The 54,995-nt window shown below is 66.4% G+C and carries 56 protein-coding genes and 1 pseudogene (2 of these 57 cut by a window edge); 23 read left to right on the top strand and 34 right to left on the bottom strand.

The genetic code is table 11. From position 1 onward, the window contains the following. A protein-coding gene (locus HZI36_RS08340; protein ID WP_179402169.1) for a glutamine synthetase family protein crosses the window boundary here: on the top strand, positions 1-1,197 show its 3' portion. It extends 150 nt beyond the left edge of the window; the window shows 1,197 of its 1,347 coding nt (coding positions 151-1,347); the start codon falls outside the window, past its left edge; its stop codon occupies positions 1,195-1,197. A 33-nt stretch (positions 1,198-1,230) separates the two neighbouring features. On the opposite strand, the gene HZI36_RS08335 is transcribed toward HZI36_RS08340, so the two are convergent. Beyond that, complete coding sequence (locus HZI36_RS08335) at positions 1,231-2,025, bottom strand: N-acetylmuramoyl-L-alanine amidase family protein (RefSeq protein ID WP_179402209.1); 795 nt, start codon at positions 2,023-2,025, stop codon at positions 1,231-1,233. A gap of 14 nt (positions 2,026-2,039) precedes the next feature. Continuing rightward, the gene (locus HZI36_RS08330) at positions 2,040-3,551 is read right to left on the bottom strand and encodes an aminotransferase-like domain-containing protein (RefSeq protein ID WP_179402168.1); all 1,512 of its coding nucleotides are present in this window, start codon (positions 3,549-3,551) and stop codon (positions 2,040-2,042) included. A gap of 125 nt (positions 3,552-3,676) precedes the next feature. Here HZI36_RS08330 and HZI36_RS08325 point away from each other — a divergent pair, with 125 nt between their 5' ends. Beyond that, a complete protein-coding gene (locus HZI36_RS08325; RefSeq protein WP_179402167.1) occupies positions 3,677-4,564 on the top strand; it encodes a DMT family transporter in 888 nt (295 codons plus the stop codon). Positions 4,565-4,606: 42 nt separating this feature from the next. On the opposite strand, the gene lysA is transcribed toward HZI36_RS08325, so the two are convergent. Continuing rightward, a complete protein-coding gene (gene lysA, locus HZI36_RS08320; RefSeq protein WP_281376258.1) occupies positions 4,607-5,929 on the bottom strand; it encodes a diaminopimelate decarboxylase in 1,323 nt (440 codons plus the stop codon). A gap of 50 nt (positions 5,930-5,979) precedes the next feature. On the opposite strand from lysA, the gene HZI36_RS08315 reads away from it, so the two are divergent. After that, positions 5,980-6,900, top strand: a complete 921-nt coding sequence (locus tag HZI36_RS08315; protein ID WP_179402165.1) for a LysR family transcriptional regulator — start codon at positions 5,980-5,982, stop codon at positions 6,898-6,900. 135 nt (positions 6,901-7,035) lie between these two features. On the opposite strand, the gene HZI36_RS08310 is transcribed toward HZI36_RS08315, so the two are convergent. Together HZI36_RS08310 and tcuC are read right to left on the bottom strand one after the other, a co-directional pair. Continuing rightward, positions 7,036-7,716, bottom strand: coding sequence for a DUF4142 domain-containing protein (locus tag HZI36_RS08310; protein WP_179402164.1), 681 nt, complete (start codon positions 7,714-7,716; stop codon positions 7,036-7,038). Between the two features lie 406 nt (positions 7,717-8,122). Beyond that, positions 8,123-9,412 (bottom strand): MFS transporter, encoded by a 1,290-nt coding sequence (gene tcuC, locus HZI36_RS08305; protein ID WP_179402163.1) that lies wholly within the window; start codon positions 9,410-9,412, stop codon positions 8,123-8,125. Between the two features lie 311 nt (positions 9,413-9,723). Between tcuC and HZI36_RS08300 the strand changes: the two genes are divergently transcribed. Continuing rightward, positions 9,724-9,942, top strand: a complete 219-nt coding sequence (locus HZI36_RS08300; RefSeq protein WP_179402162.1) for a DUF1653 domain-containing protein — start codon at positions 9,724-9,726, stop codon at positions 9,940-9,942. 26 nt (positions 9,943-9,968) lie between these two features. Beyond that, entirely contained in the window at positions 9,969-11,003 is a 1,035-nt protein-coding gene (locus HZI36_RS08295; protein ID WP_179402161.1) for an NAD(P)-dependent alcohol dehydrogenase, read from the top strand. 65 nt (positions 11,004-11,068) lie between these two features. On the opposite strand, the gene HZI36_RS08290 is transcribed toward HZI36_RS08295, so the two are convergent. Continuing rightward, positions 11,069-12,277 (bottom strand): winged helix-turn-helix domain-containing protein, encoded by a 1,209-nt coding sequence (locus HZI36_RS08290; protein ID WP_179402160.1) that lies wholly within the window; start codon positions 12,275-12,277, stop codon positions 11,069-11,071. A gap of 344 nt (positions 12,278-12,621) precedes the next feature. Next, positions 12,622-14,016, bottom strand: a pseudogene (locus HZI36_RS08285) (MFS transporter); the annotation flags it as partial. Here HZI36_RS08285 and HZI36_RS26930 point away from each other — a divergent pair. Both HZI36_RS26930 and treA read left to right on the top strand, forming a co-directional pair. Continuing rightward, positions 13,934-14,149 carry a hypothetical protein gene (locus HZI36_RS26930; protein WP_246327014.1) on the top strand — a complete coding sequence of 72 codons (216 nt, stop codon included), beginning with the start codon at positions 13,934-13,936 and terminating at the stop codon, positions 14,147-14,149. The pseudogene HZI36_RS08285 and the gene HZI36_RS26930 sit on opposite strands and share 83 nt — an antisense overlap. Positions 14,150-14,436: 287 nt before the next feature. Beyond that, a complete protein-coding gene (treA, locus tag HZI36_RS08280; protein ID WP_425485208.1) occupies positions 14,437-16,029 on the top strand; it encodes an alpha,alpha-trehalase TreA in 1,593 nt (530 codons plus the stop codon). 39 nt (positions 16,030-16,068) lie between these two features. Here the strand turns inward: treA and HZI36_RS08275 are convergent, their stop codons facing one another. Next, a complete protein-coding gene (locus HZI36_RS08275; protein ID WP_179402158.1) occupies positions 16,069-17,595 on the bottom strand; it encodes a carbohydrate porin in 1,527 nt (508 codons plus the stop codon). Positions 17,596-17,663: 68 nt separating this feature from the next. Then, the gene (locus HZI36_RS08270; RefSeq protein WP_179402157.1) at positions 17,664-17,933 is read right to left on the bottom strand and encodes a hypothetical protein; all 270 of its coding nucleotides are present in this window, start codon (positions 17,931-17,933) and stop codon (positions 17,664-17,666) included. Between the two features lie 1,076 nt (positions 17,934-19,009). Between HZI36_RS08270 and HZI36_RS08265 the strand changes: the two genes are divergently transcribed. Further along, entirely contained in the window at positions 19,010-19,147 is a 138-nt protein-coding gene (locus HZI36_RS08265; RefSeq protein ID WP_179402156.1) for a hypothetical protein, read from the top strand. Positions 19,148-19,261: 114 nt separating this feature from the next. Next, on the top strand, positions 19,262-20,905 hold the full coding sequence (locus tag HZI36_RS08260; RefSeq protein WP_179402155.1) for an NRAMP family divalent metal transporter: 1,644 nt from the start codon (positions 19,262-19,264) through the stop codon (positions 20,903-20,905). Between the two features lie 97 nt (positions 20,906-21,002). On the opposite strand, the gene HZI36_RS08255 is transcribed toward HZI36_RS08260, so the two are convergent. The 3 genes from HZI36_RS08255 to HZI36_RS08245 form a co-directional block, all read right to left on the bottom strand. Continuing rightward, on the bottom strand, positions 21,003-21,407 hold the full coding sequence (locus HZI36_RS08255) for a winged helix-turn-helix domain-containing protein (RefSeq protein ID WP_179402154.1): 405 nt from the start codon (positions 21,405-21,407) through the stop codon (positions 21,003-21,005). A 316-nt stretch (positions 21,408-21,723) separates the two neighbouring features. Beyond that, positions 21,724-23,931: a xanthine dehydrogenase family protein molybdopterin-binding subunit gene (locus tag HZI36_RS08250; RefSeq protein ID WP_179402153.1), complete on the bottom strand. Its 2,208-nt coding sequence runs from the start codon at positions 23,929-23,931 to the stop codon at positions 21,724-21,726. Between the two features lie 2 nt (positions 23,932-23,933). Then, positions 23,934-24,395: a (2Fe-2S)-binding protein gene (locus HZI36_RS08245; protein ID WP_179402152.1), complete on the bottom strand. Its 462-nt coding sequence runs from the start codon at positions 24,393-24,395 to the stop codon at positions 23,934-23,936. Positions 24,396-24,592: 197 nt separating this feature from the next. On the opposite strand from HZI36_RS08245, the gene HZI36_RS08240 reads away from it, so the two are divergent. After that, positions 24,593-25,546: an AraC family transcriptional regulator gene (locus HZI36_RS08240; RefSeq protein WP_179402151.1), complete on the top strand. Its 954-nt coding sequence runs from the start codon at positions 24,593-24,595 to the stop codon at positions 25,544-25,546. A 57-nt stretch (positions 25,547-25,603) separates the two neighbouring features. Here HZI36_RS08240 and HZI36_RS08235 read toward each other — a convergent pair whose 3' ends face one another. The 7 genes from HZI36_RS08235 to HZI36_RS08205 all read right to left on the bottom strand — a co-directional run bounded on the left by HZI36_RS08235 (position 25,604) and on the right by HZI36_RS08205 (position 31,199). Continuing rightward, the gene (locus HZI36_RS08235; protein WP_179402150.1) at positions 25,604-25,747 is read right to left on the bottom strand and encodes a hypothetical protein; all 144 of its coding nucleotides are present in this window, start codon (positions 25,745-25,747) and stop codon (positions 25,604-25,606) included. A gap of 153 nt (positions 25,748-25,900) precedes the next feature. Then, positions 25,901-26,503 carry a nucleotidyltransferase family protein gene (locus HZI36_RS08230; RefSeq protein WP_179402149.1) on the bottom strand — a complete coding sequence of 201 codons (603 nt, stop codon included), beginning with the start codon at positions 26,501-26,503 and terminating at the stop codon, positions 25,901-25,903. 117 nt (positions 26,504-26,620) lie between these two features. Then, complete coding sequence (locus tag HZI36_RS08225) at positions 26,621-26,857, bottom strand: hypothetical protein (RefSeq protein ID WP_179402148.1); 237 nt, start codon at positions 26,855-26,857, stop codon at positions 26,621-26,623. 1 nt (position 26,858) lies between these two features. Beyond that, entirely contained in the window at positions 26,859-27,440 is a 582-nt protein-coding gene (locus HZI36_RS08220) for a tlde1 domain-containing protein (RefSeq protein ID WP_246327001.1), read from the bottom strand. A 66-nt stretch (positions 27,441-27,506) separates the two neighbouring features. Next, complete coding sequence (locus HZI36_RS08215) at positions 27,507-28,190, bottom strand: Fe2+-dependent dioxygenase (RefSeq protein WP_179402147.1); 684 nt, start codon at positions 28,188-28,190, stop codon at positions 27,507-27,509. Further along, on the bottom strand, positions 28,187-28,942 hold the full coding sequence (locus HZI36_RS08210; RefSeq protein WP_179402146.1) for a tetratricopeptide repeat protein: 756 nt from the start codon (positions 28,940-28,942) through the stop codon (positions 28,187-28,189). Before HZI36_RS08210 ends, HZI36_RS08215 begins: the two co-directional genes overlap by 4 nt. A 13-nt stretch (positions 28,943-28,955) precedes the next feature. Further along, positions 28,956-31,199 carry a TonB-dependent receptor gene (locus HZI36_RS08205; protein ID WP_179402145.1) on the bottom strand — a complete coding sequence of 748 codons (2,244 nt, stop codon included), beginning with the start codon at positions 31,197-31,199 and terminating at the stop codon, positions 28,956-28,958. 328 nt (positions 31,200-31,527) lie between these two features. Here HZI36_RS08205 and HZI36_RS08200 point away from each other — a divergent pair, with 328 nt between their 5' ends. Beyond that, on the top strand, positions 31,528-31,815 hold the full coding sequence (locus HZI36_RS08200) for a helix-turn-helix domain-containing protein (protein WP_179402144.1): 288 nt from the start codon (positions 31,528-31,530) through the stop codon (positions 31,813-31,815). Then, positions 31,805-33,097 (top strand): HipA domain-containing protein, encoded by a 1,293-nt coding sequence (locus HZI36_RS08195; RefSeq protein WP_179402143.1) that lies wholly within the window; start codon positions 31,805-31,807, stop codon positions 33,095-33,097. Before HZI36_RS08200 ends, HZI36_RS08195 begins: the two co-directional genes overlap by 11 nt. Positions 33,098-33,124: 27 nt before the next feature. On the opposite strand, the gene HZI36_RS08190 is transcribed toward HZI36_RS08195, so the two are convergent. From HZI36_RS08190 to HZI36_RS08175, 4 genes are all read right to left on the bottom strand, one after another. Next, entirely contained in the window at positions 33,125-33,697 is a 573-nt protein-coding gene (locus HZI36_RS08190; RefSeq protein ID WP_179402142.1) for an energy transducer TonB, read from the bottom strand. A gap of 124 nt (positions 33,698-33,821) precedes the next feature. Continuing rightward, the gene (locus tag HZI36_RS08185; RefSeq protein WP_179402141.1) at positions 33,822-35,114 is read right to left on the bottom strand and encodes an aspartate carbamoyltransferase; all 1,293 of its coding nucleotides are present in this window, start codon (positions 35,112-35,114) and stop codon (positions 33,822-33,824) included. A 145-nt stretch (positions 35,115-35,259) separates the two neighbouring features. After that, complete coding sequence (locus HZI36_RS08180) at positions 35,260-36,321, bottom strand: alkene reductase (RefSeq protein WP_179402140.1); 1,062 nt, start codon at positions 36,319-36,321, stop codon at positions 35,260-35,262. Positions 36,322-36,381: 60 nt separating this feature from the next. Continuing rightward, positions 36,382-36,684, bottom strand: a complete 303-nt coding sequence (locus HZI36_RS08175) for an ArsR/SmtB family transcription factor (protein ID WP_179402139.1) — start codon at positions 36,682-36,684, stop codon at positions 36,382-36,384. 63 nt (positions 36,685-36,747) lie between these two features. On the opposite strand from HZI36_RS08175, the gene HZI36_RS27205 reads away from it, so the two are divergent. Then, positions 36,748-36,870 (top strand): hypothetical protein, encoded by a 123-nt coding sequence (locus tag HZI36_RS27205; RefSeq protein ID WP_281376257.1) that lies wholly within the window; start codon positions 36,748-36,750, stop codon positions 36,868-36,870. Between the two features lie 86 nt (positions 36,871-36,956). On the opposite strand, the gene HZI36_RS08170 is transcribed toward HZI36_RS27205, so the two are convergent. Continuing rightward, entirely contained in the window at positions 36,957-37,328 is a 372-nt protein-coding gene (locus HZI36_RS08170) for a YXWGXW repeat-containing protein (RefSeq protein WP_179402138.1), read from the bottom strand. Positions 37,329-37,788: 460 nt separating this feature from the next. Here HZI36_RS08170 and HZI36_RS08165 point away from each other — a divergent pair, with 460 nt between their 5' ends. Then, complete coding sequence (locus HZI36_RS08165; protein WP_179402137.1) at positions 37,789-38,880, top strand: porin; 1,092 nt, start codon at positions 37,789-37,791, stop codon at positions 38,878-38,880. A 156-nt stretch (positions 38,881-39,036) separates the two neighbouring features. Here HZI36_RS08165 and HZI36_RS08160 read toward each other — a convergent pair whose 3' ends face one another. After that, on the bottom strand, positions 39,037-39,435 hold the full coding sequence (locus tag HZI36_RS08160) for a GreA/GreB family elongation factor (RefSeq protein WP_179402136.1): 399 nt from the start codon (positions 39,433-39,435) through the stop codon (positions 39,037-39,039). A 516-nt stretch (positions 39,436-39,951) separates the two neighbouring features. Here HZI36_RS08160 and HZI36_RS08155 point away from each other — a divergent pair. Beyond that, positions 39,952-40,275: a DUF4148 domain-containing protein gene (locus tag HZI36_RS08155; protein ID WP_179402135.1), complete on the top strand. Its 324-nt coding sequence runs from the start codon at positions 39,952-39,954 to the stop codon at positions 40,273-40,275. 169 nt (positions 40,276-40,444) lie between these two features. Here HZI36_RS08155 and HZI36_RS08150 read toward each other — a convergent pair whose 3' ends face one another. Further along, complete coding sequence (locus HZI36_RS08150) at positions 40,445-40,906, bottom strand: CBS domain-containing protein (protein ID WP_179402134.1); 462 nt, start codon at positions 40,904-40,906, stop codon at positions 40,445-40,447. Between the two features lie 177 nt (positions 40,907-41,083). Here HZI36_RS08150 and ribA point away from each other — a divergent pair, with 177 nt between their 5' ends. After that, positions 41,084-41,734, top strand: a complete 651-nt coding sequence (gene ribA, locus HZI36_RS08145; protein ID WP_179402133.1) for a GTP cyclohydrolase II — start codon at positions 41,084-41,086, stop codon at positions 41,732-41,734. A gap of 184 nt (positions 41,735-41,918) precedes the next feature. Here the strand turns inward: ribA and HZI36_RS08140 are convergent, their stop codons facing one another. The 3 genes from HZI36_RS08140 to HZI36_RS08130 all read right to left on the bottom strand — a co-directional run bounded on the left by HZI36_RS08140 (position 41,919) and on the right by HZI36_RS08130 (position 43,001). Next, a complete protein-coding gene (locus tag HZI36_RS08140) occupies positions 41,919-42,221 on the bottom strand; it encodes a HigA family addiction module antitoxin (protein ID WP_179402132.1) in 303 nt (100 codons plus the stop codon). 7 nt (positions 42,222-42,228) lie between these two features. Continuing rightward, positions 42,229-42,498 carry a type II toxin-antitoxin system RelE/ParE family toxin gene (locus tag HZI36_RS08135; protein ID WP_179402131.1) on the bottom strand — a complete coding sequence of 90 codons (270 nt, stop codon included), beginning with the start codon at positions 42,496-42,498 and terminating at the stop codon, positions 42,229-42,231. Positions 42,499-42,737: 239 nt separating this feature from the next. Beyond that, complete coding sequence (locus HZI36_RS08130) at positions 42,738-43,001, bottom strand: HPr family phosphocarrier protein (RefSeq protein WP_179402130.1); 264 nt, start codon at positions 42,999-43,001, stop codon at positions 42,738-42,740. Positions 43,002-43,242: 241 nt separating this feature from the next. On the opposite strand from HZI36_RS08130, the gene HZI36_RS08125 reads away from it, so the two are divergent. Continuing rightward, complete coding sequence (locus tag HZI36_RS08125; protein ID WP_179402129.1) at positions 43,243-44,079, top strand: spermine/spermidine synthase domain-containing protein; 837 nt, start codon at positions 43,243-43,245, stop codon at positions 44,077-44,079. Between the two features lie 13 nt (positions 44,080-44,092). Here the strand turns inward: HZI36_RS08125 and HZI36_RS08120 are convergent, their stop codons facing one another. Together HZI36_RS08120 and HZI36_RS08115 are read right to left on the bottom strand one after the other, a co-directional pair. Beyond that, positions 44,093-44,290, bottom strand: a complete 198-nt coding sequence (locus tag HZI36_RS08120; protein ID WP_179402128.1) for a CopG family transcriptional regulator — start codon at positions 44,288-44,290, stop codon at positions 44,093-44,095. 92 nt (positions 44,291-44,382) lie between these two features. Next, positions 44,383-45,150, bottom strand: a complete 768-nt coding sequence (locus HZI36_RS08115; RefSeq protein ID WP_179402127.1) for a YoaK family protein — start codon at positions 45,148-45,150, stop codon at positions 44,383-44,385. Between the two features lie 146 nt (positions 45,151-45,296). Here HZI36_RS08115 and hyfB point away from each other — a divergent pair, with 146 nt between their 5' ends. The 6 genes from hyfB to HZI36_RS08085 are packed head-to-tail and all read left to right on the top strand — an operon-like array spanning position 45,297 to position 52,438. Further along, positions 45,297-47,303 carry a hydrogenase 4 subunit B gene (hyfB, locus tag HZI36_RS08110; protein WP_179402126.1) on the top strand — a complete coding sequence of 669 codons (2,007 nt, stop codon included), beginning with the start codon at positions 45,297-45,299 and terminating at the stop codon, positions 47,301-47,303. Beyond that, entirely contained in the window at positions 47,297-48,247 is a 951-nt protein-coding gene (locus HZI36_RS08105) for a respiratory chain complex I subunit 1 family protein (protein WP_179402125.1), read from the top strand. Before hyfB ends, HZI36_RS08105 begins: the two co-directional genes overlap by 7 nt. Continuing rightward, on the top strand, positions 48,248-48,907 hold the full coding sequence (locus HZI36_RS08100) for a formate hydrogenlyase (RefSeq protein ID WP_179402124.1): 660 nt from the start codon (positions 48,248-48,250) through the stop codon (positions 48,905-48,907). It abuts the gene before it with no gap. Then, a complete protein-coding gene (locus HZI36_RS08095) occupies positions 48,900-50,363 on the top strand; it encodes a hydrogenase 4 subunit F (RefSeq protein WP_179402123.1) in 1,464 nt (487 codons plus the stop codon). Before HZI36_RS08100 ends, HZI36_RS08095 begins: the two co-directional genes overlap by 8 nt. Positions 50,364-50,366: 3 nt before the next feature. After that, positions 50,367-51,929, top strand: a complete 1,563-nt coding sequence (locus HZI36_RS08090) for a hydrogenase large subunit (protein WP_179402122.1) — start codon at positions 50,367-50,369, stop codon at positions 51,927-51,929. Beyond that, the gene (locus HZI36_RS08085; RefSeq protein WP_179402121.1) at positions 51,929-52,438 is read left to right on the top strand and encodes an NADH-quinone oxidoreductase subunit B family protein; all 510 of its coding nucleotides are present in this window, start codon (positions 51,929-51,931) and stop codon (positions 52,436-52,438) included. The genes HZI36_RS08090 and HZI36_RS08085 overlap by 1 nt, the downstream gene beginning before the upstream one ends. Positions 52,439-52,528: 90 nt before the next feature. Here the strand turns inward: HZI36_RS08085 and HZI36_RS08080 are convergent, their stop codons facing one another. The 3 genes from HZI36_RS08080 to HZI36_RS08070 all read right to left on the bottom strand — a co-directional run. Then, positions 52,529-53,215 carry a DAPG hydrolase family protein gene (locus HZI36_RS08080; protein ID WP_179402120.1) on the bottom strand — a complete coding sequence of 229 codons (687 nt, stop codon included), beginning with the start codon at positions 53,213-53,215 and terminating at the stop codon, positions 52,529-52,531. A gap of 13 nt (positions 53,216-53,228) precedes the next feature. After that, on the bottom strand, positions 53,229-54,350 hold the full coding sequence (locus tag HZI36_RS08075; RefSeq protein WP_179402119.1) for a porin: 1,122 nt from the start codon (positions 54,348-54,350) through the stop codon (positions 53,229-53,231). A gap of 67 nt (positions 54,351-54,417) precedes the next feature. Further along, a protein-coding gene (locus tag HZI36_RS08070; RefSeq protein WP_179402118.1) for an ATP-binding cassette domain-containing protein crosses the window boundary here: on the bottom strand, positions 54,418-54,995 show its end. Its footprint extends 970 nt past the window's final position; 578 of the gene's 1,548 nt are visible here — the last part of the coding sequence; its start codon lies beyond the right edge, outside the window; its stop codon occupies positions 54,418-54,420.

Genomic DNA, 54,995 nt, shown 5'->3' with positions numbered 1-54,995 from the left:
GCCGGCTCGCTGCTGAAGCTGCCGCAGAACTGCATCCTGCTCGGCACGCAGGGCGGGCTCTACAAGATCGGCGACTACTGCTTCAACGACGGCGATCCTGACGCGGTGCGCCGGTTGATCCCGGGCACGCTGAAGCCGGTGACCTGGGAGAAGCAGCCGCTCGGCCAGATGCTGATCACGACCGACGGGACCGACGCGCCGGTCGAGTTCGAGCCGCGCGAGGTGCTCGCGCGCGTGCTGAAGCGGCTCGCGCGGCGTGGCATCCGGCCGGTCGTCGCGTTCGAGCTCGAGTTCTATCTGTTCGACGCGCAGCTCGAGGACGGGATGCCGAAGTATCCGCGCGATCGCCTGTCGGACGATCGCGACGATCAGCCGAACATGCACATCGAGCGGCTGTCGCGCTTCTCCGACGTGCTGCACGAGATGGTCGACGTCGCGTGCGAGCAGGGTGTCGACGCGACGGTGATCACCGCCGAGCTCGGGCCGGGCCAGTTCGAGATCAACTTCGGCCATTGCGACGACGGGCTGCGCGCGGGGGACTGGTCGGCGATGTTCTGCCGCAGCACGCGCGGCGTCGCGCTGAAGCACGGCTATCGCGCGAGCTTCATCGGCAAGCCGTACCTGCACGCGCCGGGCAGCGGGATGCACGTGCACGTGAGCCTCTACGACGAGAGCGGCCGCAATCTGCTCGCGCTCGACAACCAGCGTCCGCTGCGTCACGCGGTGGCCGGCTGTCTCGCGCTGCTGCCGCACTGCATGCCGGTGTTCGCGCCGAACCACAACGCGTACCGGCGCTACGGCTCGATGGTGAACGCGGCGAGCCGCGCGAGCTGGGGCTTCGAGGATCGCGACGCGTGCATCCGCATTCCGGAGTCCGATGCGAAAAACCTGCGGATCGAGCATCGGCTCGCGAGCGCGGACGCGAACCCGTATCTGGTGCTCGCGGCGATCCTGACCGGGATGGAGCACGGCCTCGACGCGGGCCTCGAGCCGATCGCGCCGCTGAACGAGGATCGCGGCAGCGGGATCGATTTCCCGAAGGAGATGCTGTCGGCGGTCGCGGCGATGCAGGGGCATCCGGCCGTGTGCGAAGGGATGGGCAGCGAGTTCGTGATGGTCTACTGCGAGAACAAGCGGCAGGAAGAGCTCGATTTCAGGAACGAGATCAGCGCGCGCGAGTATCGATGGTTTCTGTGATGCGGCGCCGCGCGGCGTGACGTCCGCCGCGCGTCATTGCGGCGCGGTGCACGTTTCGATGCCGCCCGCGATTGCTTCGGATAGCTTCGCGATCGTGTCGGGCCGCGCGAGCCGCTGTTCCTCGTCCGGATTGACGATCACGCCGGCCTCGACGAGCACCGCGGGAATCGGCGCGGTGCGCAGCACGACGAGGTCGTCGAAGCGATGGATGCCGAGATGCGCGTCGAGCAGCGGGCGGTTCTCGCCGCGGATCGGCTGCGCGTGATAGAGCGACGGCGTCTCGCCGGACGCGACGAGCCGCTCGGCGATCGCTTTCGCGCAGCGCAGGCTCTGCGTGTAGTGCGGATTGCGTTCCGACACGAACACCGCGAAACCGTGGAATTCGCGTTGCCGGCCCGCGTCGATGAACGGCTGCTGGACCGAATCGTGATGGATCGACACGAACAGGTCCGCGTCGGGCGCCTGCGTCGAGCGCTCGGTCAGCGCGATCTCGCGGCCGTCGGCCGACGTGCGCAGCACGCGGTCGCCGTGCGCGCGCAGCCGTTGTGCGACCGCGGCCGACAGATCGAGGTTGTACAGATATTCGACGCGGCCGCTCGCACCGGTCGCGCCCGGGTGCGCGGGCGTGTGGCCGGTATCGACGACGACGTACGGCGCATGCCGCGCGCCGGCGGGACGTGTGTCGGTGGTACGTGCGTCGGCGGCGTCCGCGTGGGCGGCGTCCGGCGCGGACTGCGCGCGCAGCGCCGGCGCCGCGAGCAGCAGCGCCGCCCAGACGAGCGAGCGGGCGGCCTTTTGTCTCGGCGAAAGAGGCGGTGCGATCGTCATTCCTGTCGTTTTCGTCATCGTCGTGGACTGGGACATGCTTCGGCCTCGTTCGGCCCCGGGACGCGATCGTGACACGACGCGCGCGTGCTGTCCATCGCGCGCGCGAGCGCGTCGAACGTGGCGGGCCCGTTGCAGCGCGACACGTTGAAGCGCATGAATGACGTCGCGCTGCGCGACGCGCTGAACACGTCGCCCGGCGCGAGCACGACGCGCGCATCGAGCGCATGGCGTGCCACGCGCGCCGCATCGAGCCCGTCCGGCAGCCTGGCCCACACGAACATTCCGGCGCGCGGACGCGTCCAGACCTCGAGCCCCGCGCGCGCGAGCCGCCGCAGCGTGTCGCCCATCGCGTCGGCGAGCCGCGCGCGCAGGCCGTCCAGGTGGCGCCGGTACGTGCCCTCGACGAGCATCCGGTGCACGACGTTCGCGGCGAGCTGCGCGTTGCCGAACGACGTCGCGAGCTTCAGGTCGACGAGCGGCTCGATCCACGCGGGTCGCGCAGCGATGTAGCCGCAGCGCAGCGCGGCCGACAGCGTCTTCGAGAAGCTGCCGATCGACACGACGCGCGCGAGCCCGTCGAACGCGGCGAGGCGCGGCGCGGGCTCGGTCTCGAAATCCGCGAAGATGTCGTCCTCGACGATCAGCAGGTCGTGCTCGTTCGCGAGCGTCAGCAGCCGGTGCGCGACGGTCGGCGCGAGCGTCGCGCCGGTCGGATTGTGGAGCGCGGCGTTCGTGATGTACAGCCGCGGCCGGTGCGCGATCAGCGCCTGTTCGAAGCGTGCGAGATCGGGCCCGTTCGGCGTGTAGGGCACGCTGACGATCCGCGCGCGGTGCGCGCGCAGCAGCGCCTGGAAGTTGAAGTAGCACGGATCGTCGAGCAGCACGGTGTCGCCCGGCTCGAGCAGCATCCGACACACGAGGTCGAGCGCGTGCGTGCCGCCGTCGGTCAGCACGATCTGCGCGGGATCGGCGTCGATCCCGTGCTGCGCGAGCCGCCACGCGAGTTGTTGGCGCAGCGCGGGCAGGCCGAGCGGCGTCGCGTATTCGACGAGCGGATCGGGCGCGTCGCGCGACGCGGCCCGCAACGCGCGCCGCAGACTCTCGTCGGGCAGCCACGACGCAGGCAGCCAGCCGCAGCCGGGCTTCGCGTCGGTCGCGCCGGTTTCGAGCGACTGGCGCGTGAGCCACAGTGGATCGAGCTCGCGGTCGAGGCGCGGGCCGAGATCGGCGAGCGCGAGCGGCGGCGCGTGCCCGGACACGTAGAAGCCCGATCCGCGTCGCGCGACGAGCACGCCTTCGCCGGCGAGCCGCTCGTACGCGTCGACGACCGTCGACTTCGACACCCGCAGCAGATCGGCCATCGCGCGGATTGACGGCACGCGCGCGCCGGGCATCAGCGCGCGGCTCGCGATCCGCTCGCGCAGCGCGTGCATCACCGCATCGACGCGGGTGCGTGCCGGTGCGGACGGCGAAGGTGGCGAATAGGGCAGTGAATCAGGCAGTGAATCAGGCAGTGAAGCGTCCATCATGTGTCCGTGAACTGTACGGAAAGATGATCAGTACAGTTTTGCAAAATTGTATTGCTCCGTAGCTTACGCTTTTTCCGGCCGTGCCGGATCATTGGATTTTCCCTCCCACGGATGGACTTCCGATGCAAAAGACGACCGACGGATGGCTCAGCGGGATGCTGGGCGTTCTGATCTTCAGCGGCTCGCTGCCGGCCACGCGCGTCGTGGTGCAGAGCCTCGACCCGATCTTCGCGACGTGCGCGCGGGCGACCATTGCCGGCGCGCTCGGCCTGATCCTGCTGGTTGCGCTGCGCCAGGCGCGGCCGACCCGCGACGCGCTGATGCCGCTGGTGCTCGTCGCGCTCGGCGTCGTGATCGGCTTTCCGTTGCTGACCGCGCTTGCGCTGCGGCACGTGACGTCCGCGCACGCGATCGTGTTCGTCGGGCTGCTGCCGCTCGCGACCGCGCTGTTCGGCGTGTGGCGCGGCGGCGAGCGGCCGCGGCTGCCGTTCTGGATCTTTTCGGTCGCGGGCAGCGTCGCGGTCGGCGCGTTCGCGCTGCGCGCCGGCGCCGGCGCATCGTCGTCCGGCGACGCGCTGATGCTCGCGGCGATCGTCGTCTGCGGGCTCGGCTATGCGGAAGGCGCGCGGTTGTCGAGGGCGCTCGGCGGCTGGCAGGTGATCTCGTGGGCGCTCGTGCTGTCGCTGCCGGTGATGCTGCCGCTCGCGTGGATCGCGCGGCCCGCGTCGCTCGCCGGTGTCGATCCGGCCGCGCTGTGGGGGCTCGCGTACGTGTCGCTGTTCAGCATGCTGATCGGCTTCGTGTTCTGGTATCGCGGGCTCGCGCTCGGCGGGATCGCGGGCGTCGGTCAGCTGCAGCTGCTGCAGCCGTTCTTCGGCCTCGTGCTGGCCGCCGTGCTGCTGCACGAGCGGGTGCCGGCGTCGATGGTCGCGGCGACGGCGGTCGTCGTCGGCTGCGTGGCCGGTGCGAAGTATTTCTCGCGCGCGATGCCGGTGCGCCGGCCGGGGTAGGCGGCGCGGGGGGGCGCCGGCGCCGGGTTGACCGCTGCCGCGTTACACGTCGAGCTCGAGCGCGAGCAGCTCCGCGATCGTCTGCCGGCGGCGGATCAGCCGCGGTGCGCCGCGATCGACGAGCACTTCGGCCGCGAGCGGCCGGCTATTGTAGTTCGACGACATCGACGACCCGTACGCGCCCGCGTTCTGGAAATAAAGCAGATCGCCGATTTGCGGCTGCGGCAACTGGCGGTGCGTGACCACGCCGCCGGCATCCTGCGTGAACACGTCGCCGGATTCGCACAGCGGGCCCGCGATCGCAACGTCCGCGAGCGGCCGGCCAACGGGTGCCGCGCCGTCCGGCGTGTGGACCGTCACGCCGTGATAGCTGCCGTACATCGCCGGGCGCATCAGGTCGTTGAAGCCGGCGTCGATCAGCGCGAAATCGTGTTTCGGCCGGCGGTTGATCGACTGCACCTGCGCGACGAGCGTGCCGGCTTCCGCGACGAGGAAGCGGCCCGGCTCGATCTCGATCCGCACCGCGTGGCCGAGATGCTGTTCGATCCGCTTGCGCGCGGCGTCCCACAGGCTGAAGTAATGCTCGACGTCGATGCGCGATTCGCCGTCGCGGTAAGGCACCGACAGCCCGCCGCCCGCCGAGATTGCGTCGATGTCGTGGTCGAGCGACGTGACGAGGTCGACCATCGCGTCGCAAACCTGCGACAGATGCCCGTAGTCGACGCCCGAGCCGATGTGCATGTGGATGCCGACGAGCTTCAGCCCGTACTGGCGCACGATCTCGATGGCACGCGGCACGTCGCCGATCCAGATCCCGTGCTTGCTCTGCGGGCCGCCGGTGTTGGTCTTGTTGCTGTGGCCGTGGCCGAAGCCCGGGTTGATCCGCAGCCACACGCGATGGCCGGGCGACTGCTCGCCCGCATGTTGACCCGCATGTTTGCCAATACGCTCGAGCATGTCGAGCGAACCCGCGTTCACGGTCACGCGGTGCTTCAGCACGGTCGCGAGCGTCGGCAGGTCGATCAGGTCGGCGGTGAACACGACGCCCTCCGGCTCGCCGTCCGGCGAGAAGCCGGCCGCGAAGCTGCGCTCGATCTCGCCGCCCGACACCGCGTCGACGAGCACGCCTTCTTCGCGCATCAGCTTCAGGATATGGACGTTCGAGCATGCCTTCTGTGCGTATCGGATCGCGTCGAAGCGGCGCAGTTGCGCGATGCGGTCGCGGATCACGTCGGCGTCGTACACCCAGAGCGGGGTGCCGTATTGCTGCGCGAGCGACGCGAACTGGCGGGAGTCGATGGACATGGCGAGATCCTGGCTGGAACGGAATGAACGATGCTCGTGATGATGCGCCGAAACGGTCATGCCGTAAAATGCGGATTTGTCGACAATCAATTCATATTGGATATAGATGAATGGCCGCGCTCACGCATCGCCAGATCGAGGTATTCCGTGCGCTGATGCTCGCGGGCAGCGCGACGCGCGCGGCCGAGCTGCTGTATACGTCGCAGCCGACCGTGAGCCGCGAGCTCGCGCGGCTCGAGCAGACGGTCGGTTTCGCGCTGTTCGAGCGCGTGCACGGGCGGCTGCGGCCGACGATGGCCGCGCTGACGCTGTATGACGACGTGCGGCTCGCGTATGTGGGGCTCGAGCGCGTCGCGGCGACGGCCGCGCGATTGCGCGAATTCCGCGACGGCCAGTTGTCGGTGATCGCGCTGCCCGCGTTTACGCACGCGATCCTGCCCGGCGCGTGCCGGCGGTTTCATGCGGCGCACGCAGGCGTCAGCGTGTCGGTGGCCGCGCAGGAATCGCCGGTGCTCGAGGAATGGCTGACCGCGCAGCGCTACGACGTCGGGCTGACCGAGCACGATGTCGCGCCGGCCGGCACCGTGCTCGCGCCGCTGCTCGAAGTGGACGAGGTGTGCGTGCTGCCGGACGGACATCCGCTGCTCGCGAAGGCCGCGCTCGATCTCGACGATCTCGTCGCGCATCCGTTCGTGAGCCTGTCGCTGAACGATCCGTACCGGATCCTGATCGACGACGCGTTCGCGCAACTCGGCGCGGCGCCGCGCTCGGTGATCGAGACGCCGTCGGCGGTGTCGGTGTGCGCGTTCGTGCGACAGGGGCTCGGGCTCGCGATCGTGAATCCGCTGACCGCGCTCGATTTCGCGGGGCGCGATCTGCATATCCGGCCGCTGACGCGCTCGTTTCCGTTCCGTGTCAGCGTGATCGTGCCCGAGCATCGACCGAAGAATCTGCTCGTCGATGCGTTCACGGCCGCGCTGCACGACGAGGCGGACGCGATCCGGCAACGGCTCGCCGCGTATCTCGGCTGACGTCGTCGGGCGCGGCGCGCGGCTCTGCTAAGGTCGGGCGAAAGCGATCGCGATCGCTTTCGCCCCGGATCGAGGGCGAGCCGATCGACTCGTCCTCGATCCCGAGGGAAGGCGAGCGCACGATGCGCTCGCGCGTTACTGCGCGCTCAGGTGCTTGCGTGCCGCGAGCTTCTGCGCTTCCGCGTAATGCGCCTGCAGAATCGGCAGCGCCTGACGCGCGACGCTGGTCAGCTTCTGGTCGCGGCCCGACGCGATCTCGGCCTGGAACACCGACAGCGTCTTCTGCTCGCCGCTCAGCGCGACCTGCTCGATGTACGCCTTGTCGAACGCGTCGCCGCGCAGGTCCTTGATGCTGTCGAGCGCGGTCGGGTTCGGATCGTTGTTGGGCACGTCGACGCCGCGCGGGCTCGCCGCGCGCATCGCGCTGGAAATCTTTGCGTTGTCGGTGACGACGCGTTCCGCGAATGCCTTGACCTGGCTGTCCGACGAGCGCGAATCGGCGATGCGCGCCGCGTCGCGTTGCGTCGACACGGCCTTCGTGCCGTCGGTGATGAACGACTGGTCGGCCTCATGCAGCCGCACGTCGGTGGACGATTGCGCGGACGAGTGCATCGACGACTGACCGGACGGCTCCATTGACGAAGGCGCGGACGGCTGCATCGAAGAAGGCGCGGACGGCGTGGTCGACGACGGTGCGGTTTGCGCGGAAGGCGCGGGCTGCATCGGTTGCGCGGTTTGCGCGTTCGCCGTCGCGGCGACGAGAAGCAGACCGGCGGCAGACAGGGCAAGACGGGTAGCGATAGGGAAACGGGTCATGGGACCTCCTTTCAATCGGGCTCGGGTTGAAGGACGGAGAGCATGCGGCGCAAGCCGCGGTCCGTGGCAGTGAACGAGTCCGGGCATGGGCCCGGGCCGGCTCGACCGCCGCTCTGCCGCGGCGCCGATCGAAGCAAAGCCGGCACGATCGATTCTAGGAGAGGCCTTTCAGGGCAGGTGCTACGACGATGTCGCTTGTGTAACGGTTGGTAAGACGAATGGACGATGGTTGCCCGCATGCATTTTGCGCCATGCACGCGCATGCGTTGTCGACGTCATGTTTCTGTCAAACTGACGTCACGCAACGCGCGTAAATGCGATCGGAGAAAATGACAGGATACCGAAGTAATTCGACAAAAATCGAGCCGCAGCCGTGCAAGCTGCGGCCGCGTCGTCGAGCGAAACGTCAGACGGCCTGCCGCGCGTCGCCGCGGCGGCTGTACAGCAGCGCGGTTGCGCAGAACGCGCACGCGGCCGCGAAGCTCATCCAGAAGCCGGGCGCGGCCTTGTTGCCGGTCATGTGGATCAGTGCGGTCGAGATCGCCGGCGTGAAGCCGCCGAAGACCGCGGTCGCGAGGCTGTACGCGAGCGAGAAGCCGGCGACGCGCACCTCGACCGGCATCACCTCGGTCAGCGCGACGACCATCGCGCCGTTGTACATCCCGAACATGAACGACATCCACAGCAGCACGACGAGCATGTTGCCGAACGTCGGCGCATGCGCGAGGAACGTCAGCGCCGGGTACGCGGTCAGCACGTTCAGTGCGGTGACCGCGAGCATCACTGGGCGGCGGCCGATGCGGTCGGAGATGATCCCGCCGATCGGCAGCCAGATGAAGTTCGACACCGCGACGCACAGCGTGACGATCAGGCTGTCCGCGGTGCTCAGATGCAGCACGGTCTTGCCGTAGGTCGGCGTGTAGACGGTGATCAGATAGAAGCTCGTCGTCGTCATCGCGACGAGCATCATCCCGCCGATCACGACCGGCCAATTGCGCGTCAGCGTCGTGAACACCTCGCGCGTGCTCGGGCGATGCGAGCGATGCTGGAACGCCTCGGTTTCCTGCAGCTTGCGGCGCAGCATGAAGATCAGCGGCACGATCATGCAGCCGACGAGGAACGGCACGCGCCAGCCCCACGCGGCTATCTCGGTCTTGCTCAGCGATTCGTTCAGCACGTAGCCGAGCGCCGCCGCGACGACGATCGACACCTGCTGGCTGGCCGACTGCCAGCTCGTATAGAAGCCCTTCTTGCCGGGCGTCGCCATTTCCGCCAGATAGACGGATACGCCGCCGAGCTCCGCGCCCGCCGAAAAGCCCTGCAGCAGACGGCCGACCAGCACGAGGGCCGGCGCGAGCAGGCCGATCGTCTGATAGCCGGGCACGAACGCGATCAGAACCGTGCCGCTCGCCATGATTCCGAGCGTGACGATGAGCCCCTTGCGGCGGCCGACTTCGTCGATGTACGCGCCGAGCACGATCGCGCCGAGCGGCCGCATCAGGAAGCCCGCGCCGAACACCGCGAACGTCAGCATCAGCGACGCGAAATCGCTGCTCGTCGGAAAGAACACCGACGAGATCTGCGTCGCATAGAAGCCGAACAGGAAGAAGTCGAACTGCTCGAGGAAGTTGCCGGCGGTCACGCGGACGACTGCCGCGGCCTTCGAACGGGAGGAGGTGGCCACGGAGTCGGACATCGAGAAGTCTCCTGGAGAGTTCGTTGGTCGAATCGGGTCGGGCGTCGCGCGCAGCGCTCCCCGCAGCGCTCCCAAGTATGCGCTTTATTTTCGAGGTGATTGGCCCGAATATTCTTACCGGACATTCGCGTCACGGATGTTCGACGCGGATGCCCGATATTCACCGGGGCACGCGCACCGATGCGGTGCTCGGCGACCGTCGTGAAAGGTCAAAGAAGGCGCGCGGCCGGGTGCGATTTTCCTCGCGGGGCCGCGCCCACGGGCGCGACCCACGCATACAATAGGCGCTTCTCTCACGCAGCACGCACACCATGACCGAACAGGAAGCCGAACGGCTCGCGACGCATCGTCATTACAAAGGCGGCTTGTACCGCGTGATCGGCGTCGCCCGCCATTCCGAGACCGAGGAATCGCTCGTCGTCTACGAGCATTTGTGGCCGCATGCGCGCGGCCTGTGGGTGCGGCCCGAGGCGATGTTCAACGAATCGCTCGCCGACGGCACGCCGCGCTTTCGCAAGTTGCGCGACTGACGTCGCGCCTCACCGGGAGACGGACGATGAAAGCAGTGCGCCTGTTTGGAGTGAACGATGTCCGGGTCGTCGACGTCGACAGGCCCGTGCCGAAGCCGGGCGAAGTGCTGGTCAAGGTGGCCGCGGCCGGCGTCTGCCATTCGGATCTTCATCTGATCGAGCACGGCCGGCGCGCGCAGAAGCAGCCGTTCACGCTCGGCCACGAGAATGCCGGCTGGGTCGAGCAGCTCGGCGACGGTGTCGACGGCTTCGAGATAGGCGAGCCCGTGATGGTGTTCGGACCATGGGGCTGCGGCCATTGCGCGCCGTGCCAGGCGTCGTTCGAAAATTACTGCGAGCATCAATCCGAGTCGCCGGTGCTCGGCGGCGGGCTCGGGACCGACGGTGGAATGGCCGAGTACATGATCGTTCCGCATCCGCGCCTGCTCGTGAAGCTCGGCGATCTCGCGCCGGGCGAGGTCGCGCCGCTGTCCGACGCGGCGCTGACGCCGTATCACGCGATCAAGCGCTCGGCGGCGAAGCTCACGCCGTCGAGCTTCGTGTTCGTGATCGGGATCGGCGGGCTTGGACACATGGCCGTGCAGATCCTGAAGAAGCTGTATGCGGCGACCGTGATCGCGGGCGACATCGCCGACGACAAGCTCGACGTCGCGCGGCATCACGGCGCGGATCACGTCGTGCGCACCGATCGGCCCGACGCGGCCGAGCAGATCAGGGCGCTGACCGGCAGCAAGAAATGCGCGGTGGTGCTGGATTTCGTCGGCGCCGCGCCGACGCTCGCGCTCGGCGCGGCGACGGTCGGCCTGAACGGCGACTTCACGGTCGTCGGCCTCGCGGGCGGGCACATCGACTACGCGGCGGGCGTGGTGCCGTGGGGCGCGTCGCTGTGCGTGCCGTACTGGGGCTCGCGTGTCGAGCTGATGGAAGTGCTCGACATGAAGCGCAAGGGCATCATCGACATCGACTACACGACGTATCCGCTCGAGCGCGCGAACGACGTCTATCAGATGCTGCGCGAAGGCAGGATCAACGGGCGCGCGGTGCTGGTTCCGAGCCACTGAGCGCCGGGGCCGCCGGGGCCGTCAATGCGGCGGCGCGTTCGCCGGACGTCGCGCGCCGCGCGCCACTATTCGCCCGCCAACGCGTGCGCGATCGCCGGCGGCGCGTCGCCGACCCTGACGTCGGGCGTGTCGTGCCATGCGGCGAGCTTCCTGACCGCCTTGCCGAGATCGGCCGCGAGCCCGGCGCCCGCGCGCACGCCGGGTTCCAGATGCACGCGCTTCAGCTCGAACACGCGCTGCTCGCGATGCGCCTTCGCATCGATCCGACCGACGAGCCGCCCGCGATGCAGCACCGGCAGGCAGAAGTAGCCGTAACGGCGCTTGTGCGCGGGCGTGTAGCACTCGATCGTGTAGTCGAAGTCGAACAGCGCGGCGGCTCGCCGCCGATCCCAGACCACCGGATCGAACGGCGACAGCAGCGTCGTCACGCTCGCGCGCAGCGTGTTCGCTGCCGCGGCGGGCAGCAGCGCGTCGAGCGAGCGATGCACGTAGCCCGGCTCCTTCCAGCCGTCGACGGCGACCGGAATCAGCTCGCCGGCGTTCGCGAGCGCGTCGAGCTCCGCGCGGTACGACCGGCGCGGCAGCCGGTAGTAATCGGCGACCCAGTCCGCGCGCACGATCCCGAGCGCGCGGCATGTGAGGTCGAGCAGCGCCGGCAGCACGGCCTCGCGCGGCGGCAGGTCGCGCGCGTCGTTCCAGTCGGGCAGGATGCGCTCGGGCACGTCGTACACGCGCTGGAAGTTGCGCCGTTCGGCGACCATCAACTGGCCCGTCGAGAACAGCACTTCCAGGTGACGCTTCTCCGGCTTCCAGTCCCACCAGCCGTTGCCCTTGCCGCCGCTGCGCGTGAAATCGGCCGAGCGCACCGGCCCCGTCGCGCGGATTTGCGCGAGCAGGCGGTCGATGTCGTTGCGATGGCGCGCGTGCCAGTCGGCTGCGTATTTCCATCCCATCCCGGACGGGTCGAGCATCTTGTGCCGCATCAGGCCGAACTGCTCGATCGGCAGGAAGCACGCTTCATGCGACCAGTATTCGAACAGTTGCGCGTCGGCCAGATGCTCGTCGAGCCACTGCGCCGGATACGCGCCGAGCCGGCTGTACAGCACGAGGTACGGGCTGCGCGCGACGACGTGGATCGTGTCGATCTGCAACTGCGCCATACGCCGGATCGCGTCGAGCACGTCCGCCTTGGTCGCCTTGCGGCGCGGTGGCGTCAGCAGGCCCTGCGCGGCGAGGTGGAGCGCGCGGGCGGCGGCGGGCGAGAGCGTGAGCATCGGGGCGACGGCGTCAGGAACGGACGAGCGACACTGTAGCGTGAATGCGCGGCGCGCGCGCCGCGCATCCACGCCGCATCTGACAATGGTTGACAGATGAATCGCGAAAGTTTCCCTATAGTGATCTGCAAGCGCGCTTCATCGCGCGCACCGGTCCGCCTCCGACGCACGATATGTCTATGGCACGCAGGAGGCGAACCCGGCGCGCTCAACCCCCAATGAGCGCCCGGCACCCTGAGCGGGCATCCATACGGTTATGCAACCGGCCCCGTGTGGATGTCCGCTGATTTTTTTTCCGCTTCCGCTTCCGCTTTCTTTTCTTCGCTTCTTTCGTCGCTTTCCCTGCGACGCTTGCCGCGCGCGACCTCGTCGCCGGCATGGGGCGGCAGCCGCCCGGTGATCGGAATCGACGCGAACGAGAACAGTCCGACGACGATGAACGCCGGCCAGAAGTCGGACCAGACGATCGTCGGATGCCCCTGTATCCAGTGCGACAGATGAAGCACGAGCCCCGCGACGGTGACGCCGAGCCCGAGCGACATCTGCTGGACGACGCTACCGAGGCTCGTCGCGCGGCCCGCGTCGACGGGTGCGATTTCCGCGTAGATCATCGAATTGAGGCTCGTGAACTGCAGCGCCGGGAACACGCCGCCGACGAGCACGATCGTCCAGATCGCCCAGGTCGGCATGCCCGGGCGGAACGCCGCATATGCGGCGATCGCGAGCCCGGCGAACGCGGCGTTGTACATCAGCACGGTGCGGAACCCGAAGCGGCGCAGCGTGCGCGTCGCGGTGAAGCGGCTGACCGCGCCGCCGACGGCCGACGCGCAGGTGATCAGCCCGGAATGGAACGCGCTCATCCCGAGCCCTTCCTGCAGCGCGAGCGGCAGCAGGAACGGCACCGCGCCGAGCCCGATCCGGAACAGCGAGCCGCCGACGACGCTCGCGTGATAGGTCGGCAGCCGCAGGAACGACAGGTCGAGCACCGGCCGCGTCTTGCGGCGCGCGTACGGCACGTACAGCGCGATCATCGCGGCGCCGGCGACGCACATCGCGATCGCGTTCGTGCGCGACGTCAGCTCGCCGTCGATCAGCGTGAGGCCCATCAGCAGCAGCGCGGCGCCGGCCGCCGACAGCAGGAAGCCGAACGTGTCGAGCGGCCCCGGATCGGGCTCGTGCGTGTTCGCGATGTGCTTGTTCGCGAGATAGATCCCGTACAGGCCGATCGGCACGTTGATCAGGAAGATCAGCCGCCAGTGCAGATAGGTCGTGATGAAGCCGCCGACGAGCGGCCCGGCCGCGGGGCCGAACAGCGCGGGGATGCTCAGGTAGTTCATCGCGCGCACGAGCTCGGCGCGCGGCACCGCGCGGAAGATGATGATGCGGCCGACCGGCACCATCATCGCGCCGCCGACGCCTTGCACGAAGCGCGCGAACGTCATCATCGCGAGCGAGTTCGACGCCGCGCACATCAGCGAGCCGACGACGAAGATGCCGATCGCGGTGCGGAACACGGTGCGTGCGCCGAAACGGTCGGCGAGCCAGCCGCAGATCGGGATGAACACGCCGAGCCCGACCACGTACGCGGTGATCGCGATGTTCAGCGTGACGGGACTGTGACCGAAGTCGCGCGCCATCGACGGCAACGCGGTGACGATGATGTTCGCATCCACGCTTTCCATGAACAGTGCACAGGCGACGATCAGCGGTGCAATGAAGGCGTGGGCGGCGAGCGGCATGGGCGGGATGCGCGGCAAAGACGCCATTATGCAACGGCGGTCGCCGGCGCGTCACGCGTCGGCACGCGCTTTCGAAGCGACGCGGCGGGCCGGCACGATATTGCGCCGCATCGTAAAACCGCGCTCCGGTTAACTAAACAGTCCGCGTGGCGCGGGTCGGCGGCGGATCGCGATCGAAGCGGCGTGCGTCGCGTCGGGCATGACCGGTTGCCCGCATGTTGCGTTTCGTGCGACAGTTTCCGTTCGTATCGACACCACCGACGCGCATGGGTCGACGGCGATCGACGGCGATCGACACGAGCGCGCCGCGCGACAGGAGATCGTTCCGCCGTTCAACTCGCCATCGGAAGGAGGGAAGCGGCCATGACGCCGCGTTATGTCTTGTCTTCGTCGTCCGTCGCGAATCCGGTCCGCCGCCGGATGTCCGTATTCATGCTTTTCGCGTTCGCGGCCGCCTATTTCTGTACCGCCGGCTGTGTCGCGCACGCCGACGTCACTCATCCCGCCGCCGCGTCGATCCTGCCGCCGCCGAGCCGGCTCTACGGCGATCTGTTCGTCGCGGTGCAGACCGCGCAGATTTATCCGGATCAGAAAACCTTCGTCGACGCGATGCCGGACACCGATCCCGCGACGATCATCAAGTTGTACGCGCAACAAAAGAACCAGCCGGGTTTTTCGCTGAAACGGTTCGTCGATACTCACTTCGCGCCGCCCGTCGACCGGCCGGTGACGCCGCCGCCGAACCAGGGCCTGCGCGCGCACATCGACTGGCTGTGGCCGAGGCTCACGCGCACGTCGGTGGACGCGTCGCGATACGGTTCGCTGATCGCGCTGCCGAAGCCGTACGTCGTGCCGGGCGGCCGGTTCCGCGAAGGCTACTACTGGGACACGTATTTCACGATGCTCGGGCTGCAGGAGGCGGGCCACGAGGATCTCGTCGACGACATGCTCGACAACTTCGCTTTCCTGATCGATACGATCGGCCACGTGCCGAACGGCAATCGCACGTATTACGCGAGCCGCTCGCAGCCGCCGTTCTTCGCGTACATGGTGACGCTCGCGGCGCGCGTCGAGGGCGACAAGGTCTATCAGAAATATCTGCCCGCGCTGCGCCGCGAGTACGCGTACTGGATGGAAGGCGAGCGCACGACGCCGCGCGGCGGTGCCGCCGGCCACGTGGTCGCGATGCGCGACGGCGCGATCCTGAACCGCTACTGGGACGCGAGCGACACGCCGCGCGACGAGTCGTATCTCGAGGACGTGCGGACCGCGAAGGCCGCGCCTGATCGGCCCGCGCCGCAGGTGTGGCGCGATCTGCGCGCGGGCGCCGAAAGCGGCTGGGATTTCAGCTCGCGCTGGCTCGGCGACGGCAAGACGCTGACGACGATCCGCACGACGTCGATCGTGCCCGTCGACCTGAACAGCCTGATGTTCAATCTCGAAACGACGATCGCGAAAGGCTGCGCGCTCACGCGCGACGCCGCGTGCGTCGCCGATTTCCGTGCGCGCGCGCAGCGGCGCGCGGCCGCGATCAACCACTATCTGTGGAATCGCCACGGCTACTACGGCGACTACGACTGGCAGCTCGACAAGCCGCGCGACGACCTGACGGCCGCGGCGCTGTATCCGCTGTTCGCCGGCGCCGCGACGCCCGGGCGCGCGAAGGAAACCGCGCGGCACGTGCGCGACACGCTGCTGCAAGCCGGCGGCCTCGCGACGACGACGCTCACGACCGGCCAGCAGTGGGACGCACCGAACGGCTGGGCGCCGCTGCACTGGATCGCGATCGAGGGGCTCGACCGCTACGGCGAGACCGCGCTCGCGAACGAGATCGGTACGCGCTTTCTCGCCGGCGTGAAGCACGTGTACGCGACCGCGGGCAAGCTCGTCGAGAAGTACGTAGTCGAAGGCAGCGGCGCGGGCGGTGGAGGCGGCGGCGAGTATCCGCTACAGGACGGCTTCGGCTGGACCAACGGCGTCACGCTGAAGCTGCTCGATCGGTACGGAGACTGACGCGGGCCGCATCGGGCGGCCCGCGCCGGCATCCCGGCGTCAGAACGTGATCGTCGTGCGTGCACCGACGATCGTCTCGTCGCCGATGCGCGCGCCTGACGCGTTCGGGTTCGGAATGCCGCCCGACGGACGGAACACGTGCTGCAGGTCGGCCTGGATCTGCCACCACGGCGTGACCTGGAACTGGTACGTCGCCTCGACGACCGTCTCCGCGGTGCGCACCGGATAGCCGGGCGTCGTGTACGTGCCGATCGCGCCGTCGAGTGCGCGCGCATGCGAGCCGACCTTCGCATAGCCGACGGCGAGGCCGGCGACGTCGTTGTCGCGGCCCGCGAACGGCGCCTTCAGCGTGACGCCCGCGTTGACGCCGAGATCGACGAGGTTGCGGTCGCCCGGCGCGCCTATCACGCGCGCGAACACGCCGACCGCACGCGGGCTGTCGGCGGACGGGCGCCAGACCATCTGGTCGGCGACCGCGTAGAAGCCGTAGTCGCCGCGATGGCTCGCCGGGATGCCGTTGCTCGCCGGATTCGCGAGCGACGCGCCGTTCGTGTCGTTGCTCAGGTCGTCGAAATGTTGCGACTGATACCAGACGCCGAACTTGTACGTACCCGGCAGGCCCGCGGGCGCGGGCGCCTTCGGATCGGCGGGCGGCGCGTTCAGCGCGTACTGCACTTCGCCGATCACCAGCGCGCCGCTGCGCAGATCGAAGTTCGTGCCGTGCGCGTCGAACCTCTGCGGATCGCCGTCGCGTCGGCCGGCCGGATTGCCGTCGAACACGCCGGCCATCACGGTCCACGCATCGGACGGCTTCACGCGCAGCCGCACGCCGAGCGCCGACAGCGGATACGCGGGGCCGCCCGCCGGCATGTCGGCCGACGGCAGCACCGGCCAGCCGAACGTCGCGTTGACGAACGTCGCCGCGTACTGGCTCGTCATGAATTCCTGATCGAGACTCTGCTGGCCGACTTTCACGTCGACATTGCCGTTCGCGAACGCCTGCTGATACCAGAGCTCCCAGAGGCGTGTCGTCGCGTCGGCCTCGATGCCGCTCGCGGTCTGCAGCAGCGCGAGGTTGCGCTGCGTGAGGTTCGTGCCGTGGATGTTCAGCGCGGACACGTTGAACGTGCCGCCCGGCAGGCCGATCGCCTTGCTCGTGTCGACGCTGACGCCGAGCTGCGAGAGCCCGTCGTATGCGCCGCCGCGCCGGGTGCCGCCGGACACGTTGTTCAGGTACTCGCTCGTTTCCGTCAGATTCAGCGTGATGCCCGCGTCGCCGAGACGGTCGCGCACGCCGCCCATGTTGCCGAGCAGGTTCGAGCGGTCCCAGAAGCCGGTCGGCGCGGGGGCCGACGCGGGTGCGGTGGCGTCAGAGGCCGTGGCGGCCGGGGCGGGTGCTCCGGCGGCGCCGCTCGCGTCGGCGGCGGGTTGGGTGGCCGGTGCGGCCGGTGCGGCCGGCGCTGCCGTCTGCGCGAACGCCGGGCCGACCGCGCCGAGTGTCAACAGGATCGGCAGGCACGCATGCACGCGCACATTGCGCAGCGCGAGGTCGAATTTTTTCTTCATTGGATTCCCCTGATGTTGGTTTGTCATACGAAATAAAAGCGAAACGGCGGACGCCGGGCCGGCCGCGGTCACGGCAGCCAGCAGCCGACGCGCCATGCGTGCGAGAAGCCGAGCCGCGACGCGGCCGCGCAGAGCGCGGCGGCGAGCATCACCGCGACGGCCATCCCGCCGAGCACCGCGCAGTCGACGGGGCGCACGGCGACCGACAGGTGCGGCAGCGCGGCGTCGCGCCAGCCGTCGAGCGCGTGGGCGAGCGGCGAGAGCGCCGACGTCAGCGAGCGGTGGCACGCGAGGTGCGCGTAGCGCTTGAGTTTGAGCGCGAACGATTGAAGGAACATGACGAAGCTCCCGTCCGGTCCGGCGAAGCCGAACGACGTGAACGATCCGAGGCGCGCGGTGCGGCCTGCGATCGACGATTGAAACGTGACGGAGCGTGCAACGGACGAGCCGGCGATGGCCGGCCCGGAGAGAAGCGCGCTAACCCGATCGGTGCGAGTCAGCGGCTAAGGAGTGACCCTGGCGGCTATCTCGCGATACGGTGGCCGGCGTGTGCCGGCATCGAACTGCCACTACTAGGGTACGTGTCCACGAAAGGACTCCTCTGTTGAATTGCGGCGGATTGTAGTCGCGGCTTTTGCGGCGGTGCAAGTAAAAAATGCATAAAGATGCGGAGCCGTCACGGCGCGGCAATTGAGCCGCGACCGGGCCGCAACCGGGCCGCGTTAGCCGCCGCGAACCACCCTCCATCGCGCGTTTCGGCCGGCGGAAAAGTCGCGCGGGAGTGGCGTGCGCGCCACACGTGTAAGGTTCGGGCCCGGACTGCCGGAGCCAAAACTTTCAGTGTCCGAAACATCGAAAAATTTTTCGCGAACGCGGGTGTTCCGGGGTTGACTTTGGTTCTGACCGGTCACTAGAATCCGGCATCTTCACAAATGGGGCAGATGCCTTGGACGCTTGCAGTAGTCGATCTTCGACTGAAATTTCCGCCTGAGCGACAGACGTCCGCGCCTCTCTTAAGCCGCCGTCTGCATTCAGGCAGACGGTGCGCGCAGCAGTTCTCGCAGTAACACTCCTCGTGCACCCTTGATTTGCGCCCTATCGCGCTGTATTGCGCCGCACGTTCGCGCACGCTCGATTCGGCTTCGCCGCCGCCCGGTTCGCGGCCGCGCATGCGCACGCCTGTTCGCAGGCCAGCGCACGCACGGCCTTGTCCGCGCGGCGCTCATGACCGTGACGAACAGGAGCTGACATGACTGACAGTGACAGTTATCCCTTATGCCGCCTGACCCTTTCACCAACTTTGGGTCGCGAGGATAATCCAGCCGAATAAATAGCCCGACAGGGCTCGATGTTCCGGATTGGCCCGTGACCAGCAACGCGGCGAACTCATCGTGCCGCCGCCCGGAGCAAGATCATGAATTTCGGCCTTCTGCTGTCGCAACTCCCGCAAGTCAACGAATCGCGCGCGCATTACAACCACATGCTGGCGCTCGATTCCCGTCAGCCGGCGCTCGTCCGTTTCCTGCGCCAGTTGAAATCCTTTATTTCCTGAACCACCGAGCGTGCCTCGGCATAGGCAAGCGCGGCCGCCCGCAGGCGGTCGCCACGCGTGCATATACCGAGGGCCGGCGCTTGATCGATAACCTTTAGCAATACGGAATACGACATGTCCACGCCATCCAACGTTTCTCCACCAATCGCCGCACCGCGCAGCGCCGTCCTCGACGAAGCGCACGTCGGCGACATCCGCGGCGCGTTCGGTTCGATCGCGCACCACGACACCGCGCCGCGCAACACCTGGTGGGCGCGCTTTCGCACGCTGCTCGCGATCCTCGGGCCCGGCCTGATCGTGATGGTCGGCGACAACGACGCCGGCGCATTCGGCACCTACACGCAAGCGGGCCAGAACTACGGCACGACGCTGCTGTGGACGATGCTGCTGCTCGTGCCCGTGCTGTACGTGAACCAGGAGATGGTGCTGCGTCTCGGCGCGGTCACCGGCGTCGGCCACGCACGCCTGATCTTCGAGCGCTTCGGCAAGTTCTGGGGCGCGTTCAGCGTCGTCGACCTGTTCATCCTGAACGCGCTGACGATCGTCACCGAGTTCATCGGCATCACGTTCGTGCTCGATTTCTTCGGAATGCCGAAGGTCGCGGGCGTCTGCATTGCCGCCGCGCTGACGATGGCCGCGGTCAGTACCGGCGATTTCAGGCGCTTCGAGCGGTTCGCGGTCGTGCTCTGCGTGCTGAGCCTCGTGCTCGTGCCGGTGCTCGTCGCGATCCATCCGCCCGTCTCGCAGATGTCGCGCGATTTCTTCGTGCCGAACTGGCCCGCGCACGCGAAGCTGGCTGACGTGATGCTGCTCGTGATCGGCATCGTCGGCACGACGGTCGCGCCGTGGCAGCTGTTCTTCCAGCAGAGCTACGTGATCGACAAGCGCATCACGCCGCGCTTCATGAAGTACGAGAAGGCGGACCTGTGGATCGGCATCGTATTCGTGCTGATCGGCGCGGTCGCGATGATCGGCTTCAGCGCCGCGTTGTTCCAGGGTCATCCGGAATTCGGCAACTTCACCGATGCGGGCGGCATCATCGCCGGCCTCGAGAAGTACGCGGGCCGTACGAGCGCGACGCTGTTCGCGGTCGGCCTGCTCGACGCGAGCATCATCGGCGCGGCGGCGGTGTCGCTCGCGACCGCGTACGCGATCGGCGACGTGTTCAAGATCCGCCACTCGCTGCATCGCGGCGTGTCCGACGCGAAGGGCTTCTATCTCGTGTACTTCGGGATCGTCGCGCTCGCGGCCGCGATCGTGCTGATCCCGGGCAGCCCGCTCGGCCTGCTGACCGAAGCGGTGCAGACGCTGGCCGGCGTGCTGCTGCCGAGCGCGACGGTGTTCCTGCTGCTGCTCTGCAACGACAAGACGGTGCTCGGCCCGTGGGTCAACTCGAAGAAGCTGAACCTGTTCACGGGCGCGGTGATCTGGGTGCTGGTGATGCTGTCGATCATCCTGACCGCGTCGGTGATGTATCCGGACATCAGCGGCGAGACGATCATCGAGGTGCTCGTCGGCGGCACCGCGCTCGCGGTCGTCGGCTACGCGGCCACGATGCTGCTGCGCCGCGGCGAGAAAACCGACGCGGGCGTCGACCGCGCGCTGCGCGACACGTGGCGCATGCCGCCGCTCGACACGCTCGCGCCGCAGAAGATGACGCTCGCGACGCGGATCTGGATGGGCGTGCTGCGCGGCTATCTGGTGATCGCGGTCGGCCTTGTGATCTTCAAGGTCGTGCAGATGACGTTCTTCAAGTAAAACCTCCGCCGTCATGGTGCGCGTGGCGTGAATCACGCGGCGCGCGCCGTTCACCCTCCGTGCGCGCCGCGCGAGCTATCTCGCCACGATCCTGCCGTCAGACGTACTCGGCCGCCGTGATCTCGTGCCGTGTCACGCTGCTGCGCGCGACCGGCGCCGGCTCGTGGCGCTCGACGTGCGTCATCGCGGCGCCGAACAGCACGAGCCGATAGCCGACCGCGTAGACCGGGATGATCCGCATGTTCTTGTCGTCGTCCAGACGCAGCTTCGAGCGGATGCGCGAAATATGCGTGTCGAGCGTGCGCGACGACACGCCGAGCTCACGCCCCCAGACCGCTTCCTGGATTGCCTGCCGCGGCACGATCTTGTTCATGTTGTCGAGCAGGAACTCGATGACATCGAATTCGCGCGGCGTGATCTCGATCAGCGAGTCGTCGATCTCGACCGAGCGGCGCACGAAGTTGATTTTTATGTTGTCGATGTATAAGTATTTGCAATCCATGTTAGCCCTCGCGTTTCTTGGATGCTTGGTTTGTGCGAGGTATTACGAGCAAATTCCGGGCCACCCTGATGCCAGGGGTGTAAAGCGGACGCGGGTGCAACGCGCGGCCGGCGGCCGTTCATGCGAGTCTTGAATACAAAAGGATTTTTACGGACGGCGGCGGCGGGCGGAGGCGGCGATATAAAGGGGATCGAACGTCGCTGAAGGATTGTTACGTAGCATCCGCACGCGACGTTACGTCTGACGTAACGTTTGCGTACGCGGAGAAACAGGGCCGGAGCAGGGCGTATGCACCCCCGTTCCGGCCCGCCGGTCGTCAGGCCTGTTTCGCGCCGTCGGCGTCGAACGGCAGCACGTAATGGCGCTTGCCGGTCGCCGCGAACACCGCGTTCGCGACCGCCGGCCCGATCGGCGCGACGCCGGGCTCGCCGACGCCCGTCGGCGCTTCGCCGGACGCCACGACATGCACCTCGACCTTCGGCATCTCGGCCATCCGCAGCACGTGATAGCCGTCGAAGTTGCGCTGCTCGACCTGGCCGTCCTTCAGCGTGATTGCGCTGTGCAGGATCGCGCCGAGCCCGAAGCCGATGCCGCCCTCCATCTGCGCGACGACGATGTCAGGATTGATCGCGATCCCGCAGTCGACCGCGCAAACGACGCGATCGACCTTCACCTGGCCGTCGCTGTCGACGCTCACCTCGGCGACCTGCGCGACATACGTGTTGAACGCCTCGGCGACCGCGATCCCGCGGCCGCGGCCCTTCGGCAGCGGCTTCGCCGGATTCCAGCCGGCCTTCTGCGCGGCGAGATCGAGCACGCCCTTCAGGCGCGGCGCGTGGTCGAGCAGGCCACGGCGGAATTCGTACGGATCCTTGCCCGCCGCGTGCGCGGCCTCGTCGATGAACGCCTCGACCGCGTACGCGGTGTGCGAGCTGCCGACGACGCGCCACCACAGCACCGGCACGCTCGATTTCGCGGTGGTCAGCTCGACCGACACGTTCGGTATCGCGTAGCGGATGTTCGCGGCGCCCTCGACCGACGTCGAGTCGACCCCGTTCTTGACCATCACCGGCTCGAACGGCGTGCCCGCGAGGATCGACTGGCCGACGATGTGGTGATGCCAGCCGACGAGCTTGCCGTCCTTGGTCAGGCCCGCCTCGAGGCGGTGGAAGTACATCGGCCGGTAGAAGCCGCCGGTGATGTCGTCCTCGCGCGTCCACTGCAGCTTGATCGGCGTGCCGTTCGCGCCGAGCGCCTTCGCGATCGACACCGCCTCGACCACGTAGTCGGACCACGCGTTCGCGCGCCGGCCGAAGCTGCCGCCCGCGTACAGCGTGTGGATCCGCACCTGCTCCGGCTTGAGCCCGGCGGCCTGCGCGGCGTTGCCCTGGTCGACGGTCTGGAACTGGTCGCCGTTCCAGATCTCGCAACTGTCGGCGCTCAGCTTGACGACCGTGTCGAGCGGCTCCATCGGTGCGTGCGCGAGATACGGGAATTCGTACGACGCGCTGATCTTGCGCGCGGCGCCGGCGATCGCGGCGGCCGCGTCGCCGTCCTTGCGCGCGGGCAGGCCTGGCGTCCCGGCGAGCTGCCGGTATTCACGCATGATCGCGTCGGAGCTGCGCTTCTCGGCGTGCGTGTCGTCCCATTCGACCTTCAGCGCGTCGCGGCCCTGCTTCGCGGCCCAGAAACCGGTGGCGACGACTGCGACGCCGTGCGGCACCTGCACGACGTTCACGACGCCCGGCACGGCCTTCGCGGCCGTCGCGTCGAACGACTTCACGGTTGCGCCGAAGCGCGGCGGACGCTGCATCACCGCGACGAGCATCCCGGGAAAATGCATGTCGAGCGTGTACTGCGCGGTGCCGTTCGATTTCGCGGGGGCGTCGACGCGCGGGATCGGGTGTCCGATCAGCCGGAACTCGGCGGGCGACTTCAGCGCGACCTTGTCCGGCACCGGCAGCTTCGCGGCGGCCGGCACGAGCGCGCCGTAGCTTATGCGCTTGCCGCTCGCCGCGTGCTCGACGAAGCCGTCGCGCGTCGTCAGCTGGTCGGTCGGCACGTGCCACTGCGCGGCGGCCGCCGACACGAGCATCGCGCGCGCCTTCGCGCCGGCCTCGCGCAACTGCTGCCACGAGTTCGCCATCGCGGTGCTGCCGCCGGTGCCCTGGATCTTGCCGAACGCGAGGTTCGCGTAGCGCGTCGCATCGGCGGGCGCGCTCTCGACGCGCACGCTCGACCAGTCGGCGTCGAGTTCTTCCGCGACGATCGTCGCGAGGCCGGTGTAAGCGCCCTGGCCGACCTCGACGTGCTTCGCGATCACGGTCACGCTGCCGTCCGGCGCAACGCGCAGGAACGCATTCGGCGCGAACGCCGCGTCGGGCGCGGTCGCGGCGACCGCGCGCCGGCCGGGGCCGAACCAGTCGAAGCCGATCGTGAGCGCGACCGCGCCCGCGCCGGCTGCCTTCAGAAACGTGCGGCGCGACGGACGCACCGCATTCGGGGTATCGAATTCAGTGGTCATGGTCAGGCCTTCAGTGTGTCGGCGGCTTCGTGGATCGCCGCGCGGATGCGGGCATAGGTCGCGCAGCGGCAGAGATTGCCGTTCATCGCCGCATCGATGTCGGCGTCGGTCGGCTTCGCGTTCTGCTGCAGCAGCGCGGTCGCGGACATGATCTGCCCGGACTGGCAGTATCCGCATTGCGGCACCTGGACCTTGACCCATGCGGCCTGCACGGCCTGCGCTGGCTTGCCTTCGAGCCCTTCGATCGTCGTGATCTTCTTGCCGGCGATTGCGGCGAGCGGCAGGATGCACGAGCGCACCGCCTGGCCTTCGAGATGGATCGTGCACGCGCCGCACTGGGCCATTCCGCAGCCGAATTTCGTGCCGGTGAGGCCCGTGTGTTCGCGAATCGCCCAGAGGACGGGCATCGACGGATCGACGTCGAGCGTGACGTTCTTGCCGTTCAGGACAAACGAGGTGGGCATGGAGGATCTCCGTGGAATACCCGGCGCGCGGCCGGGACAGGCCGCAGTGTGCGCGCGCGCGAATCGATTGCGTCTACCCAATTCTGCAAATTTCTTGAACAATCCTGCAAATCGACGCCGATGCGCGCCGCGCGCGGTGCACTCCGTTTATGCTCGCGCGGCATCGGCAGACAGACGAAGCGAGCGAGGAAGCCCGAATGGACATGACCGAGATGGCGGTATCGCGCGAGCCCGCGCAGCGCGAGCTGGCGGCGCTGATCGGCCGCTTCGCGCCGGTCGACGGCGTGCATCGAACGGCGATTGCGTCGCTGTCGTTCTATAAGTACTCGCAGCCGGTCGACCTCGGCTGCGGGATCACGCATGCGGCGTTCGTGCTCGCCGCACAGGGCGCGAAGCGCGTGATGGTCGCGGGGCACGCATACGAATACGACGACCGGCGTTGCCTGATCGCGTCGGTCGACTTGCCGATGATGTCGCGCGTGACGAAGGCGTCGCCGGACGCGCCGTACCTGTGCGTGGTGCTCGCGCTCGATCCCCAGCGGATCGTCGAGCTCGCGGCCGAAATGCGGCTGCCGGAGCCGGGCGCGATGGCGGAAGGCGAGGGGATCGCGGTCGCCGACGTGACACCGACGGTGCTCGACGCGACGCTGCGGCTTGCGCGGTTGCTCGAAACGCCGGCCGATATCCCGATCCTCGCGCCGCTCGTCGAGAAGGAACTGCTGTACCGGCTGATGACGAGCGAGCACGGCACGCGGCTGCGGTACATGGCCGTCGCGGGCAGCCAGACGAACCGGATCGCGCGCGCGATCGAATGGATCCGCGATCACTACGCGGAGCCGATGCGCGTCGAGACGCTCGCGCAGGTCGTCAACATGAGCGTGTCGTCGCTGCACCATCACTTCAAGAACGTGACGACGCTGAGCCCGCTGCAATACCAGAAGCAGCTTCGGCTGCACGAGGCGCGCCGGCTGCTGCTCGGGCACGCGGGCGACGTCGCGTCGGTCGCCGCGCGGGTCGGGTACGAAAGCGCGTCGCAGTTCAGCCGCGAGTACAGCCGGCTGTTCGGCGCGCCGCCGCTGCGCGATGTCGTGCATCTATTGCGCAACGACTGGGCCGGCGGGATGCCGCGCGAGGAAGTCGCGCGGCGATAGGCGGGCGCTGTCGGACGTTCGCCGCGCGAGCGTGGGCGGCAGGCGCGCTCGCTGCGGCTAAACCGGATCCTTGCTCGGTGGCCCCTCCGGCTGCTGCGGATTGTCGTGATGGCCCGGCGACGGTGGCGTGAGCGGATCGCCTTCCGGATCACGGGTCGGATCCGCCGGCGGTTCGGGCAGCGGGGTCGTGTGGTCGAACATGGCGGGCTCGCGAGGTCGTCCGGCCGTCGCGCGATGCGACGGCGCATTCTCCTTTATAGGCAATCAGGCATGCGTTTGCCGCGCGTTTGCGGCCGCTGCCGGCACCGGGCACGGCGGCTGCGGCACCGCGGCATGGGTTCGCGGGCGCGGCGCTCAGCGTCCGTGGTGCGCGGCCGCGAGGTCGGCCGGCGTGTCGACGTCGCGCAGGATCGCCGGGTCGTCGATGTCGAGCAGCCTGACCGGCGCGTGCGCGAACAGCGCGCGGGCGCCGGCGTCGCCGTCGAGCGCCGCGAGCGCGTCGTAATGGCGGCTCGCGAAGCCGACCGGATGGCCGCGCGTGCCGCGATAGGCGGGCGCGACGATCGACGCGTCGTCGGCGTCGAGCGCGCGCGCGACCGCTTCATACGTCGACGGTGCGATCCACGGCATGTCGCCGAGCGCGACGATCCAGCGGTTCGCGTTGCTGCTCGCGCGGATGCCGGCGGCGAGGCTCGCGCCCATCCCGCGCAGCGCGTCGGGCGCGTAGACGACCTGGCAGCCGGCTTCGTTCAGCCGCATCGCGAGCGTTTCCGCGCCGGGGCGGACGACGGCGATCACGTTGGCGGTGGCCGCCGCGAGGCGCCGGGCGGCCGCGACCGCAATCGGCGTGCCGTCGGGGAGCAGGGCGAGCAGCTTGCTGTGCCGGCCGCTCGGATCGAAGCGCTGGCCCAGTCCGGCGGCAAGCAGGATGCCGGTGGCGAGCGACGGATAGGACATCGGCGGGATCGGAGGAGGAACGTGCTGCGATTGTGCGCGGGTGAGTGGGGTGAGGCAAGGGGCCAGCTGACGCACATTCATTTCAGTCTGCGGCTTGAGTGGAGTGCCACCACCGCTTCAACGACGTCGACGGGCCCAATATGCGAACGCGCCAAGCGCGGCCAACATCACAGCGTCGACGACGGCCAGGATCGGCCGTGGATCGGTCCACTTGTCCATGTTGGTCGTGCGCCCGTAGTAGGGCGCGCCGTTGCCGTACGCCTCGCTGAGGTTGATCACGTTAAAGGCGACGACGAGCGCCAGCGCGGCCAGAAGCGCCGCGCCGACCAGGATACGAATGAAACGTGATTGCATGTCAGTATTGAACCGTAAGCGGGATATAGCACTTCGGCGTCGCCTTGGTCGCCGCCTCAATGTCGCGCACGAAATCCTCCATCCGGGCATGGAGATTGATACAGCCGGCCGAGCCGGCGTGTGTGCCGCCGTGAATGAAAAAGCCGCCGCGGCCGAACGTCTGCGTGCCCGGCATAACGTGGATCGTCAATCGATGGTCGCCCCACGCGGCGCGCGGTGCGATGTTGTACCAGTTATTCGTCCACATCTGCGACGGTTGGACCCAGTATTGCCCCGGAGGAATTGGGCCCACGCTACCCATTTGCTGGCGAGTGGGAGAATAATCGAAGCCGCCCCGATCGTCCGGGCGGCCCGACACAGCAGGGTAGGTCTTCGTGGCTCCACCGATCATTATCAAGAAACGACCGTTGAAGCGCAGCGAGATGGAGGCGCGTGCACACGCGGGTACGCTCGGCTTGCCGCGTTCAGCGGCATATCGGTTCGGCATGGTTGTTCGCCCTCGGTTCGGGATTTTTTGCCGCACTATAGATAGATTGCGAAGCAGTGATCGACGTGCTTCCCGGCTTGCCTTGCTCGCGTCCATTCCGTGTCGTGCCGCGATCGCCAAGCCTGCATTTCGAAGACTCTTTGGAGAAATGGCACAAGCCCGCTACGCATCCGCCCACCGCCTCAACAGGTTGTGATAAACCCCCGTCAACGCGATCACCGCGTCATCCCCCGCCCCTTTCTCCGCGGAAAGCGCCTGAATCTGCCGATCGAGTTGAAACAGCAGCGTCCGATCCGCATCGTCGCGAACCATGCTCTGAATCCAGAAGAACGACGCGACTCGCTCACCGCGCGTCACGGGCGTCACGCGATGCAGGCTCGACGCCGGATACAGCACGAGATCGCCGGCCGGCAGCTTCGCGCGGTGCACGCCGAACGTGTCCTCGACGCACAGCTCGCCGCCGTCGTACGAATCCGGCTCCGCGAGAAACAGCGTCGCGGACAGATCGCTGCGCACGCGAAAATCCGTGCCGCGCAGCAGCCGGATCGCGTTGTCGACGTGCGTGCCGAACGTCTCGCCGCCCGCGTAGCGGTTGAACAGCGGCGGAAACACCTTCAGCGGCAGCGCGGCGGAGAAGAACAGCGGATGGCGCGCGAGCGCATCCTGGATCGCGTCGCCGACCGCGCGCGCCGCGGGCGACCCTTCCGGCAACTGCCGGTTGCGCTTCGCGAGCGCCGACTGCGCGCCGGATGTCGCGTTGCCGTCGGCCCATTCCGCGCGGTCGAGCACGTCGCGGCACTGCTCGACCTGCGCGCGCGTCAGCACGCCGGGGATGTGCAGCATCATCGGACGAACGCCCCGCGATCGAACGCCGCCGCGGCTTCCCGGAGCGCGTGGACCGGCGACGCTGCCAGATACGCACGCATCTTCGCGACGAACGCGGGCGTCGCGGTGTCCGGCACGCGCGCGAGCCACGCGAGCGCGTCGTCGACGCGGCCGCGCTCAACGAGCAGCCGCGCATAGTTGAACTGGCCGCGAAAATCTCCGGCTTCGGCCGCGCGCCGGTAATGCTCGAACGCGGCGGCGCGGTCGGCGGGCACGACCCAGCCGTCCTCGTAGAAACCGCCGATCAGGTTCGTCGATTTCGCGTGGCCGAGCGCGGCCGCGCGCCGGAACCACGCGAGCGCGCCGGCCCGGTCCTCGGCGACGCCGTTGCCGAGCGCGAGCGCGGTCGCATAGTTGTACATCCCCCAGTCGAGTCCCGCCCGCGCGGCGAGCCGGTACCAGTAGACGGCGACGGTCGCGCACGCGGCCGTGCCCCAGCCGAATTCGTAACAGCGGCCGAGCATGTTCATCGCCATCGGATGATCGGCGCGCGCCGCATGGCGGAACCAGACGAGCGCGGCGGCCGGGTCGCGCGGCACGCCGCGGCCGTCGAGCAGCACCTGCCCGTAGACGGCCTGCGCGTCGACGATCCCGTTCTCGGCCGCCGCCGCGACCCACGCGGCCGTCCGCTCCGGCGGCCCGGAGAGGATCGCGCGAAGCGCGCGCGGCGACGCGGCCGCCGCCGCGAGCGAGCGAAGCGAAACGGTTTCCATCGTCCGGCCCCGCTCAATAACGCGCGTTCAGCGTGATGAATGCCGAGCGGCCCGGCGCGATCGACGCGAAGTGCGCCGGATACGCCTGATCGAAGTACGTGCGGTTGAACAGGTTCTGCACGTTCAGCTGCAGGTCGAGCCGCTTGTCGATCCGGTACTGCGCCATCGCGTCGAAGCGCCAGTACGACGGCACCGCGCGCTCGTTCGCGGTGTCGCCGAACACCTTCGACATGTAGAACGCGCCGCCGCCGACCGTCAGCTTCGGCGTCACGTCGTAGTCGGTCCACATCGTGAAGCTGTGCTTCGGCGTGTTCGGGAACGCATGGCCGTTGTCGGCGGTGTTCTTGCCGTTGTCGCGCAATTCGCTCTTCATGTACGTATACCCGCCGAATGCGCGCCAGTGCGGCGCGATCTGCCCGGCGACGCCGAACTCGAGCCCCTGCACGCGCTTGTCGCCGACCATCGCGTACTGGTTGTTCGGCAACGTCACGCGCGCGTTCGTCGTGTCGATCTGGAACAGCGCGCCGGTCAGCGACAGCCGCTCGCCGAGCACGTTCCACTTCGTGCCGAGCTCGACGCTGCGGTTCTTCTCGGGCGCCATCTGGTCGGCATTCGAGCCGACGCCGCCGCGGCCCGGCGTCAGCGACTGCGATTCCGAGCCTTCGCCGAGCAGCATCCCGGCCGGCGTCGACGACGTCGCGTACGACGCATACACGCTGCCATTGCGCGCCGGCTTGAATACGAGCCCGAGCTGCCAGTTCACGAGCGTGTCGTCGCGCGTATAGGTCTTGCCGCCGTTCGCGCGCGTGTCGGTGAAGCGCGTCGAATAGTCGTCGAGACGCAGCCCCGCATTGATCAGCCAGCGTGGCGTCAGCTCGATCGTGTCGAAGCCGTAGACCGATTTCGTGACGGTGCGTGCGTGCGATGGATCGTTGTTGCGCGAGATCGAGCCGGCCCACGGATCGTTCGGGTTCGGCGCCCACAGGCTCGTGCAGTTGTAGCCGGACGCCGCGCCGATCCCCTGCTGGCAGCTCTTGCCGTTGCCGGCCGCGACACTGTACGTGTCGCGCTCGCCCCATTCGCGCGACAGCTCGATGCCGGTCGTGAAGCTGTGCTTCAGCGCGCCGGTGCGGAGTTCGCCGAACAGCTCGGTCTGGTTCGCGACGGCCTGTGCCGTGCTGTCGCGGTTGTTCGCGCGGCGCCAGACCTTGCCGTTCGCGACGTTGCCCTGGCTGTCGTCGGGCTGCGTCCAGATGTAGTCCTGCGTCGATCTCGTGTAACGCGTCGTGTTGCGGATCGTCAGCGACGGCGCGAGGTCGTGCTCGATCCGCACGGTGCCGACGTCGGACGTCGTCTTGCGGAAGTCGCGATCGACGAGCCCGTAGAAGTTGTGGCGGTTCACGCTCGCCGGATAGATCGTGTCGACGTTCGCGGGCTTGTTGCTGAACCCGTACAGATATGGAATCCCGCCGTCGGGCAGATCATCGGTCGCCAGATGGGAGTAGCTCGCGATCACGCGCGTCGGCGTGCCGAGCCCGAACGCGGCCGACGGCGCGACGCCCCAGCGCGCATTGTTCACCGCGTCGCGGCCGGCGACGTCGTTGTTGTGGCTCATCGCGTTCAGGCGGAACGCCGCGTGATCCGAGAACTGCCAGTTGCCGTCGGCCGTGAAGCGGCGGTAGCGGTCGGTGCCGAAGCCGGCGCTCGCGTCGGCGGACGTGCCGAGGTGCGGCGTCTTCGTGATCAGGTTGATGCTGCCGCCGGCGCCGCCGCGGCCGCCGTACGCGCCGTCCGAGCCCTTCGTGACCTCGACACGCTCGAGGTTGAAGATTTCGCGCGTCGTCGCGCCGATGTCGCGCATGCCGTCGATGAACAGGCTGCCCTGCGAATCGTAGCCGCGGATGAACGGCCGGTCGCCGAGCGGATTGCCGCCTTCGCCGGCGCCGAACGTGATGCCGGGGACGGTGCGCAGCGCTTCGGTCAGCGTCGTCGCGCCGCTGTTGCGGATCAGTGCCTCCGGAATGACGGTGACGGACTTCGGCGTGTCGACCAGCGGCGCGGTGAATTTCGCCGACGCGGAGAAATCGGCCTGATAGCCGTGCTCGGCCTGCCCGCTGATCTCGATCGGTGCGAGATGGCCGTCCGGGGAGGGCGGCGCGGGCGGCGCGACGCCGTCCGCGAACGCGGGGCTCGCGGCGAGCACGCTGCAAAGGGTGGTGAATTTTCCGAGCTTCAGCTCGTCGGCACGTGACTTCATCGAATCGACCTCGATTGGTGTGGCTGGCCGACCCGACGCGCATCGGAGGCGCGCGCCGGGCCACCTGGAACCTTACGAATTGTTTTCGACGAGCATTCTATGTAATTTTTTATTGAATGAGAAGCGTTCTCGTTTCAATTTTTGAAACGAGCGACGCTCATGTACATCGCCAAGTCGTTGGTAGCCTCTATTGGTACCCGGTCGGGTACGAGCGTCGTAGGCAGGCCGCATCTGTCGAGGATTCGTACCCGAGCGGAACTTTTCGACCGGAGTACGGCTACCATTTTGGTATCATGTACCCGAGCGGATACGAAGATGAGAGCCTATTGTGGACCAATCAGATTTCCCCATTACTGACATTGGGGCGCTTGCGAACGTCGTGCGTGCGGCACGCATCGCGCAGGGGCTCACGCGTGATGACCTTGTCAACGTGACAGGGCTGTCGCCCAAGTTCATTACGCATGTCGAGGCGGGCAAACCGACCGCCCAGATAGGCAAGGTTTTAGTCCTGCTCTCCGAACTGGGCATCATGCTGCGTGCTCAGACATCTGTTGCCATTTCAGCGAAGGTAGCCGAACAGGCCCGTCGCACGCGCAGGAGCCCGAATGCCAAATAGGCAACTTGTGGCATGGGCCAATGGTGAGCGCATGGGGGTCGTGCAAGACCTGGACGATATCTGGTCCTTCTCCTATGACGCATCATGGCTCGCTTCCAAAAACGCGTTCCCGCTGTCGCCGGCGTTCCCGCTACGGGAGGAGCCTTTCGTGGATGGGGCGAGCAACCGTCCCGTGCAGTGGTTCTTCGACAATCTGCTTCCTGAGGAAGGCATGCGCTCAGCGCTCGCGCGCGAGGCGAGGATCGACCGCGGTGACGCCTGGGGTCTTCTTGAGTACTACGGGCGCGAGTCGGCCGGTGTGCTCACGCTGCTCGCACCCGACGAAAAAGAGCCGCCGGGCGGATTGCGGCCGTTGCCTTTCGAGGATCTCGAGGCTCGCATTCGTGCGATGCCGCAACACCCGCTGACGGCGCATGCGCCCAAGTGCATGTCGGCAGCAGGGGCACAGCCGAAGCTCCTCGTGACGATGCTCGGTGAGCCGCCCGCCTGTGAACTCTTTGAACCCGAGGGCAGTGAACCATCGATGCAACTGCTCAAGCCGGACTCCCGCGCGGCAGGCTATCCCCACTCGGCGATCAACGAGTTCTTCTGCATGCGTCTCGCGCGCGCCGTGGCGCTGCCCGTACCCGCGACGTACTTCGTTCGTGCTCCGACGCCGTGCTACATCGTCAACCGCTTTGACCGGGATACGACGACGCAGCCCCCACGCAGGCTGCACGTCATTGACGCGGCTCAGCTGCTGAACTTCTCCAAGGATTTCAAGTACGACGGTGCCAACGCGCAAAGATTGCGAGAGGCCATAGAAAGCACCAATACCCGGGCCAATGCCCGTCTGGAGATTTTTCGGTGGGCCGTCTTCAACGTGCTTGTCGGTAATGGCGACGCGCACCTGAAGAACCTGTCGTTTTTCGTGACGCCCCTCGGCTACATGCTGGCGCCGTTCTATGACATCGTGAGCACGGTCGTGTATCACACCGGAACGTATCAGCCCGAGCGAGGAGATCAGTGGCCGAATTGCGAACTGACGATGTCTGTTGGCGATGCCACGCACTTCGCGGACATGTCCAGGCAGAACATGCTGAAGTTCGCGGACGAGCTTGGGCTACCCGCCCGGGGCGCGGAGCGCCTGCTCGACGCGATGCTCGAGTCGTTCCGCGCGCGTGTCGACGAGACGTTCAACGCAGTCGTGGGCATTGCGACGCCAGACGCGGGAGAGATGCGCCTACTCAACTCGATACGCGCAATGCCGATTGGTGAAATGTCGCGGGCACTCGCACGCTGAGTTGCGATGCATCGCAATAGCCGGCGCTCAGTTACAGGCGCGCGCGCCGCCGAAGGTCGTGCACTGATGCACCGACCAGTGGCTCGCGCCGCCGAGTCCGCCGAGTCCGTTGCCACCGCCGATGCCCCCGATGCCGGTCGCGGTCCGCGTCGGCCGGAAACGCATGTCGATCCGCGCGGGGCTCGGCGTCGGTGCGCTCGGCAGCGGCGACACCGCGGCGATCGAGCGTTGCACTGCGGCGTCCCAGGCCGGGTTGCCGCTCGGGCCGGCCGAGATCGACGCGACCGTGCCGTCGGGATTCAGGCGGATCGACACGGTCGCTTCCGGGTTGTCGGCGAGCTCGCGCCGGTCCGCGTGCAGGTTCCCGGCCAGCTCGCAGCCGACGTAACGCGCCCACTGGCGCGCGTTCAGCGTGCCGGGCGTCGCGGACGGCGCGTTCGCGACGCGTGCGAGGCAGCGGGTCGAGACGTCGGCGGGAGAGGGCGCCGACGCGTCGTTCGGCATGTCGGCGGCCGCGCTGCCGGCCAGCGTGGCGGCGGCGAGCGCGATGGCGACCGTAGCGGCCATGGCGGCCGCGAGGCGATGTTTGTCGTTCTTCATGTTCGCGTGTGGTGCGTTCGGGCGGCGCGTGGCCGCGTGTTTTCGGGTCTCTCAGCGGCGCTAGGATCGCACAAAGCCGATCCTGGCGGCGGTTTTCGTACCCGACCCGAGCGCCCGCGCGGAATCAGTCGATCCCGTGAAACACCGCGTCTTCCGGCCCGAGATACGTCGGCGGGCGCCACGTCGCGTCGCGCATCGAATGCTGGACGAGATTCTCGACGCCGAGCAGCACCGCGAAAATCGCCATTCGCACCGGAATACCGTTGTCGGTCTGACGGAAGATCGCGAGGCGCGGATCGCGGTTCAGGTCGGTCGACAGGTCGTTCGCACCGGGCCGGCTGTCGCGCGGCAGCGGATGCATGATCAGCGTGTCCGGCTTGCAGCACGCGTCGACGAGCGCCTGGTTGATCTGGAAGTCCGGCGTGTAGCCTTCGAACGACTCGTCGGTGAAGCGCTCCTTCTGGATCCGCGTCGCATAGACGACGTCCGCGCCCTTCAGCCCGTTCGCGAGATCGTGGGTCTGCTCGACGACGTGACCGTTCGTCGAGATCTGGTCGATGATGTACGCGGGCATCTCGAGCGTCGGCGGCGATACGAGCGTGAACTTGATGCCGCGATAGAGCGCGAGCAGCTTCACGAGCGAATGGACGGTGCGGCCGTACTTCAGATCGCCGACGAGCGCGATGTGCGCGCCGTCGACGATCTTGCCGAGCCGCGAGAACTCGCGCTGGATCGTGTACAGGTCGAGCAGCGCCTGGCTCGGATGCTCGCCGGGGCCGTCGCCGCCGTTGATCACGGGCAGGTTCGTCGCGCGCGCGAATTCGGCGACCGAGCCCTTCTCCGGATGGCGGATCACGAGCGCGTCGACATAACCCGCCATCACGCGGCTCGTGTCGTAAATCGATTCGCCTTTCGCCATCGACGAGAACGTGAAGCCGGTCGTGTCGCAGACCGAGCCGCCGAGCCGGCAGAACGCGGCGCCGAACGATACGCGGGTGCGCGTGCTGGCCTCGAAGAACAGGTTGCCGAGCACCGCGCCTTCGAGCACGCGCGAGATCTTGCGGCGGCGCGCGATCGGCTGCATCACGTCGGCGACGTGGAACAGCGCCTCGACCGAATCGCGCGAGAACTGGTCGACCGACACCAGTTGCGGCTTGCCCTCGAACAGGAACTGCTTCGCGAGCCCGTGCGGTTCTACGCGTTGCGCATATTGATCGGCCGGCTCCGCGCGCGTGACGATTTCCGACACGAAGCGCTCGACGATATCGGGCATCCCGCGCGATTCCTGCGAATCGTCGGGCAGAAGCCACGTATCGAGCGCGCGGCGGCTCACGCCGATGCGGTTCGCGAACGCTTCGCGCGTCATGTTGAGGCGGCGCATCGCGTCGCGGAGGAAGGCTTGCTGGGGAACGTTCATGGGGGGAGGCTTATCTTGAAATATATACGCGATGCGTATATTAATTTGACGATGGCCGAAGTCAAGAAAAACCTGTGTGCTCCCGCGTTTCGCGATCCGCATCGCGCGGCGGCCTTTCGGAAGGCGCCGCGCGATGCGTCGTGCGTCAGGCCGCGTCGCCGAGCGCCGGGTAGTCGGTGTAGCCGGTTTCGCCTTCCGCGTAATACGTGGCCGGCACCGGCTTGTTCAGCGGCGCGTCGAGCGCGAAGCGGCGCGGCAGATCCGGGTTCGCGATGAAGAGCTGGCCCCACGCGATCGCGTCCGCGTCGCCGCGCGCGAGCGCCTGCTGAGCGGTCTCGAGCGTGAACTTCTCGTTCGCGATGATCGGGCCGCCGAACGCTTCCTTCAGGCGCGGCGTCAGCTCGTCGCCGCGGAACGCTTCGCGCGTGAAGATGAACGCGACTTGGCGGCGGCCGAGTTCGCGCGCGACGTAGCCGAACGTTGCGGCCGGATCGGAATCGCCCATCGTGTGCGCATCGCCGCGCGGCGCCAGGTGGACGCCGACGCGCCCCGGGCCCCACACGTCGATCGCCGCGTCGACCACCTCGAGCAGCAGCCGCGCGCGATTCTCGATCGGGCCGCCGTATGCGTCGGTGCGGTGGTTCGTGCCGTCCTGCAGGAACTGGTCGAGCAGATAGCCGTTCGCGCCGTGGATCTCGACGCCGTCGAAGCCGGCGGCCTTCGCGTTCTCCGCGCCCTTCCGATACGCGGCGACGATGCCGGGAATCTCGTCGAGCGCGAGCGCGCGCGGCGTCACGTACGGGCGTTCCGGACGCACGAGGCTCACGTGGCCTTGCGCGGCGATCGCGCTCGGCGCGACCGGCAGTTCGCCGTCGAGGAAGAGCGGATCGGAGATCCGGCCGACGTGCCAGAGTTGCAGCAGCATGCGGCCGCCGGCGTCGTGGACCGCGCGCGTCACCTGCTTCCAGCCGTCGACCTGCTCGTCGGACCAGATCCCCGGCGTGCCGGCATAGCCGACGCCCTGCGGCGTCACCGACGTTGCCTCGCTGATGATCAGGCCGGCCGACGCGCGCTCCGCGTAATAGCGGGCCATCAGATCGTTGGGCAGGCGCGCGTCGCCCGCGCGGCTGCGCGTGAGCGGGGCCATCACGATGCGGTTCGGCAGCGTCAGGTCGCCGAGGGTAACGGGATCGAACAACGTGGACATGGCTTGGACCTCTTGAATGGGGCGCGGGGGATGCCCGCAGGGGCCGGGACGGCCCGGTGACTAGAGTTCGCGGCGCAGGGCGTCGAGAAACGCGTCGATGACCGCCTCGTTGCGCTGGAAGAACACCCACTGGCCGATGCGTTTCGACGTGACGAGCCCCGCGCGCTGCAGCGTCGCGAGATGCGCGGACACCGTCGACTGCGACAGGCCGCAACGCGCGTCGATCCGGCCCGCGCAGACGCCGTTCTCGTACGGCAGCGGCTGCCCGGGAAAGTGCGCGTCCGGTTCCTTGAGCCACGCGAGGATTTCGCGCCGGACGGGATTGGCGAGCGCTTTGTGGATCGCGTCGATGTCGATCGTCATGGGTGAGGTTCGGGCAAGACAAGGTGAATCGTCGTTGGTCGAATCATATATCGGAAAAAGGCGATGCATGCAAAGACACTGATCTCAATGGGGGCGATAGCCATCGAGATGGTCGAGGCGATCCGTGAAGGGATCGCGCGGACCCGGCGCGACGTCGAGCCGGCGCTCGGAATCACGATCGCATAGGGCCGCGTTCCGCTGCGTCCGGCCGCCGGCGCACGCGAGCCCGCCGGACGGCGGGCTCCGTCATGTCAGGGCGTGCGGCCGGTGCGCTAGCGCCAGGATCCGTCGACGTAGACCCAGGCCGGCCCCTGGCGCCGCCAGTATCCGGGCACCCAGCGCCGGCCGGGTCGCCGCGCGATCCAGCGGCCGGGAATCCACACGTACCGTCCGCGCTGCCAGCTCCAGTAGCCGTCGGTCCAGATGAAGCCGTGCGGCCTGGGCGGCGACGGCCGGCGCTCGCGGCGCAGCGCCGGCGGCGCGATGCCCGGACGATCGCCGAACGGCGGCCTGCCGGGCGGGCCGGGCGGCGGATATCCGGGCGCGGGCGGCTGGGCGGCCGCGGGGCGCAGCCCGCCGCCGATGCCGGCGACGGCGGCGACGGCGGTCAATCCCAGTGCGCGTAACAGCGAGCGTCGATTCATGCGGAACTCCATCTCGATGGGGGTTGATGTCGTTTACGTTGGTGCGAACGCGTGGCGTCGGGTCGGTTTACGCCGCTTTCGGGGTTGATTTGGGTAAAAATTACTGGTTTCCCCGAATTGCCGATCGCTGCTTTGTTGTTTCTTTGCAACCGTCAAGCGCCTGTCACGAACAAATGATGCGACGAAACCGGCCAAAAAGCTGCCGTCAAGATGCCAAAAATGGTCTTTAAAACAAAAGCTTATAAAGCGGCCCCATTTCTATTGTTTCTAGTTCTGGAAAAGCTTATTTCTTTATTTGCGAATGGCTGACTTAGGGTACACCCGTAAACTCACGATTCCCAGAACGGGCAACCATCCGGGCGCAGCCAGCAAGCAGAACCATGGCGCTTCCGGGCGGTTGCAGACCGTCTACTGAAACAAGGTCGCGAGACCTGCCTCTTTTTGGAAGGGAGCTCCTCGAATGAACAAGACTCTGATCGTTGCAGCAGTTGCAGCATCGTTCGCAACCGTCGCTCACGCGCAAAGCAGCGTCACGCTGTACGGCGTGGTCGACGCAGGCATCACGTACAAGAGCAACGTCGCCAGCAAGTCGCTGTGGTCGATGGGCAGCGGCGTCGACCAGAGCCGTTTCGGCCTGCGCGGTTCGGAAGACCTGGGTGGCGGCTTGAAGGCGATCTTCACGTTGGAAAGCGGCTTCGGCATCGGTAACGGCAAGCTCGCGAACGACGGCGGCATGTTCAACCGTCAAGCGTTCGTCGGTCTGTCGAGCAACTACGGCACCGTCACGCTGGGCCGTCAGTACGACTCCACGCAAGACTACCTCGCGCCGCTGTCGGCAACGGGCACCTGGGGCGGCACGTACTTCGCTCACCCGCTCAACAACGACAACCTGAACACGAACGGCGGCTACGCAGCGAACAACACCGTCAAGTTCGCGAGCGCGAACTACGCGGGCCTGCAGTTCGGCGGCACGTACTCGTTCTCGAACAGCCAGCAATTCGCGAACAACCGCGCGTACAGCGCCGGCGTTTCGTATGAATTCCAGGGCCTGCGTATCGGCGGTTCGTACGCGCAAGCGAACAACCCGGGTGCGACGGCGACGGGCGCGATCGACAGCCTGAGCACGGCAGGCCGTCTGCGCGTGTACGGCGCGGGCGCGAGCTACGCGTTCGGCCCGGCGCAAGTTGGCGCGGTGTGGACGCAGTCGCGTCTGGACAACCAGGCTAACGGCGCGAACGCGCTTCACGCGAACAACTACGAAGTCAACGCGAAGTACAACCTGACGCCGGCACTGGGTCTGGGCGCTGCTTACACGTACACGAACGCGAGCCAGGGTGGCGACAGCGCGCACTGGAACCAGTTCGGCCTGCAAGCCGACTACGCACTGTCGAAGCGCACCGATGTGTACGCTCAGGCCGTGTACCAGCGTGCGTCGAAGAACAACCCGCTGGGCGCGTCGGTCTACGACGGCAGCGGCGACTTCAACACCGTGAACGCGAGCTCGTCGATCAACCAAACCGCAGCGACGGTTGGTCTGCGTCACCGCTTCTAAGTGTGACGGCTGGGTCATCCAGCTTGAAAAGGCGCCTTCGGGCGCCTTTTTTTGTTTTCGGCGCGGGCGGTGCGAGAACGTCGCGCGTTTCGCGGAGGCGAAAAAAACGAGGCCCGATTGCGGCGCCTCGTTTTTCATTGATGGGGGGATCGCGCGTCAACGCGTGTAATCGCCGCTGGCCTCCGGCTGATAGACGATGTCGGCGATCTTCATCCGCTTTTTCGTTCCGTCCGGCTGCAGCACGTCCACCCGCTCGCCGCGATGCGTGCCGAGCAACGCGATACCGACCGGCGAGAACACGTTCAGGCGGCCTTGCTCGAGATTGGCGTCGCCCGGATACGCGACCGTCCAGGTCGTCTGGTCCTGCGACGATTCGTCGATCAGCGTGACGCGCGAATTCATCGTGACCACGTTGGACTTGATCGCGTCCGCCTGCACGATGTCGGCCCGCTCGAGCAGCGTGTCGAGCATCTGCTGAAAGCGCGGATCGTGCGCGGCGTGTTTCTCGAGGCGTGCGACGTCGAGTTCGGTGAGTTGGTAAAGCGGTTTCTTCATTGGGAATCTCCTGATGATCGGCATGGACAGGCGTGGCTTATCGATGAGGATCGCCCGGAGCCCGTTTGACCGCGCTCCGGGTGAGGAGAGGGGAGGGTCAGTCCGGGCGCCGGGCGGCGGCCTGCGTTGCCGAAGCCGTGCGTCGTGCGCGGCGCGTGGCGAGATGAATGCGCGCGCGCGCGCCGGCGGAGCCGGTCGGCGGAGAGGGGAAAAGCGTGCGTGCGCGCATTGGGAGTGGTAGGCGGCGTAGGTTGAAAATAACCTTACGATTATACAACAAAAACGACAGCATGCTTACGCCGGTGTCAGAATTTTGTCAGCTATTGTTGTCCAAAACCATGCCATTCGAATGCCATTCGCTCGGCATGGTTATAGATCGTTGCGTTCCATGCAACTCTGTATGTTCAAACTGAGGGTTTTCCCTTGGGCGTGTGGCGACTAGACTGGATTCATTCGCTCGAGACGAATCCGCCCGAAGCGATACCGACAAACAACATAGCCCGGAGGTTAGTCACCATGAAGTCGATCATCTACGCCGCACTCGCTGCATCGATTCTCGCCGCACCGCTCGCGTCGTTCGCGCAGTCGAACGGGCCGATCACGCGCGACGCCGTCAAGGCGGATCTGATCCAGCTCGAGCAGAACGGTTATCGCCCGAACGCGAGCGATTCGCAGTATCCGGCCAACGTTCAGGCTGCCACGCAGCGCGTCCAGGCCGGCCAGCAGACGCTGACGCGTGCCGACACCAGCGGCTACGGCTCGGTGGCGACGGGCGCGGCTCAATCGGGCCGTCCCGCGATGACGCCGTCGGCGGTCGACAAGCTGTATTTCGGTCAATAACGGAAACGCCGAGGGCTGCCCGGCCATTCGATAAAACGACGCGCTGCGTACTTGAAGCGCGCAGCGCGTGAGTTACGAGCAGAACCTCCGTCGCCGCGTATCGGCGGCTTGCGCCCAGACGCCCATCTTGCGTCTGGGCTTTTTTGCGCGTGCGGCGGTGGGCGGCGGGTCAGGCGGAGATGACGGCGGGTGTGCCGTGGATGTAATGCTCGAGCTGGCTGATCGTGAACTGCTGGTCCGCGATCACGCTTTTCACGAGGTCGCCGATCGACACGAGGCCGACGAGCTTGCCGTCGTCGAGGACGGGCAGGTGGCGCATCCGGTGCTCGGTCATCAGCGCCATGCATTCCTCGCTCGATTGCGACGGTTCGACGTAGCGCACCTTCGCGGTCATGATCTCCTCGACCCGCGTCGCTTTCGACGAGCGATCCTGCAGCACGATTTTCCGCGCGTAATCGCGCTCGGTGATGATGCCGGCGATGTCGTCGCCGTCGACGACCAGCAGCGCGCCGACGCCTTTTTCGGCCATCAGCTTGATCGCGTCGTAGACGAGATCGGCTTTCTTGACGGTATAGACGGTGCGGCCGGAATCGGGCTTGGTTTTGAGAATCTGCGCGACGGTCGTGCTCATACGCTCTCTCCGTTGGCTGGGCGGTGCGAGGAAGGCGGGGCGCGGCGCGCGGCCGCGATGAGGTCAAGTATAGATCGGGCGGCTGTCGGCAAGCGCGTGACGGAACCAGATTAGCGGTAAACTCCCGTCACTTGCCATCCAGAACATTCCTTAATCTCTCATCGTTCGATTCCTTTCATGACGTCTTCGGGTTCTCAATCGTCCCAGGCGGGCGACGGCCAGACCGGCGAGTGCGTGACGCTCGTCGCATCGGCGACGCTTCCGACGCGCTACGGCACGTTCACCTCGTACGCGTTTCGCGTGACGGGCAGCCAGGCCGAACATCTCGCGCTCGTGATGGGCGACGTGGCCGGCCCGCAATCCGTGCTGACGCGGTTGCATTCGGAATGCCTGACGGGCGACGTATTCGGCTCGTATCGCTGCGACTGCGGCGAACAGCTCGACCTCGCGCTGCGGTACATCGCCGCCGAGGGGCGCGGCGTGCTGTTGTATCTGCGTGGGCATGAGGGGCGCGGCATCGGCCTCAGCAACAAGATCCGCGCGTATGCGCTGCAGGAGCAGGGGCGCGACACCGTCGAGGCGAACCTCGATCTCGGCCTGCCCGACGACGCGCGCGAATACGATTCGGCCGCCGCGATCCTGCGGATGCTCGGCGTCACGTCGGTGCGGTTGATGAGCAACAATCCGAAGAAATTCGATACGCTCGCGCAGCATGGGATTCCGGTCTGCGAGCGCGTCGGGCTTGCGGTGCCGGTGCGCGAGGAGAACGAGCGCTACATTCGCACGAAGCAGGTGAAGTTCGGGCACTACTTCGAGGAGAATGAGTAGTTCAGCCCACCTGCCATGTTTGGACCCGCCGCGCCGGCGTAGCGATGTAAGGCGCGGACAATTCGATTGATGTCACCGCCTTGACCACCCTCGGACCGGAACGTCTGGCGACGTTGCTGGCCGGGGAACTCGATGCCCCATCTGTAACCTAGACCGACTGGCGATATTCGCATCGATGCCTGCTTCAAGCAGCGAGACGGACTCGCTCCACGTGCGGCACACCTTTCTGGCGAGCTTGCCAAAGGTCGTAGGCCGCTTGTTGGGCGATCCATAAGTCGGCACGCCCGCCATTTTCGATGCCCAGCCATTGCTCCAGGCGCAACGCCATTTCGGGCGAGATTGCCGCATGACCATTCAGCACGCGCGACAGAGCCGAGCGTGTCACGCCAAGCTGCTCGGCTGCTTCCGTGACCGTGAGCCCCAGTTCGGGCAGTACGTCTTCGCGCAGCGTCTCGCCGGGGTGCGGCGGATTGAAGATTCGGGTCATGCTTGCCTCAGTGATAGTCTTGGTAGTCCACCAGAATTGCATCGGCGCCGTCAAAGGTGAACGTCATGCGCCAGTTGCCATTGACTCTCACCGAAAAGTGGCCGGCAAGATCCTGCGCCAACGGATGCAGCCGCCAGCCCGGTACGTTCATGTCCTCGGGGCCGCTCGCCAAGTCCAGGCGAGTCAATTGGCGATGCAGCTTGTCGGCATGATCTGGCCGGATGCCTGTCTTGGAGCCTGTCTCGAAGAAACCCTGAAGGCCCTTTGCTTTCGCCATCCGGCGCAACCGCCGGGTGCCGACGAGGGCGGCGTGTTCTTGCCTCCATCCAATATCGTGCGCGTGCATCCCAATGCGAGTGCAACCGCGGCCCGCGCGTGGCACCGTGCCTTGCCTCCCGCGTCCGTCAAAGCACGACGAAACGAAGTGCTCGGATCCGCGATAACCGATACAGCCGCGGCAGCGCTCGAGGACAGGCGCGAATACTCGGAAACGGCAGCAGACAGGCGGTATGCGGGTCAGCCTTCTTGCAACAGGGGCAACAGCGCCCGAAGCGCGGCTTCCTCGTCGGGACCGGAGGCAAGCACTTGAGCCGACATGCCGACGCGCACCTGCAACGACGCGATTGCGATGCCGTCCTTCGCATCGCCGTGGTGCCCGTTTGCGATCAGCAGGATGTCGCTTTCGAAGCGGCGTGCCATGTCAACAAGCGCATCCCGGGTAGCGTCCGCGCGATTTCGGTTCCAGCCGGCGCCGATTTGAAAGTGCACAACGGTTGCCACGGTCTTTGCGAAGCCTATAGATAGATCGTTGGGGGCGGTGCGAAGTGTCGATCTGGCAGTGCGTCAGAAGCGACAGCAGCGCACGACATAACGCGAACATGTCGACATCCTCGGCAAAATTGCCTGCAAGCCCGCTGAAAGGCGGTGAGCGCCATATTATAATAGAACGGTAAGGGTAGGCATATTTCATTATAATAATGTGTGCGTTCCCGCATGCTGTAAATCCCTGCGCATTCCGAGAATGGACGAAGACCGAACTTCCTACGACGCGTTCGTCAAATTCCTGTCGACGCCAATGAATGATGGGCAACCCTTTGTGCTGGAGACGCAGCACGCCGTGTCGCTGCACTTCGATCACTCCGGCACGCAAAGCTTCATGTCGCTCAGTGATCCGGAAAAGCTCGCGCTCGGCTATACGCGCACGATGATGGGGTTTCTGCTGCTGCAGCCGGCTCCCGAGCACATCTGCATGATCGGGCTCGGCGGGGGATCGCTGGCGAAGTATTGCTATCGGCACCTGCCCGAGGTCGCGATCGACGCGGTCGAGATCAACCCCGAGGTGATCGCGCTGCGCGACGTATTCAGGATTCCGGCGGACGACGCGCGGTTCAAGGTGACTTGTGCCGATGGGGCGGACTACGTGACGAAGGGGAGGTTCCGGACGGATGTGATCCTGCTTGACGCGTTCGTCGCGGAAGGAACGCCGAGTCGGTGCGTGGACGTCGCTTTCTTCGCCGCCTGTCGCGAGCGCCTGGCCGAGAGGGGGGTGCTCGTGATCAACTTCACGGACGACGATCCGGCGCTACCGTTGCACCTCGAGCGGCTGAAATCCGTGTTCGGCGCTTCCTATGCGGTCGTTCGGTGCGGCGACGACAGCAACTTCGTCGCATTCGCCTGGAAGAGCGACTCTCGCCTGCCATCCTGGCGAGTCTTGTTCGAGCGCGTCGCCTTGTTTGCCTTCGCTGATGAACTCAAGCTGTCCGCCACCGCTCGGCGCCTGAAAGAGGGGGAGTGCCTCGACGCGAGGCGGCTGAACTGGCATGCGCAAGGGTGCGGGCACTGGAAAATCAGTGTTTGATCCGTGCCCGGCCTCAATCGGCGCTTCGTTTTACCCGCTTGCCGAGTGGGCTCTTGGTCTTGTAGGTCACGCCGTGATGCTCGAGATACTCGCGGATCAACTGCCGTACGACTTGTGACGGCGTCAGATCCTGCGCCGCGCAGAGTATTTCAAATGCTTCTTTCTTGGCGGGGTCGATCAGGACGGTCAGGCGGGCGGTTTTCGTTTCCATTGCGAGGACGGATCGGCAAATATGATAATGAAATTATAATGCATTTGCCTTCAACCGCACGGCGGGAAGCCGTCGCCCGGCCTCGTGCCCGGTCAGTGCCGGTGGTCGAGCCGATGGAGGTAGGTCAGCACATCGTCGACGACGGGCACGATCGCGAGTGTGACGAGCAAGCCTGCGAGCGGCACGGTCGACACGTATCCGACATGCTTGAAACCGACGGCGCCGGTCAGGCCGCCAACGAAGAATGACGTCAGCATCGTACCGTGGATCCTCAGCTTCGCGCGGTTTGCGATGACCGCGTGTGCGTCCGCACCGACATTCGACCTGTTCCAGTAAAAGAGCTTGCCCAGCTCGATGCCGAGGTCCGTCACGATGCCGGTCATGTGCGTCGTGCGGATTTCCGCGCCCGACAGCTTCGTGATCATCGCATTCTGCAGGCCCATGATAAAGCACAGCAGGATGACGGTCACGGGCACGAAGAACGCTTCCCATAGCGCGAGATGGCTGCCGAGCAGGCCGAACAGGAGCAGCAGCGCGGCCTCGACCAGTAATGGCAGCACGTACTGGCTTTGCAGACTGCGCCGCCGCCCCCAGTTGACGAGCACCGCCGAGCACCCCGCCCCGACGAGAAACGACGCCAGCGAACCGATGCTGGCCGACACGAGCCGGACGTCCCCGAGTGCCGTCTGGTCCGCGATCGCCGACACGATGCCGCTCATGTGTGACGTGTACTGCCTGACCGCAAGGAATCCGCCGGCATTGGTTGCGCCGGCGACGAAGGCGAGCGAAAACCCGAGCTGACGGTTCGAGGTCTCGCTGCGGTGTTTTCCCGTCAAGCTTCGAAAGTACTGCGCAGGCATAGGAGTGTGGCTCGTATGATAATGTCATTATCATATCCTGTTATCGAGATTGGCTTTCTGATGTCATAATATGGACGGAACGAGCCCGGAAAGCCGGGCTCGCTCCGTGTTCCTCGTCCAATCCGAGCGTACTGGAGACATTCCGGATGGCATCCATGCCGGTCGTCCATTTCGTCCTGCTGGCCACGGTCGCGTGGCTCGTCATCGGCACGCTGGGTCTCGGGGTTCTGCATCGCACGCGGTTCGTCGCGCACGGACTGTTTCCGCTCGGTGCGCTCGGTGGGCTGCTGCTGGCGGCGGCGGGACTGGCTGGCATCTTCGCCGAACCGTCTACCGAGGTGCTGCCGATCGGGCTGCCCGGGTTGCCGTTCCATCTGCGCGTCGATGCGCTATCCGGTTATTTCCTGTTCGTGCTCGGCGCCGTCACCGCGGGGATCGGCGCCTTCTCCGCCGGCTATTTCCGCAAGGGTGAAGGGGCTGCGCCCGGACTCATCTGCTTCGAATACCACGTTTGCATCGCGAGCATCGCGCTCGTGCTCATGGCCGACGATGCGTATGTGTTCATGGTCGCCTGGGAAATGCTGACACTGTCCGCGACGTTCCTCGTGATGACCAATCACCGGATCGGCGAGATCCGCCGCGCAGGCTACCTGTATTTCCTGATCGCCCACGTCGGCGCGCTCGCGCTGCTCCTTTGCTTCGGCATTCTGCAGGCGCGCACCGGCGACTACACGTTTGCCAACATGCGCGCGCAGTCGCCCGACGCGCTCTGGGCATCGCTCGCGTTCCTGTTCGCGCTGGTCGGGTGCGGCGCCAAGGCGGGCGTGTTCCCGTTGCACGTGTGGCTGCCGGACGCCCATCCCGTGGCTCCGTCCCCCGTATCGGCGCTGCTGAGTGGATTCGTGCTGAAGGTCGGCCTGTATGGCCTGATTCGCATCGTGTTCGATTTGCTGCGCGTGCAAATCGCCTGGTGGGGCGTGCTGCTGCTCGTGGTGGGTATCGGTACCGCACTGCTCGGCGTGGTGTTCAGTACGATCCAGGTCGACATGAAGCGTCTGCTCGCGTATTCGTCGATCGACAACGTCGGCCTGATGATTGTCTCGCTCGGGCTCGCGGTGCTGTTTCGCGCGTACGGGATGACGGGCTTGTCCGCGCTCGCGCTGACCGCGATGCTCTACCAGATCGTCGCGCATGCGGCATTCAAGAGTCTGCTGTTCCTCGGCACCGGGGCCGTGCTGCACGCTACCGGCGAGCGCAATCTCGGCAAACTTGGCGGCCTGATCCGTTTCATGCCGTGGACCGCGTGGGCCATGCTCACGGGCGTCGCAGCCAGCGCGGGCTTGCCGCCCATGAGTGGTTTCGTGGCGGAGTGGCTGCTGCTGCAGAGTTTCCTGTTCACGCCGGGTTTGCCGAATTCCGTGCTGGCGATGACGGTGCCGATTGCGGCCGCGCTGGTCGCGATGACGGCTGCCCTGGCCGGCTACACGATGGTCAAGTTTTTCGGCATCGTCTTTCTCGGGCAGCCGAGAGAAGTGAAGCTGAGTCGCGCACGCGACGCGAATACATGGGAACGGCTCGCGTTCTGCTGGTTCGCGGTGGGCGGCGCGCTGCTCGGGTTGATGCCCGCGCAGTTCGTCAAGCTGCTGGATCGAGTCACGCGTGCGCTCGTCGGCGCCGGAATCGGCGCGGAAAATCATGGCTGGCTGATGTTCGTGCCGGTGTCGACGGCGCGGGCGAGCTACATGCCCGCCGTGTTCATGCTGTTTTTCGTTGTCTGCTGCGGGTTCGCGTGGGTGCTGGTGAGACGCTTCTACCACGGCCGGCTGCGGCGCGCCGCGCCGTGGAGCTGCGGATTCCCGTTCACGAACGCGCGCATGCAGGACACCGCGGAAGGGTTCGGGCAGCCGATCCGGGAGATCTTCGCGCCGCTCCTGCGCATCGAGCGGCACGTGCCATCGCCGTTCGACGTGCAGCCCGCGTACCGGGTCTCGGTCGCCGACCGCACTTGGTCCGCGCTCTACGACCGTGTCGCGGCGCTGACGCAACGCATGGCGGAATGGGCAGGCCGGCTGCAGACGGGCAAGATTGCCGTCTACCTGACCTATAGCTTCGCCGTGCTGATCCTGCTGCTGATGCTGGTGAGACGATGGTGACCGTATCCGGCGTGATATCGCAAATCCTCGAGATCGTCGTGGCGCTGGTCGCCGCGCCGTTGCTCACCGGCTGGGTCAACCAGTGCCGCGCATGGCTGCAGAACCGGCGCGCGCCCAGCATCTGGCAGCCGTACCGGATGCTCCACAAGCTGTTCAACAAGGAGTCGGTCGTCGCCGATGGCGCAAGTCCCGTCTTTCGCGGGGCGCCTTACGTCGTGTGGGCCGCGATGACGCTCGCGTGTGCGATCGTCCCGACGCTGTCGACCGAATTGCTGCTGTCGCCCGCCGCGGACGCGATCGCGCTCGTCGGCCTGTTTGCGCTCGCGCGTGTCGCGCTGTCGCTCGCCGCGATGGACGTCGGTACCGCGTTCGGCACTCTCGGCGCCCGCCGCGAGATGCTGATCGGCTTCCTCGCGGAGCCTGCGCTGCTGATGGTGCTGCTGTCGGCCTCGCTGATCACCCGGTCGACGCTGCTCACGAGCATCGTCTCGACGCTCGGGCGCGGCGAACTGGCGATCTATCCGAGCCTCGCATTCGCGGGCATTGCGTTCACGCTGGTGTCGCTCGCCGAGAACGCGCGGCTGCCCGTCGACAATCCGACGACCCACCTCGAGCTGACGATGATCCACGAGGCGCTGATCCTCGAATATTCGGGGCGGCACCTCGCGCTGATGGAATGGGCCGCCAGCCTGAAGTTGTTCGCGTACTCGTGCATGGGTCTTGCGCTCTTCATCCCGTGGGGGATTGCCGAGGCGGGTAATCCGCTCGCGTTGGTGCTCGCGGTGCCGGCACTCTTCGTCAAGCTGATGGCGGGCGGCGCCGCGCTCGCCGTGGTCGAGACCGCCAACGCGAAGATGCGGATTTTCCGGATCCCGGAGTTCCTTGCAACCGCCTTCCTGCTTGCGGTGATCGGCATGCTCGTCCATCTGCTGCTGGGGGCATGAATGCACGCCTATGCGACGCAACTGATCAATTTCCTCGCGGCCGTGCTGCTCCTGTTGTCATTCGCGATGCTGAGCCAGCGCCGGGTCCTGTCGCTGATCCATCTCTATACGCTACAGGGCGTCGCGCTCGTGCTGGCCAACCTGATCCTCGCTTGGGTGTCGGGCGATTCGCATCTGTACGTGTCCGCCGGACTGACGCTGGTGCTGAAGGTCGGCGTGGTGCCGTGGATTCTGTATCGGCTCGTGCGCAGGCTCGACGTTCAGGCCGACGTCGAGCCGCTCATCAACATTCCGACGACGCTGCTGATCGGCATCGTGCTCGTGATCATCGCGTTCAACGTCGCCGCACCGATCAGCCAGCTCGCGACGTCGGTCGCACGCGGCACACTCGGGATTGCGCTCGCGTGCGTGCTGCTGTCGTTCATGGCGATGATCACGCGCGCGAAGGCGATTCCTCAGGTGCTCGGCTTCCTGTCGATGGAGAACGGGTTGTTCTTCGCCGCCACGGCCGCCACCAACGGCATGCCGATGATCGTCGAGCTCGGCATCGGGCTCGATGTGCTGATCGGGATCCTGATTCTGGGCGTATTCATGTTCCAGATCCGCGAGCAGTTCGACAGCCTCGACATCCACCACCTCGAGAAGCTCAAAGATGAATGACGCCCTCGTCGTGCTCGCCGTGCTCGGCATTCCGCTCGTGGCCGCCGCGTGTCTTGCGCTCGTGCTCCCCGGTCATGTCGCGCGGAGCCTGAACGTCGGCTTCAGCTTCATGACGTTTGCGGCAACGCTCGTGCTCGCCGCGCGCACCGTCGAACAGGGGCCGTCGTTCGCGCTCGGACGGGCATTCTTCGTCGATCCGCTCAACGTCTACCTCGTCGCGCTCACCGCGTTCGTCGGTTGGACGACGTCGGTATTTTCGCGGCCGTACATGCAGGTCGAGGAGGCCCGCGGCCGGATGACGGCCGGGCGGATGCGCCTTTATCACAGCATGTACCAGCTCTTCATGTTCGCGATGCTGCTCGCGCTTCTGACCAATAACCTGGGCGTGTTGTGGGTCGCGATGGAGGCCGCCACGCTTGCGACCGTGCTGCTCGTCAGCGTCTATCGGACCGCCGCGAGCCTCGAGGCGGCCTGGAAGTACTTCATCCTGTGCGGCGTCGGCATCGCGCAGGCCCTGTTCGGCACGATCCTGCTGTACCTCGCCGCGAGCCGGCATCTGACCGACGGCGATGCGCTGCTGTGGACGAGCCTTGCCGCGGTCAAGGCGCACCTCGACCCGACCATCGTATCGATCGCCTTCGTGTTCCTGCTCGTCGGCTACGGCACGAAGGTGGGGCTCGTGCCCATGCACAACTGGCTGCCGGATGCGCACGCCGAAGGCCCGACACCGATTTCGGCGGTGCTCTCCGGGTTGCTGCTGAACGTCGCGCTGTATGCGGTGCTGCGCTGCAAGGTGCTCGCGGACGGCGCACTCGGCAACGGGCTGCCGGGGCGGCTCCTGGTCGGTTTCGGACTCGTGTCGGTGCTGATCGCCACGTTCTCGCTGTTCCGCCAGAAGGACGTCAAGCGCCTGTTCTCCTATTCGTCGATCGAGCACATGGGGTTGACGACGTTTGCATTCGGGCTCGGTGGTCCGGTCGCGACGTTTGCCGGGCTGCTCCACATGACGGTCCATTCCCTGGTCAAGTCGGCGATTTTCTTCGCGGTCGGTCACGCGGCGCAGAAGGCGGGCACGCAGGCGATCGACGGCATTCGTGGGCTGCTGCAGGTCAGCCCGACGGTGGGTTGGGGAATGATGCTCGGCACGCTCGCGATTCTGGGCCTGCCGCCGTTCGGTGTGTTTGCAAGCGAATTCCTGATCCTGACGACCGCGATGAACACGTTACCGTGGACGGCGCCGCTGCTGTTGCTCAGCCTCGCGGTCGCATTCGCGGCGATTTTTGCGCGCGTGCAGCGAATGGTGTTCGGCACAGTGACGACGGCGAAGCCGCTCGAGCATCGGCCGGCGCTGCTCCCGGTTTTCGTCCATCTGGGTCTCGGCCTGATGCTGGGTCTCTACGTGCCGCCTTACCTGGTGATGTGGTATCACCAGGCCGCGACGATGCTGGCGGGGTGAAGCATGCGAATTGACTCGACACCGATCGACGGCGTGACCCGCCTGGGGCACGCGGCGGGTCGGATTCCCGCTGCCGTCGTCGATGTCGACGAAGCGCGCTGGCTCGAGCTCGCGCGCGCGGTGCGGTCCGCGCGGCGCCGACTCGTTGCAATGTGGGGCAGCGAAGCACGCGAAGGCGAGTTTTCGGTGAACGCCGCGTACGAATGCGACGACGGCATCCTGTGGGCGCGCGTCGCAATCGGGCGCAAGCAGGATGCCGGAGGGGACTATCCCGATCTCGCACCCGTTTTTCCCTATGCAACGCGCATGCAACGGGCGATCTTCGATCTGACCGGCTTGCGGGCTCGCGGCGCCGAGGATACGCGGCCGTGGCTCAATCACGGCAACTGGCCCAGCGATTATTTCCCGCTGCGCAAGCAGGTGACGGGCGTCGAAGTGTTCGAGTCGAGCGAGGCGGACTATCCGTTCGTGCAGGTTGCGGGCGATGGCGTGCACGAGATCGCCGTCGGGCCGATCCACGCCGGCACCATCGAGCCGGGGCATTTCCGGTTCTCGGTCGTCGGCGAGAAGGTGCTGCGCCTGGAAGAGCGTCTCGGCTATGCCCACCGCGGCGTCGAGCGGCTGTTCGAGCGCACTCCGGCGTCGCGCGGTCATCGGGTTGCCGCGAGAATTGCGGGCGATTCGACCGTCGCGTTCTCGTGGGCCTACTGCATGGCGCTCGAGCAGGCCTGCGGTGTGGCGTTGTCGAAGCGCGCACTTTATTTGCGTGGGCTGCTGCTGGAACGCGAGCGGGTTGCCAACCACCTCGGCGACCTGGGCGCGCTCGGGAACGACGCCGGGTTCGGGTTCGGACTCGCGCAGTTCTCGCGACTCAAGGAGGACTGGATACGGGTGAACGCTCGACTATTCGGGCATCGGTACCTGATGGACCGGATCGTGCCGGGGGGCGTGGCGGTCGACGTTCGCGCCGACGACGCGGCCGTCCTCGCGGAACAATGCGAACGCATCGGGCGCGAAGTCCACGTGATGCGGAAAGTCTACGAAGAGCAGTCCGGGCTGCAGGACCGATTCCTTGGCACGGGACGATTGACCGCGGCGGTGGCCGAGCATTTCGGCGTGCGCGGCATGGCAGCCCGCGCCAGCGGTCAGACGTTCGATGTGCGCGCGAGCTTGCGATCCGCACCGTATGACGACACGGGCGTCGACGCGGTCAGTGACGCGCGCGGCGATGTTGCCGCGCGCGTTGCGGTGCGCTTTGCCGAAATCGACGCATCCCTGCGCCTGATCCGCGCATGGCTGGCCGATCTACCGGAGGGCGCCATCGCGGTCGACATGACGACGGCGACGATGCCCTCCCGAGGCGTCGGTTGGGTGGAGGGCTGGCGAGGCGATGTGTTCGTGGCGCTCGACATCGCACCCGGTGACGCCATCGCACGATGTCATTGCCATGATCCGTCGTGGCAGAACTGGCCGGCGGTCGAGCACGCGATCATCGGCAACATCGTTCCCGATTTCCCGCTGATCAACAAATCGTTCAACCTGAACTATGCGGGGCACGATCTCTGATGTGGCAACTCCTCCGACAATTCGCGCGCACCGATTTTCCCGACGAACCCGCGCCGGCGGCGGAAGACGCCTGGCATCACGAGGAGCGGCGGATCCGTCGGGACATTCTCGATCTGCTCGGGCGGGCATTGTGCATCCGGCAGATCGACGCGGGCTCGTGCAATGGGTGTGAACTGGAGATCCACGCGCTGAACAACCCGTACTACAACATCGAAGGGCTCGGCATCAAGTTCGTTGCGAGCCCCCGGCATGCCGACCTGCTGCTCGTGACTGGCCCGGTGACGCTGAACATGCGGGCGGCGGTGCTCGCCGCGTACGACGCGACACCCGCGCCGAAACTCGTCGTTGCCGCCGGCGAATGCGCGTGCACGGGCGGCATTTTTGCCGACAGCTATGCGGTGTGTGGTCCCGTTTCGTCGATCTTGCCGGTCGACGTGACGATCCCCGGATGCCCGCCACCGCCCGTCGATTTGCTGAGAGGCATCCTGGCCGCTTGCCGATCACGCTGAGCGTGAGTGCAGTTCGCACCGCGCACGCAAATGAACCGCCATGCGGAACCCGTTGCAGATGCGGTGCGCAAGTCAGTGGAACAATGGCCCTCACCAGGGCAGCGGGATGTCGATTTTTTCCCGATTGTCGCCAAGGTACAGTGACGATAGAAATCGCGACAGGAACGTAAATTCGTTGTAGCAATGCATGAGCAGCGCACGCCCGAATTCGTCAGGGAATATTGCGCCAATCTCTTCCGGCGTTTTTCCCATGGACGGAAAATCCTGTCCGATATAGAAGTGACTGCGCAGCGCAAGGCCCCATGGCGTCTCTCGTCCGATATGAAGCAGGCGGCCGCCGACGACCTTGCCATCCGGCGTGCGTTCCGGATGCGTTCCGATGCCGACGTGGCCGCACACCGCGGCCGATATGCGCTGCTCCGCCCGTGCGACCTCGTACGCGTTCTCGTTGAAGAATTCCGACGCATCACGGAACTGGATCGCCAGCTTTTGGGCCGGCAACCCGGTAAAGCATTCGTCGACCAGATGGATCGAGCCGACGTGGGTATCGTCGGTCCCTTCGGCCCACTCGCTGCTGACATGATCGACCGGATGCCACCAGCGATAGTGGCGCGTGTCGGGGCGTGACCGGAACCACCACTCGAACATCTCGCCGGTGCAATTGTGCAGATCGGTTCTGCAGGCGACATGCAGTACGCCGTCGGGCAACCGCTCATATCCCGTTTCCAGGCGCAGTGGGGTCGGGTCGAGCAGGCTTTCCACTTCATCGAGTCTCATCGTCTTCTCCTGGTCAGAACAACGTGGTCACGCCCAGGCACCCGAGCGCCTGGGAGTGACTGCTCGAGGCGGCCGCAGGCCCGATGAGTCCGTTGATCCACGCACCCGTTGCGGGGTTGTCCCCGGAAGCGCGTTGATAGACCCCCTCCACATAAACCGACGTGCGCTTCGAAAACCAGTACATCAGTGATGCGGTGACCTGATGCGCCTTGTTATTCTGCAACGTGGCATTACCCTTCATGTACTCGTAGTTGCCCCCGAGCGTCCAGGCATTCGAAATAAACCAGTTCGCGCCGATCTGGCCCACGTCGATCCGGGCGCCGGTCATGGTGTTCTTCGTGTTCGTATAGAGTATGCTGGCGAGCACGCTGCCGAAATCGTAATGCGCGCCTGCGCCGTAGTTGCGGATGCCATCGTGCCCGTTGTTCATTTGAGGATATTTCACCTCCGTGTACGCGGCGCCGATCGCGAAGGGCCCATGCGAATAATTCGCGCCGAAGCTCACGGAACTCCCGGAAGAAATGTCGCCGGCAACCCCGCCAAACCCATACAACGCACCGAAAGTGAAGCCATGAAAATCCGGCGATTTGTACTTGACCGAGTTTGCAACGCGCGCCGAGCCCGCCACCCGGTCGAAATCGAACGAACCTGTCGGATTGTTAGGAATGCCAAGCGCAGAGAACGGCCCTTGCCGGAAGTTGTACAGCCCGCCGTAGGGCAGCGCTCCATCAAATCCGCCATTGCGGTCGTGAAATCCACCGAACAGCAGGGATTCCCACATGAAGTCTTGCTGGTTGCCTAAAGTGAGATCGCCAAACTGCGCGTTCGACAACCCCACCCAGGCCTGCCGCCCGAAGAGGGAGCCGGCATCGGGAATAGTGGAGCCGTTTGCAAGATCGAATTGATTTTCCAGCATGAAGATCGCCTTGGTGCCGCCGCCCAGATCTTCGGCTCCCTTCACGCCGAACAGGTTGGGAGCAAAATTGCCGGTCTCCATCATCACGTTGCCGTGTCCGCCCTGGTTGCTGACGTAGGTCACGCCGGCGTCGAGAAAGCCGAATAGCGTGACGGCACTCTGCGCGTGCGCGGCGACGCAGACGGTCGAACCTGCGATTGCTGCGATGATTTTCCTCATTACCTTGTCTCCTGTTTTATGTGGTTGGTTGCGTCGTCATTGCCGATAAGGCGGGTTCTGGTGGTGGTCAGTCCGCGGTCCCGATATAAAGGTGGCGCAGGCGTGGATCGTGACGAATCGAGGCGGTTGGCCCGGACAGCGCGAAGCGCCCGTGCTCCATGACGTGCACTTGATCGGCGAGGTCGAGCGCGCGTTCGACGTCCTGCTCGACGATCAGCATCGTCAAGCCGGACGCCTTGAGTGTGCGAAGCGTGTGGTAAAGCCGGTCCATCATCACCGGGGCAAGGCCAAGGCTGATTTCGTCGAACACGATCAGGCGCGGTCGCGCCATCAGCGTGCGACCGATGGCCAGCATTTGCTGCTGGCCACCCGACATCGACGTGCCCGAATTTCTCCTGCGAGCTTGCAGATCGGGAAATATGCCGTACACGTAATCAAGGCGCTCCCGGATCTCCTTCGCCGACACCCGTCGTGCCGCAAGCATGAGATTTTCTTCGACCGACAGCGAGCCGAAGATGCGACGGCCCTCCATGCATTGAGAGAGTCCCAATGCCGCGATGCGATGGGGGCCGTCGTCGTTGACGGCCTGGCCATCGATCCGGGCTTCCCCGGCCGTCGGACGAACGATGCCCGAAATGACATTCG

Source organism: Burkholderia guangdongensis (assembly GCF_013403875.1).
In the GTDB taxonomy this organism is placed as follows: domain Bacteria; phylum Pseudomonadota; class Gammaproteobacteria; order Burkholderiales; family Burkholderiaceae; genus Burkholderia; species Burkholderia guangdongensis.
This window is presented reverse-complemented; position numbering and strand designations above follow the sequence as displayed.

Excerpts from the sequence above, each read along its gene's own strand:
- HZI36_RS08175 (WP_179402139.1), bottom strand. The coding sequence starts at position 36,684 with ATGACGATCGACATCGACGCGATCCACAAAGCGCTCGCCAATCCCGTC.
- HZI36_RS08245 (WP_179402152.1), bottom strand. The coding sequence starts at position 24,395 with ATGCCCACCTCGTTTGTCCTGAACGGCAAGAACGTCACGCTCGACGTC.
- HZI36_RS08100 (WP_179402124.1), top strand. The coding sequence starts at position 48,248 with ATGCACGCCTATGCGACGCAACTGATCAATTTCCTCGCGGCCGTGCTG.
- HZI36_RS08165 (WP_179402137.1), top strand. The coding sequence starts at position 37,789 with ATGAACAAGACTCTGATCGTTGCAGCAGTTGCAGCATCGTTCGCAACC.
- HZI36_RS26930 (WP_246327014.1), top strand. The coding sequence starts at position 13,934 with ATGATGTTCGCATCCACGCTTTCCATGAACAGTGCACAGGCGACGATC.
- ribA (WP_179402133.1), top strand. The coding sequence starts at position 41,084 with ATGACGTCTTCGGGTTCTCAATCGTCCCAGGCGGGCGACGGCCAGACC.
- treA (WP_425485208.1), top strand. The coding sequence starts at position 14,437 with ATGTCCGTATTCATGCTTTTCGCGTTCGCGGCCGCCTATTTCTGTACC.
- HZI36_RS08250 (WP_179402153.1), bottom strand. The coding sequence starts at position 23,931 with ATGACCACTGAATTCGATACCCCGAATGCGGTGCGTCCGTCGCGCCGC.
- HZI36_RS08325 (WP_179402167.1), top strand. The coding sequence starts at position 3,677 with ATGCAAAAGACGACCGACGGATGGCTCAGCGGGATGCTGGGCGTTCTG.
- HZI36_RS08335 (WP_179402209.1), bottom strand. The coding sequence starts at position 2,025 with ATGACGATCGCACCGCCTCTTTCGCCGAGACAAAAGGCCGCCCGCTCG.
- HZI36_RS08235 (WP_179402150.1), bottom strand. The coding sequence starts at position 25,747 with ATGTTCGACCACACGACCCCGCTGCCCGAACCGCCGGCGGATCCGACC.
- HZI36_RS08115 (WP_179402127.1), bottom strand. The coding sequence starts at position 45,150 with ATGCCTGCGCAGTACTTTCGAAGCTTGACGGGAAAACACCGCAGCGAG.
- tcuC (WP_179402163.1), bottom strand. The coding sequence starts at position 9,412 with ATGTCCGACTCCGTGGCCACCTCCTCCCGTTCGAAGGCCGCGGCAGTC.
- HZI36_RS08150 (WP_179402134.1), bottom strand. The coding sequence starts at position 40,906 with ATGAGCACGACCGTCGCGCAGATTCTCAAAACCAAGCCCGATTCCGGC.
- HZI36_RS08255 (WP_179402154.1), bottom strand. The coding sequence starts at position 21,407 with ATGGATTGCAAATACTTATACATCGACAACATAAAAATCAACTTCGTG.
- HZI36_RS08105 (WP_179402125.1), top strand. The coding sequence starts at position 47,297 with ATGGTGACCGTATCCGGCGTGATATCGCAAATCCTCGAGATCGTCGTG.
- HZI36_RS08260 (WP_179402155.1), top strand. The coding sequence starts at position 19,262 with ATGTCCACGCCATCCAACGTTTCTCCACCAATCGCCGCACCGCGCAGC.
- HZI36_RS08125 (WP_179402129.1), top strand. The coding sequence starts at position 43,243 with ATGGACGAAGACCGAACTTCCTACGACGCGTTCGTCAAATTCCTGTCG.
- HZI36_RS08195 (WP_179402143.1), top strand. The coding sequence starts at position 31,805 with ATGCCAAATAGGCAACTTGTGGCATGGGCCAATGGTGAGCGCATGGGG.
- HZI36_RS08210 (WP_179402146.1), bottom strand. The coding sequence starts at position 28,942 with ATGGAAACCGTTTCGCTTCGCTCGCTCGCGGCGGCGGCCGCGTCGCCG.
- HZI36_RS27205 (WP_281376257.1), top strand. The coding sequence starts at position 36,748 with ATGCATGCAAAGACACTGATCTCAATGGGGGCGATAGCCATCGAGATG.
- hyfB (WP_179402126.1), top strand. The coding sequence starts at position 45,297 with ATGGCATCCATGCCGGTCGTCCATTTCGTCCTGCTGGCCACGGTCGCG.
- HZI36_RS08310 (WP_179402164.1), bottom strand. The coding sequence starts at position 7,716 with ATGACCCGTTTCCCTATCGCTACCCGTCTTGCCCTGTCTGCCGCCGGT.
- HZI36_RS08185 (WP_179402141.1), bottom strand. The coding sequence starts at position 35,114 with ATGAACGTTCCCCAGCAAGCCTTCCTCCGCGACGCGATGCGCCGCCTC.
- HZI36_RS08295 (WP_179402161.1), top strand. The coding sequence starts at position 9,969 with ATGAAAGCAGTGCGCCTGTTTGGAGTGAACGATGTCCGGGTCGTCGAC.
- HZI36_RS08180 (WP_179402140.1), bottom strand. The coding sequence starts at position 36,321 with ATGTCCACGTTGTTCGATCCCGTTACCCTCGGCGACCTGACGCTGCCG.
- HZI36_RS08085 (WP_179402121.1), top strand. The coding sequence starts at position 51,929 with ATGTGGCAACTCCTCCGACAATTCGCGCGCACCGATTTTCCCGACGAA.
- HZI36_RS08155 (WP_179402135.1), top strand. The coding sequence starts at position 39,952 with ATGAAGTCGATCATCTACGCCGCACTCGCTGCATCGATTCTCGCCGCA.
- HZI36_RS08140 (WP_179402132.1), bottom strand. The coding sequence starts at position 42,221 with ATGACCCGAATCTTCAATCCGCCGCACCCCGGCGAGACGCTGCGCGAA.
- HZI36_RS08275 (WP_179402158.1), bottom strand. The coding sequence starts at position 17,595 with ATGAAGAAAAAATTCGACCTCGCGCTGCGCAATGTGCGCGTGCATGCG.
- HZI36_RS08225 (WP_179402148.1), bottom strand. The coding sequence starts at position 26,857 with ATGCAATCACGTTTCATTCGTATCCTGGTCGGCGCGGCGCTTCTGGCC.
- lysA (WP_281376258.1), bottom strand. The coding sequence starts at position 5,929 with ATGACCGTTTCGGCGCATCATCACGAGCATCGTTCATTCCGTTCCAGC.
- HZI36_RS08290 (WP_179402160.1), bottom strand. The coding sequence starts at position 12,277 with ATGCTCACGCTCTCGCCCGCCGCCGCCCGCGCGCTCCACCTCGCCGCG.
- HZI36_RS08215 (WP_179402147.1), bottom strand. The coding sequence starts at position 28,190 with ATGATGCTGCACATCCCCGGCGTGCTGACGCGCGCGCAGGTCGAGCAG.
- HZI36_RS08270 (WP_179402157.1), bottom strand. The coding sequence starts at position 17,933 with ATGTTCCTTCAATCGTTCGCGCTCAAACTCAAGCGCTACGCGCACCTC.
- HZI36_RS08220 (WP_246327001.1), bottom strand. The coding sequence starts at position 27,440 with ATGGACGCGAGCAAGGCAAGCCGGGAAGCACGTCGATCACTGCTTCGC.
- HZI36_RS08315 (WP_179402165.1), top strand. The coding sequence starts at position 5,980 with ATGGCCGCGCTCACGCATCGCCAGATCGAGGTATTCCGTGCGCTGATG.
- HZI36_RS08095 (WP_179402123.1), top strand. The coding sequence starts at position 48,900 with ATGAATGACGCCCTCGTCGTGCTCGCCGTGCTCGGCATTCCGCTCGTG.
- HZI36_RS08300 (WP_179402162.1), top strand. The coding sequence starts at position 9,724 with ATGACCGAACAGGAAGCCGAACGGCTCGCGACGCATCGTCATTACAAA.
- HZI36_RS08170 (WP_179402138.1), bottom strand. The coding sequence starts at position 37,328 with ATGAATCGACGCTCGCTGTTACGCGCACTGGGATTGACCGCCGTCGCC.
- HZI36_RS08330 (WP_179402168.1), bottom strand. The coding sequence starts at position 3,551 with ATGGACGCTTCACTGCCTGATTCACTGCCTGATTCACTGCCCTATTCG.
- HZI36_RS08135 (WP_179402131.1), bottom strand. The coding sequence starts at position 42,498 with ATGGCGAAAGCAAAGGGCCTTCAGGGTTTCTTCGAGACAGGCTCCAAG.
- HZI36_RS08230 (WP_179402149.1), bottom strand. The coding sequence starts at position 26,503 with ATGTCCTATCCGTCGCTCGCCACCGGCATCCTGCTTGCCGCCGGACTG.
- HZI36_RS08120 (WP_179402128.1), bottom strand. The coding sequence starts at position 44,290 with ATGGAAACGAAAACCGCCCGCCTGACCGTCCTGATCGACCCCGCCAAG.
- HZI36_RS08240 (WP_179402151.1), top strand. The coding sequence starts at position 24,593 with ATGGACATGACCGAGATGGCGGTATCGCGCGAGCCCGCGCAGCGCGAG.
- HZI36_RS08160 (WP_179402136.1), bottom strand. The coding sequence starts at position 39,435 with ATGAAGAAACCGCTTTACCAACTCACCGAACTCGACGTCGCACGCCTC.
- HZI36_RS08205 (WP_179402145.1), bottom strand. The coding sequence starts at position 31,199 with ATGAAGTCACGTGCCGACGAGCTGAAGCTCGGAAAATTCACCACCCTT.
- HZI36_RS08080 (WP_179402120.1), bottom strand. The coding sequence starts at position 53,215 with ATGAGACTCGATGAAGTGGAAAGCCTGCTCGACCCGACCCCACTGCGC.
- HZI36_RS08090 (WP_179402122.1), top strand. The coding sequence starts at position 50,367 with ATGCGAATTGACTCGACACCGATCGACGGCGTGACCCGCCTGGGGCAC.
- HZI36_RS08075 (WP_179402119.1), bottom strand. The coding sequence starts at position 54,350 with ATGAGGAAAATCATCGCAGCAATCGCAGGTTCGACCGTCTGCGTCGCC.
- HZI36_RS08265 (WP_179402156.1), top strand. The coding sequence starts at position 19,010 with ATGAATTTCGGCCTTCTGCTGTCGCAACTCCCGCAAGTCAACGAATCG.
- HZI36_RS08190 (WP_179402142.1), bottom strand. The coding sequence starts at position 33,697 with ATGAAGAACGACAAACATCGCCTCGCGGCCGCCATGGCCGCTACGGTC.